This is a genomic window from Microvirga sp. GN3, assembly GCF_055792825.1.
Genome location: NZ_JBVVAK010000032.1, coordinates 1 through 53257 on the forward strand (window position 1 = coordinate 1; position 53257 = coordinate 53257).

General features: G+C 62.1%; 68 protein-coding genes, 3 tRNA genes and 1 pseudogene (1 of these 72 cut by a window edge). 56 read left to right on the forward strand and 16 right to left on the reverse strand.

Translation table 11 applies throughout. The features are described 5' to 3' along the window. Positions 1–564: 564 nt before the first annotated feature. A tRNA-Thr gene (locus ACS5Q1_RS16790) sits at positions 565–639 on the reverse strand. A gap of 140 nt (positions 640–779) precedes the next feature. Between ACS5Q1_RS16790 and ACS5Q1_RS16795 the strand changes: the two genes are divergently transcribed. Continuing rightward, positions 780–1088, forward strand: coding sequence for a hypothetical protein (locus tag ACS5Q1_RS16795; RefSeq protein ID WP_473099282.1), 309 nt, complete (start codon positions 780–782; stop codon positions 1086–1088). A 75-nt stretch (positions 1089–1163) separates the two neighbouring features. Here the strand turns inward: ACS5Q1_RS16795 and ACS5Q1_RS16800 are convergent, their stop codons facing one another. Then, complete coding sequence (locus tag ACS5Q1_RS16800) at positions 1164–2882, reverse strand: MFS transporter (protein WP_473099283.1); 1719 nt, start codon at positions 2880–2882, stop codon at positions 1164–1166. A gap of 236 nt (positions 2883–3118) precedes the next feature. Next, positions 3119–3943, reverse strand: coding sequence for a TrmH family RNA methyltransferase (locus ACS5Q1_RS16805; protein ID WP_203443390.1), 825 nt, complete (start codon positions 3941–3943; stop codon positions 3119–3121). A 193-nt stretch (positions 3944–4136) separates the two neighbouring features. Here ACS5Q1_RS16805 and ACS5Q1_RS16810 point away from each other — a divergent pair. From ACS5Q1_RS16810 to ACS5Q1_RS16945, 28 genes are all read left to right on the forward strand, one after another. Continuing rightward, positions 4137–4221: transfer RNA gene (locus tag ACS5Q1_RS16810), tRNA-Tyr, on the forward strand. 16 nt (positions 4222–4237) lie between these two features. Further along, positions 4238–4311 (forward strand) — tRNA-Gly (locus tag ACS5Q1_RS16815). Positions 4312–4409: 98 nt separating this feature from the next. Beyond that, on the forward strand, positions 4410–4721 hold the full coding sequence (locus tag ACS5Q1_RS16820) for a hypothetical protein (RefSeq protein WP_473099284.1): 312 nt from the start codon (positions 4410–4412) through the stop codon (positions 4719–4721). A 122-nt stretch (positions 4722–4843) separates the two neighbouring features. After that, the gene (locus ACS5Q1_RS16825; protein ID WP_473099285.1) at positions 4844–4972 is read left to right on the forward strand and encodes a hypothetical protein; all 129 of its coding nucleotides are present in this window, start codon (positions 4844–4846) and stop codon (positions 4970–4972) included. 68 nt (positions 4973–5040) lie between these two features. Further along, positions 5041–6231 (forward strand): elongation factor Tu, encoded by a 1191-nt coding sequence (gene tuf / locus ACS5Q1_RS16830; protein WP_203443392.1) that lies wholly within the window; start codon positions 5041–5043, stop codon positions 6229–6231. Positions 6232–6298: 67 nt separating this feature from the next. After that, on the forward strand, positions 6299–6607 hold the full coding sequence (gene rpsJ / locus ACS5Q1_RS16835; RefSeq protein ID WP_009764298.1) for a 30S ribosomal protein S10: 309 nt from the start codon (positions 6299–6301) through the stop codon (positions 6605–6607). A 46-nt stretch (positions 6608–6653) separates the two neighbouring features. Further along, entirely contained in the window at positions 6654–7382 is a 729-nt protein-coding gene (gene rplC / locus ACS5Q1_RS16840; protein WP_262273001.1) for a 50S ribosomal protein L3, read from the forward strand. Next, entirely contained in the window at positions 7382–8002 is a 621-nt protein-coding gene (rplD, locus tag ACS5Q1_RS16845; protein WP_473099286.1) for a 50S ribosomal protein L4, read from the forward strand. Before rplC ends, rplD begins: the two co-directional genes overlap by 1 nt. Next, positions 7999–8295: a 50S ribosomal protein L23 gene (locus ACS5Q1_RS16850; protein ID WP_036358344.1), complete on the forward strand. Its 297-nt coding sequence runs from the start codon at positions 7999–8001 to the stop codon at positions 8293–8295. The genes rplD and ACS5Q1_RS16850 overlap by 4 nt, the downstream gene beginning before the upstream one ends. A 20-nt stretch (positions 8296–8315) precedes the next feature. Then, entirely contained in the window at positions 8316–9152 is an 837-nt protein-coding gene (gene rplB / locus ACS5Q1_RS16855) for a 50S ribosomal protein L2 (protein WP_473099287.1), read from the forward strand. A 15-nt stretch (positions 9153–9167) separates the two neighbouring features. Further along, positions 9168–9446 (forward strand): 30S ribosomal protein S19, encoded by a 279-nt coding sequence (gene rpsS / locus ACS5Q1_RS16860; protein ID WP_009764303.1) that lies wholly within the window; start codon positions 9168–9170, stop codon positions 9444–9446. A gap of 1 nt (position 9447) precedes the next feature. Continuing rightward, on the forward strand, positions 9448–9828 hold the full coding sequence (rplV, locus tag ACS5Q1_RS16865) for a 50S ribosomal protein L22 (protein ID WP_152712967.1): 381 nt from the start codon (positions 9448–9450) through the stop codon (positions 9826–9828). Between the two features lie 11 nt (positions 9829–9839). Then, positions 9840–10544, forward strand: coding sequence for a 30S ribosomal protein S3 (gene rpsC, locus ACS5Q1_RS16870; RefSeq protein WP_473099288.1), 705 nt, complete (start codon positions 9840–9842; stop codon positions 10542–10544). Between the two features lie 27 nt (positions 10545–10571). Further along, positions 10572–10985 carry a 50S ribosomal protein L16 gene (gene rplP / locus ACS5Q1_RS16875; RefSeq protein ID WP_203443402.1) on the forward strand — a complete coding sequence of 138 codons (414 nt, stop codon included), beginning with the start codon at positions 10572–10574 and terminating at the stop codon, positions 10983–10985. A gap of 10 nt (positions 10986–10995) precedes the next feature. Further along, positions 10996–11208 (forward strand): 50S ribosomal protein L29, encoded by a 213-nt coding sequence (gene rpmC / locus ACS5Q1_RS16880; protein WP_203443403.1) that lies wholly within the window; start codon positions 10996–10998, stop codon positions 11206–11208. 12 nt (positions 11209–11220) lie between these two features. Continuing rightward, positions 11221–11460, forward strand: coding sequence for a 30S ribosomal protein S17 (rpsQ, locus tag ACS5Q1_RS16885; RefSeq protein ID WP_099511396.1), 240 nt, complete (start codon positions 11221–11223; stop codon positions 11458–11460). Between the two features lie 164 nt (positions 11461–11624). Next, entirely contained in the window at positions 11625–11993 is a 369-nt protein-coding gene (rplN, locus tag ACS5Q1_RS16890) for a 50S ribosomal protein L14 (protein ID WP_009764309.1), read from the forward strand. Then, entirely contained in the window at positions 11993–12310 is a 318-nt protein-coding gene (gene rplX / locus ACS5Q1_RS16895; protein WP_203443404.1) for a 50S ribosomal protein L24, read from the forward strand. The genes rplN and rplX overlap by 1 nt, the downstream gene beginning before the upstream one ends. Continuing rightward, positions 12303–12869, forward strand: coding sequence for a 50S ribosomal protein L5 (rplE, locus tag ACS5Q1_RS16900; protein ID WP_173945697.1), 567 nt, complete (start codon positions 12303–12305; stop codon positions 12867–12869). Before rplX ends, rplE begins: the two co-directional genes overlap by 8 nt. Before the next feature lie 39 nt (positions 12870–12908). Continuing rightward, positions 12909–13214, forward strand: coding sequence for a 30S ribosomal protein S14 (gene rpsN, locus ACS5Q1_RS16905; protein WP_036358373.1), 306 nt, complete (start codon positions 12909–12911; stop codon positions 13212–13214). 15 nt (positions 13215–13229) lie between these two features. Further along, positions 13230–13625, forward strand: a complete 396-nt coding sequence (rpsH, locus tag ACS5Q1_RS16910; RefSeq protein ID WP_173945696.1) for a 30S ribosomal protein S8 — start codon at positions 13230–13232, stop codon at positions 13623–13625. Between the two features lie 36 nt (positions 13626–13661). Further along, positions 13662–14195: a 50S ribosomal protein L6 gene (gene rplF, locus ACS5Q1_RS16915; protein ID WP_473099289.1), complete on the forward strand. Its 534-nt coding sequence runs from the start codon at positions 13662–13664 to the stop codon at positions 14193–14195. Positions 14196–14207: 12 nt separating this feature from the next. Then, positions 14208–14570 (forward strand): 50S ribosomal protein L18, encoded by a 363-nt coding sequence (gene rplR, locus ACS5Q1_RS16920; protein WP_203443406.1) that lies wholly within the window; start codon positions 14208–14210, stop codon positions 14568–14570. Positions 14571–14634: 64 nt separating this feature from the next. Next, entirely contained in the window at positions 14635–15204 is a 570-nt protein-coding gene (gene rpsE, locus ACS5Q1_RS16925; protein WP_099511403.1) for a 30S ribosomal protein S5, read from the forward strand. A gap of 14 nt (positions 15205–15218) precedes the next feature. Continuing rightward, on the forward strand, positions 15219–15425 hold the full coding sequence (rpmD, locus tag ACS5Q1_RS16930; protein ID WP_199047545.1) for a 50S ribosomal protein L30: 207 nt from the start codon (positions 15219–15221) through the stop codon (positions 15423–15425). Between the two features lie 10 nt (positions 15426–15435). Beyond that, complete coding sequence (gene rplO, locus ACS5Q1_RS16935) at positions 15436–15909, forward strand: 50S ribosomal protein L15 (protein ID WP_473099290.1); 474 nt, start codon at positions 15436–15438, stop codon at positions 15907–15909. 105 nt (positions 15910–16014) lie between these two features. Beyond that, the gene (secY, locus tag ACS5Q1_RS16940) at positions 16015–17352 is read left to right on the forward strand and encodes a preprotein translocase subunit SecY (RefSeq protein ID WP_203443408.1); all 1338 of its coding nucleotides are present in this window, start codon (positions 16015–16017) and stop codon (positions 17350–17352) included. Positions 17353–17404: 52 nt separating this feature from the next. Continuing rightward, entirely contained in the window at positions 17405–17986 is a 582-nt protein-coding gene (locus ACS5Q1_RS16945; RefSeq protein ID WP_473099291.1) for an adenylate kinase, read from the forward strand. 27 nt (positions 17987–18013) lie between these two features. Here ACS5Q1_RS16945 and ACS5Q1_RS16950 read toward each other — a convergent pair whose 3' ends face one another. After that, complete coding sequence (locus ACS5Q1_RS16950) at positions 18014–18358, reverse strand: DUF6968 family protein (RefSeq protein WP_473099292.1); 345 nt, start codon at positions 18356–18358, stop codon at positions 18014–18016. A 775-nt stretch (positions 18359–19133) separates the two neighbouring features. Between ACS5Q1_RS16950 and rpsM the strand changes: the two genes are divergently transcribed. The 13 genes from rpsM (at position 19134) to ftsH (ending at position 31466) form a co-directional block, all read left to right on the forward strand. Next, positions 19134–19502 carry a 30S ribosomal protein S13 gene (gene rpsM / locus ACS5Q1_RS16955; RefSeq protein WP_473099293.1) on the forward strand — a complete coding sequence of 123 codons (369 nt, stop codon included), beginning with the start codon at positions 19134–19136 and terminating at the stop codon, positions 19500–19502. A gap of 76 nt (positions 19503–19578) precedes the next feature. Further along, complete coding sequence (gene rpsK, locus ACS5Q1_RS16960; RefSeq protein ID WP_009764323.1) at positions 19579–19968, forward strand: 30S ribosomal protein S11; 390 nt, start codon at positions 19579–19581, stop codon at positions 19966–19968. 89 nt (positions 19969–20057) lie between these two features. Next, positions 20058–21080: a DNA-directed RNA polymerase subunit alpha gene (locus ACS5Q1_RS16965; RefSeq protein ID WP_170316116.1), complete on the forward strand. Its 1023-nt coding sequence runs from the start codon at positions 20058–20060 to the stop codon at positions 21078–21080. 124 nt (positions 21081–21204) lie between these two features. Beyond that, positions 21205–21627, forward strand: a complete 423-nt coding sequence (gene rplQ, locus ACS5Q1_RS16970; protein WP_473099294.1) for a 50S ribosomal protein L17 — start codon at positions 21205–21207, stop codon at positions 21625–21627. Positions 21628–21882: 255 nt separating this feature from the next. After that, on the forward strand, positions 21883–23289 hold the full coding sequence (locus ACS5Q1_RS16975; RefSeq protein WP_473099295.1) for a Do family serine endopeptidase: 1407 nt from the start codon (positions 21883–21885) through the stop codon (positions 23287–23289). A gap of 62 nt (positions 23290–23351) precedes the next feature. After that, positions 23352–24659 carry a replication-associated recombination protein A gene (locus ACS5Q1_RS16980; RefSeq protein ID WP_473099296.1) on the forward strand — a complete coding sequence of 436 codons (1308 nt, stop codon included), beginning with the start codon at positions 23352–23354 and terminating at the stop codon, positions 24657–24659. Between the two features lie 54 nt (positions 24660–24713). Further along, positions 24714–25406: a tetratricopeptide repeat protein gene (locus ACS5Q1_RS16985; RefSeq protein WP_473099297.1), complete on the forward strand. Its 693-nt coding sequence runs from the start codon at positions 24714–24716 to the stop codon at positions 25404–25406. Between the two features lie 9 nt (positions 25407–25415). Continuing rightward, on the forward strand, positions 25416–25802 hold the full coding sequence (gene crcB / locus ACS5Q1_RS16990) for a fluoride efflux transporter CrcB (protein ID WP_473099298.1): 387 nt from the start codon (positions 25416–25418) through the stop codon (positions 25800–25802). 43 nt (positions 25803–25845) lie between these two features. Beyond that, a complete protein-coding gene (locus ACS5Q1_RS16995) occupies positions 25846–27120 on the forward strand; it encodes an RluA family pseudouridine synthase (RefSeq protein ID WP_473099299.1) in 1275 nt (424 codons plus the stop codon). Positions 27121–27231: 111 nt separating this feature from the next. Beyond that, the gene (locus tag ACS5Q1_RS17000) at positions 27232–27693 is read left to right on the forward strand and encodes a hypothetical protein (RefSeq protein WP_473099300.1); all 462 of its coding nucleotides are present in this window, start codon (positions 27232–27234) and stop codon (positions 27691–27693) included. Positions 27694–27815: 122 nt separating this feature from the next. After that, a complete protein-coding gene (locus ACS5Q1_RS17005; protein WP_473099301.1) occupies positions 27816–28406 on the forward strand; it encodes a GNAT family N-acetyltransferase in 591 nt (196 codons plus the stop codon). A gap of 895 nt (positions 28407–29301) precedes the next feature. Next, the gene (locus tag ACS5Q1_RS17010) at positions 29302–29577 is read left to right on the forward strand and encodes a GNAT family N-acetyltransferase (protein ID WP_203443420.1); all 276 of its coding nucleotides are present in this window, start codon (positions 29302–29304) and stop codon (positions 29575–29577) included. A 116-nt stretch (positions 29578–29693) separates the two neighbouring features. Beyond that, complete coding sequence (gene ftsH, locus ACS5Q1_RS17015) at positions 29694–31466, forward strand: ATP-dependent zinc metalloprotease FtsH (RefSeq protein WP_473099302.1); 1773 nt, start codon at positions 29694–29696, stop codon at positions 31464–31466. 125 nt (positions 31467–31591) lie between these two features. Here ftsH and ACS5Q1_RS17020 read toward each other — a convergent pair whose 3' ends face one another. After that, the gene (locus ACS5Q1_RS17020; RefSeq protein ID WP_473099303.1) at positions 31592–33133 is read right to left on the reverse strand and encodes a sensor histidine kinase; all 1542 of its coding nucleotides are present in this window, start codon (positions 33131–33133) and stop codon (positions 31592–31594) included. 170 nt (positions 33134–33303) lie between these two features. Here ACS5Q1_RS17020 and ACS5Q1_RS17025 point away from each other — a divergent pair, with 170 nt between their 5' ends. Genes ACS5Q1_RS17025 through ACS5Q1_RS17035 form a run of 3 tightly spaced genes read left to right on the forward strand, consistent with a single transcriptional unit; the run spans position 33304 to position 34940 of the window. Next, positions 33304–33429 carry a hypothetical protein gene (locus tag ACS5Q1_RS17025; protein ID WP_473099304.1) on the forward strand — a complete coding sequence of 42 codons (126 nt, stop codon included), beginning with the start codon at positions 33304–33306 and terminating at the stop codon, positions 33427–33429. 34 nt (positions 33430–33463) lie between these two features. After that, complete coding sequence (locus ACS5Q1_RS17030; protein WP_473099305.1) at positions 33464–34141, forward strand: HAD-IA family hydrolase; 678 nt, start codon at positions 33464–33466, stop codon at positions 34139–34141. A gap of 16 nt (positions 34142–34157) precedes the next feature. Continuing rightward, entirely contained in the window at positions 34158–34940 is a 783-nt protein-coding gene (locus tag ACS5Q1_RS17035) for an ATP12 family chaperone protein (RefSeq protein WP_473099306.1), read from the forward strand. 52 nt (positions 34941–34992) lie between these two features. Here the strand turns inward: ACS5Q1_RS17035 and ACS5Q1_RS17040 are convergent, their stop codons facing one another. Next, entirely contained in the window at positions 34993–35370 is a 378-nt protein-coding gene (locus ACS5Q1_RS17040; protein WP_473099307.1) for a hypothetical protein, read from the reverse strand. A 154-nt stretch (positions 35371–35524) separates the two neighbouring features. Between ACS5Q1_RS17040 and ACS5Q1_RS17045 the strand changes: the two genes are divergently transcribed. The 3 genes from ACS5Q1_RS17045 to ACS5Q1_RS17055 are packed head-to-tail and all read left to right on the forward strand — an operon-like array spanning position 35525 to position 37827. Beyond that, on the forward strand, positions 35525–37057 hold the full coding sequence (locus tag ACS5Q1_RS17045) for an acyl-CoA carboxylase subunit beta (protein ID WP_473099308.1): 1533 nt from the start codon (positions 35525–35527) through the stop codon (positions 37055–37057). Positions 37058–37066: 9 nt separating this feature from the next. Continuing rightward, entirely contained in the window at positions 37067–37294 is a 228-nt protein-coding gene (locus ACS5Q1_RS17050; protein WP_473099309.1) for a hypothetical protein, read from the forward strand. Positions 37295–37314: 20 nt separating this feature from the next. Then, a complete protein-coding gene (locus ACS5Q1_RS17055) occupies positions 37315–37827 on the forward strand; it encodes a hypothetical protein (protein ID WP_473099310.1) in 513 nt (170 codons plus the stop codon). An 80-nt stretch (positions 37828–37907) separates the two neighbouring features. Here the strand turns inward: ACS5Q1_RS17055 and ACS5Q1_RS17060 are convergent, their stop codons facing one another. Further along, complete coding sequence (locus ACS5Q1_RS17060) at positions 37908–38786, reverse strand: alpha/beta hydrolase (RefSeq protein WP_473099311.1); 879 nt, start codon at positions 38784–38786, stop codon at positions 37908–37910. A gap of 154 nt (positions 38787–38940) precedes the next feature. Here ACS5Q1_RS17060 and ACS5Q1_RS17065 point away from each other — a divergent pair, with 154 nt between their 5' ends. Further along, complete coding sequence (locus ACS5Q1_RS17065; protein ID WP_473099312.1) at positions 38941–40020, forward strand: PLP-dependent cysteine synthase family protein; 1080 nt, start codon at positions 38941–38943, stop codon at positions 40018–40020. A 177-nt stretch (positions 40021–40197) separates the two neighbouring features. Here the strand turns inward: ACS5Q1_RS17065 and ACS5Q1_RS17070 are convergent, their stop codons facing one another. Together ACS5Q1_RS17070 and ACS5Q1_RS17075 are read right to left on the reverse strand one after the other, a co-directional pair. Next, positions 40198–40806 (reverse strand): alpha/beta hydrolase, encoded by a 609-nt coding sequence (locus ACS5Q1_RS17070; RefSeq protein ID WP_473099313.1) that lies wholly within the window; start codon positions 40804–40806, stop codon positions 40198–40200. A 212-nt stretch (positions 40807–41018) separates the two neighbouring features. Beyond that, positions 41019–41948 (reverse strand): ring-cleaving dioxygenase, encoded by a 930-nt coding sequence (locus tag ACS5Q1_RS17075; RefSeq protein ID WP_473099314.1) that lies wholly within the window; start codon positions 41946–41948, stop codon positions 41019–41021. A gap of 319 nt (positions 41949–42267) precedes the next feature. Between ACS5Q1_RS17075 and ACS5Q1_RS17080 the strand changes: the two genes are divergently transcribed. The 5 genes and pseudogenes from ACS5Q1_RS17080 to ACS5Q1_RS17100 all read left to right on the forward strand — a co-directional run bounded on the left by ACS5Q1_RS17080 (position 42268) and on the right by ACS5Q1_RS17100 (position 46281). Then, positions 42268–42681 (forward strand): hypothetical protein, encoded by a 414-nt coding sequence (locus tag ACS5Q1_RS17080; RefSeq protein ID WP_473099315.1) that lies wholly within the window; start codon positions 42268–42270, stop codon positions 42679–42681. A 111-nt stretch (positions 42682–42792) separates the two neighbouring features. After that, entirely contained in the window at positions 42793–44793 is a 2001-nt protein-coding gene (locus ACS5Q1_RS17085) for an acetyl-CoA carboxylase biotin carboxylase subunit (RefSeq protein ID WP_473099316.1), read from the forward strand. Positions 44794–44993: 200 nt separating this feature from the next. After that, positions 44994–45407, forward strand: a pseudogene (locus ACS5Q1_RS17090) (gamma-glutamylcyclotransferase family protein); the annotation flags it as partial. Between the two features lie 163 nt (positions 45408–45570). Then, positions 45571–45981: a DUF6766 family protein gene (locus ACS5Q1_RS17095; RefSeq protein ID WP_473099317.1), complete on the forward strand. Its 411-nt coding sequence runs from the start codon at positions 45571–45573 to the stop codon at positions 45979–45981. Positions 45982–45987: 6 nt separating this feature from the next. Beyond that, positions 45988–46281 (forward strand): acylphosphatase, encoded by a 294-nt coding sequence (locus tag ACS5Q1_RS17100; protein ID WP_473099318.1) that lies wholly within the window; start codon positions 45988–45990, stop codon positions 46279–46281. Here ACS5Q1_RS17100 and ACS5Q1_RS17105 read toward each other — a convergent pair. After that, on the reverse strand, positions 46278–46688 hold the full coding sequence (locus ACS5Q1_RS17105; protein ID WP_203443436.1) for a rhodanese-like domain-containing protein: 411 nt from the start codon (positions 46686–46688) through the stop codon (positions 46278–46280). The two genes, ACS5Q1_RS17100 and ACS5Q1_RS17105, sit on opposite strands and share 4 nt — an antisense overlap. A gap of 74 nt (positions 46689–46762) precedes the next feature. On the opposite strand from ACS5Q1_RS17105, the gene ACS5Q1_RS17110 reads away from it, so the two are divergent. Together ACS5Q1_RS17110 and ACS5Q1_RS17115 are read left to right on the forward strand one after the other, a co-directional pair. Further along, positions 46763–47455: a DUF599 domain-containing protein gene (locus ACS5Q1_RS17110; RefSeq protein WP_473099319.1), complete on the forward strand. Its 693-nt coding sequence runs from the start codon at positions 46763–46765 to the stop codon at positions 47453–47455. Beyond that, the gene (locus ACS5Q1_RS17115; RefSeq protein WP_473099320.1) at positions 47448–47726 is read left to right on the forward strand and encodes a DUF3253 domain-containing protein; all 279 of its coding nucleotides are present in this window, start codon (positions 47448–47450) and stop codon (positions 47724–47726) included. Before ACS5Q1_RS17110 ends, ACS5Q1_RS17115 begins: the two co-directional genes overlap by 8 nt. Here the strand turns inward: ACS5Q1_RS17115 and ACS5Q1_RS17120 are convergent. The 6 genes from ACS5Q1_RS17120 to mgtE all read right to left on the reverse strand — a co-directional run. Further along, positions 47723–48520, reverse strand: coding sequence for a YdcF family protein (locus tag ACS5Q1_RS17120; RefSeq protein WP_473099321.1), 798 nt, complete (start codon positions 48518–48520; stop codon positions 47723–47725). The two genes, ACS5Q1_RS17115 and ACS5Q1_RS17120, sit on opposite strands and share 4 nt — an antisense overlap. Positions 48521–48544: 24 nt before the next feature. After that, a complete protein-coding gene (locus ACS5Q1_RS17125) occupies positions 48545–49249 on the reverse strand; it encodes a ribonuclease activity regulator RraA (protein ID WP_473099322.1) in 705 nt (234 codons plus the stop codon). Between the two features lie 167 nt (positions 49250–49416). After that, on the reverse strand, positions 49417–50070 hold the full coding sequence (locus tag ACS5Q1_RS17130) for a glutathione S-transferase family protein (protein WP_473099323.1): 654 nt from the start codon (positions 50068–50070) through the stop codon (positions 49417–49419). 274 nt (positions 50071–50344) lie between these two features. Then, positions 50345–51517, reverse strand: coding sequence for an isovaleryl-CoA dehydrogenase (locus ACS5Q1_RS17135; protein WP_473099324.1), 1173 nt, complete (start codon positions 51515–51517; stop codon positions 50345–50347). Between the two features lie 225 nt (positions 51518–51742). Further along, complete coding sequence (locus ACS5Q1_RS17140; RefSeq protein WP_473099325.1) at positions 51743–52642, reverse strand: glycoside hydrolase family 25 protein; 900 nt, start codon at positions 52640–52642, stop codon at positions 51743–51745. Positions 52643–52732: 90 nt separating this feature from the next. Continuing rightward, a protein-coding gene (mgtE, locus tag ACS5Q1_RS17145) for a magnesium transporter (RefSeq protein ID WP_473099326.1) crosses the window boundary here: on the reverse strand, positions 52733–53257 show its 3' portion. Its footprint extends 900 nt past the window's final position; 525 of the gene's 1425 nt are visible here — the last part of the coding sequence; its start codon lies beyond the right edge, outside the window; the stop codon is at positions 52733–52735.

The following is a 53257-nucleotide window of genomic DNA, read 5'->3' on the forward strand; positions in this document are numbered from 1 at the left end:
CTCCTGTTCTGGAATTGCGCTTCAACAGCCGCAATCCTTCAAAACAGAAGCATCATCCGCATCCCCGGGCACCAAATGCCGCGTCAGCGGCTTCGTTCAATCCCCACAGACCTTAGCGCATCGGACGAGAAGTCGGATCCAATGAATTCTGCACCTCAGGGATCCTGGGCCATCTCAGAGTCGCCGGCGGTGCGTCCACTTATAGGTCCGACGCTCTAGTGTATCGGTTAGGGTAGGTCTTAGCCAAATCCACAAATGTTCGGAAATTGAAATATAGTAGCAACAACCAGTGCCGGAGGGTAGATTCGAACCCCCAAGGTAGCCTGGCCCCACGTGAGTTCGCACGAGTCTCTACAAATGTGCAAACAAGTCTCCACCTCACTCCCATCTCATGGAACGGAAATGGCTTTGCCCCGCCTAGAGAAGACCGACCATTTAGGCCGCGCAAGGGTGCTATTTTCGCTTATTGGCGAGAACAGATACAGGATTCTCTCTGTGGTAAGCCTGCTTAAAAGCGCGGTTTTTCCGAGAGACAGGCAAGAGACCTGTTTCACCGAGGATGAATGGTGCCGGTGGAGAGGATCGAACTCCCGACCTTCGGTTTACAAAACCGCTGCACTACCGCTGTGCTACACCGGCTGGCGTCATGCGTGCTCAGGTAGCAGTCCGCGAAGCGGGACGCAAGTTCCACACAAATGTAAATATTAAGTGTCCCAGCACGCCGAAACCAACTCCTGAATATGGAATTGTCAGGAAAACATGATCAAGGAGTTGGTGTTATGAAGGCCTTAGGGGCTTCTGCTGGGAAAAAGATCTCGCTGCTCGGTGGCTTCAAGGTTCTCGCTGTTCTGGCAATTGCTGTGGGGTTCGGTTTCGCCGCCGAGCGCACGGATGCCGCTCATATGGGGCATGGCGTGGCAGCCAAGCCTGCCACGGAGGCAGCGACGTCGGTCGTTGCAAAGGACGTCGAGACTACGTCCTCGATCGAGACGAAATCCGCAAACGACGTGTCTTGCGACATCTCCCGCAAGCGTCTCTTCGTGGAAGGCGAAGGTTGGATCGTTCGCCGCGTGACGACCTGTTATTGAGCTTCAGCTTCACCTGAAGCGAAATGAAAAGCCCCGCCTCACGGCGGGGCTTTCCTGTTGGAGCCGTTTGAAAGCTTAGCGCTTCGCGCCGACGCCCTCGAAGGTCATGATATCCCGGTCCTTGGTCTCCGGTACGAAGAGGAGGCCGACCACGAAGGTCACCAGGGCGATCACGATCGGATACCAGAGGCCATAGTAGATATCGCCGGTGGCTGCCACCATCGCGAAGGCCGTCGGAGGCAGAAGACCGCCGAACCAGCCATTGGCGATGTGGTAGGGCAGGGACATCGCGGTATAGCGGATACGGGTGGGGAAGAACTCCACCAGAGCCGCCGCGATCGGGCCGTACACCATCGTCACGTAGATCACGAAGATCGTCAGGATGCCGATGGCCTTGAGAGCCTGTGCGTTGCCGAGGGCGTCGAAGAAGCCGCCGACCTTCAGGATGCTCGGGTCGCCTGCCTTCGGATAGCCCGCTTCAGCCGCGGCATTCGTGAATGCCGTGATGTTGGCCGGAATCGCAGGGGCAAGAGGGGCTTCCTTGCCGTTGAAAGTTACCTTCACGGGCGAGCCGGCCGCCGCCGGAACGAGCTCGTACTTGATGGCGGCACGGGCGAGAGACACGCGAGCCACGTCGCAAGGCGACGTGAAGGTGCGGATGCCCACCGGATCGAACACCGAGCCGCATGTGGCGGGATCGGCCACGACCTGAACCTTCCCGGTCTCGAGCGCCTGGGCCAGCTTCGGGCTGGCGACGTTCGTGAGAGCACCAAAGAGCGGGAAGTAGGTGATCGCCGCGATCAGGCAGCCGCCGAGAATCACCGGCTTGCGGCCGATCTTGTCGGACAGGGCGCCGAACACGATGAAGCCGCCCGTACCGAGGATGAGCGACCAGGCGATCAGCACGTTCGAGGTGAGCAGATCGACCTTGAGGATGCTCTGGAGGAAGAACAGGGCGTAGAACTGACCCGTGTACCACACCACGGCCTGACCGATGGCGAGACCGATGAGGGCGATGAGCACCATCTTCACGTTGGCCCATTGTCCGAACGCTTCCTTCAACGGAGCCTTCGACTGCGTTCCCTCTTCCTTCATCTTCTTGAAGGCTGGGGATTCCTGCATCTGGAGACGAATCCAGACCGAGATGCCGAGCAGGACCACCGAGAGGAGGAACGGAATGCGCCAGCCGGCAATCGGCCAGCCTTCACCGGTCTGGAATCCGGCCTCACCCATCCAGGTGCGGAGGACAAGGATGACAGCCAGAGACAGCAGCAGACCGACTGTAGCCGTGGTCTGGATGAAGCTGGTGTAGAAACCGCGACGGCCCACAGGGGCGTGCTCGGCCACGTAGACCGCGGCGCCGCCGTACTCGCCGCCGAGCGCTAGGCCCTGAAGCATGCGCAAGGCAATCAGGACCACGGGCGCGACCCAGCCGATCTGATTGTAGCTGGGCAGAAGACCCACGAAGAAGGTCGAGAAGCCCATGATCAGGATCGTCACGAGGAAGGTGTATTTCCGGCCGACGAGATCGCCGATACGGCCGAAGAAGATGGCGCCGAAGGGGCGGACCAAGAAGCCCGCCGCGAAGGCCAGGAGCGCGAAGACGTTACGGGTCGTCACGTCGAAGGCGGAGAAGAACTGCGCGCCGATGATCGTGGCGAGAGAGCCGTAGAGATAGAAATCGTACCATTCGAAGACGGTACCGAGAGAGGAGGCCAGAATGACCTTCTTCTCCTCCCGCGTCATCGGCCGCGCTGCGGCAGCCGAATGCGGCGTGGTTGCTGCTGTTGCCATAAGGGTTCCCTTCCATTCATTGCCCGGTGATCCGGGTTCTGAGCCGCAAGCCATGCGGTGCAGGCCTGGGCCGCGGCATCGTGACTGCGCATGGCAGCCAAGAATCCAACGAATGGGAGGCTAACTCCGGCCTTTCTTTCCACAATTCACAATTGGTATTTGCGACTTCCGTCTAAGAAGCCGCATGCCCAAAGAAAATAGCGAGCGTCAGCAAATGTTTAGCCGCAACGACCGGTTTACTTTCGAATGCTTCTAGAAGCTCCTTTAACCACAGCATAAAGGCATATCGCAGCGGCATTGGAGACGTTCAGACTCTTGATGGCTCCAGGCATGTCGAGCCGGCCGATCACGTCGCAGCATTCGCGCGTCCTCTGACGCAGCCCTTTGCCTTCCGATCCCAATACGAGAACGACCGGCAGGTTGATTTCGACTTCGTCCAGGTTGGCCTCACCGGAGGAATCGAGCCCGATTCGTTGAAAACCCCGTTCTCCAAGCGCCGTCAATGTGTCGCCGAGATTGCGTACGATCATGAAAGGCACATGTTCGAGGCCGCCGGACGCCGATTTGGCGAGGACGCCCGTGGCGGCTGGGCTGTGCCGGGCCGTCGTGATGATGGCCTCGACGTCGAAAGCGGCCGCTGTACGGACGATGGCGCCGACATTGTGGGGATCGGTGATCTGATCGAGGGCCAAGACCACACGCTTGCCGCTTAAGGTGTCGACGGATGGGGAGCGCAGCGGATCGGCCTCGACGTAAAGTCCCTGGTGTACGGCGTCCGGTTCCAGGAGGCGGCTGATCTCGTCCGGGCGAACGATCTCAGGTTCGATAGGCAAGGGGGCTTCCAGCTCCTCGCTCAGCCGTTTGGCAGAATTCTCCGTGGCCAGGAGGCGGCGAATCGTCCTTTTGCCGTTCCGGATGGCCTCAACAACGGGATGCCAGCCATAGAGAATGGTGGTGTCGATCTCGAAATTCGGCCGTCTGGCCTGAGGATCGCGACGGCCGGATTTCCCATGGGGGCGCTGAAACCTGGGCTTGCGGGACTGGAAGGGGCGGTCGCTCATGTTCTTTGGATCTCGTGTGCTGACGGGAGGGGCCATAGCACAGAGCGAGCCCATTCACGACCCATCCGATTTCAATGCGCTTTGAGGTTGACACCGGCCATGCAGGTCACCATAAGAGCGCCACGGAACGCTTAGCCAACGGCTGGCGCTCTGCAGAACAGCCTCGGCGTTTTGCGTTCGGGTTGGGTCTTTTGGGGGAATGTCCCGAGCGGCAAAGGGGGCGGACTGTAAATCCGCTGGCTATGCCTTCGTAGGTTCGAGTCCTACTTCCCCCACCACCCAATCAGATGGCATGCGGGTGTAGCTCAATGGTAGAGCAGCAGCCTTCCAAGCTGAATACGAGGGTTCGATTCCCTTCACCCGCTCCACCTCTCTAATCCCACAAGTCTCCCCTACAGATCTTTATCGGCACCGGCGGTTTTTAATGTTCATGAGATGCATCGTTGTAGCGTTTATGTGCGCATTCTTGGGCGGCTGTCTTTCCGTTCCCCCGCATAACCTGGGTGTCGAAGATCTTAGCCGGTACAGAATTGCCGACGTCGCTGTGGAAGGGACTGAGGCTATCCGGTCGTGGCCGACGGAGGAGGGGCGTTTTGTTCAATCAGGTGCCGTCGATGCATCAATAGCCGACCGGATCAGGGCTGAGCCTGCCGCGAACTTTCCGCAGTTGGCGGTGCATTTCAAGCAGGTGCTGACGGCCAGGGTGAAAGATGAATTCACCGGCTTGACCGCCCAGATCTTTGCCGGACGTCAGCCGGCCACGGCCGTGGCCGGCTGAAGACGTTCGATATCCCGTCGGCGGCGCGTCGGGTCTTTGTCGACAACACGGCTAAGATCCAGGCCGATATCGACATCCTCGACAAGACGACGGGGCGGCTTATCTTGCGATACGAAGGACGCTTGGAAACGAAACCGCTGATCGGCGGCGTGGCGACCGGTATCGCGCTGGCGTTCGAAAGGTCGGATCTTGGTTATTCAATGATCACAGATTATCTATCCGCCTATCGAAACTGGCTCTTGCGTAACTGAGCAAAGAGCCCTATTGGGCGGCACGAGTTTGCCGTTCAGGTATCAAAGCGTGTCGAGGATCTAAGGACATGGCGAAGGAAAAGTTTGAGCGCACAAAGCCGCACTGCAACATTGGGACGATTGGTCACGTGGACCATGGCAAGACGTCTCTGACGGCGGCGATCACGAAGGTTCTGGCGGAGTCGGGCGGGGCGACGTTCACGGCCTATGACCAGATCGACAAGGCGCCGGAAGAGAAGGCGCGCGGCATCACGATCTCGACCGCGCACGTGGAGTACGAGACGACGAACCGGCACTATGCCCACGTCGACTGCCCCGGCCACGCCGACTACGTGAAGAACATGATCACCGGCGCGGCGCAGATGGACGGCGCGATCCTGGTGGTGTCGTCGGCCGACGGCCCGATGCCGCAGACCCGCGAGCACATCCTGTTGGCGCGTCAGGTCGGCGTGCCGGCCCTGGTGGTGTTCATGAACAAGGTCGACATGGTCGACGACGCCGAGCTGCTCGATCTGGTCGAGCTCGAGGTGCGCGAGCTTTTGTCGAAGTACGACTTCCCGGGCGACGACATTCCGATCGTGAAGGGCTCGGCGCTGTGCGCGCTGGAGGACCGGTCGCCGGAGATCGGTCGCGAGCGCGTGCTCGAGCTGATGGCCGAGGTCGACCGCTACATCCCGCAGCCGGAGCGTCCGATCGACCAGCCGTTCCTGATGCCGATCGAGGACGTGTTCTCGATCTCGGGCCGCGGCACGGTGGTGACGGGTCGCGTCGAGCGCGGCATCGTGAAGGTCGGCGAGGAAGTGGAGATCGTGGGTCTGCGCGACACGCAGAAGACCACGGTGACCGGCGTCGAGATGTTCCGCAAGCTGCTCGACCAGGGCCAGGCGGGCGACAACGTGGGCGTGCTGCTGCGCGGCACGAAGCGCGAGGACGTGGAGCGCGGCCAGGTGCTGTGCAAGCCGGGCTCGATCAAGCCGCACACCAAGTTCAAGGCCGAGGCCTACATCCTGACCAAGGAAGAGGGTGGCCGTCACACGCCGTTCTTCGGCAACTACCGGCCGCAGTTCTACTTCCGCACGACGGACGTGACCGGGGTGGTGAAGCTGCCTGAGGGCACCGAGATGGTGATGCCGGGCGACAACATCACGATGGAAGTCGAGCTGATTGCGCCGATCGCCATGGAAGAGAAGCTGCGCTTCGCCATCCGCGAAGGCGGCCGTACCGTCGGCGCCGGCGTCGTCGCCGCCGTGATGGATTAATTTGAGAGGATCAAAGGACAGCGGCCGGGTTTCGGCTCGGTCGCTTCCCTTGTTGAATGGATAAGCCATGAACGGTCAAAACATTCGTATTCGCCTTAAGGCGTTCGACCACAGGATCCTCGACGCTTCGACACGCGAAATCGTGTCGACCGCGAAGCGGACCGGCGCTCAGGTGCGCGGACCCATCCCGCTGCCGACGCGCATCGAGCGCTTTACGGTGCTTCGCTCGCCGCACATCGACAAGAAGTCGCGCGAGCAGTTCGAGATGCGCACTCACAAGCGTGTTCTCGATATCGTGGACCCCACCCCGCAGACGGTTGATGCTCTGATGAAGCTCGATCTCGCTGCTGGTGTGGACGTGGAAATCAAGCTCTAAGCCTCGGGCTTGGAGCCTTCGGTAGACACGCCGAGAGGATACGCACATGCGCTCAGGCGTCATTGCACAGAAAGTCGGGATGACCCGCATCTTCACGGATGCAGGCGAGCATGTCCCGGTCACGGTTCTGAAGGTCGACAGCTGCCAAGTCGTCGCCCACCGGACCAAGGAAAAGAACGGCTACACCGCGCTGCAGGTCGGCGTCGGCAAGGCCAAGGTGAAGAACGTTTCGAAGGCCGAGCGCGGAAGTTTCGCCGTTGCCCAGGTCGAGCCGAAGCGCAAGCTCGCGGAGTTCCGCGTCTCCGAGGATGCTGTCATCCCGGTCGGCGCCGAGATCACCGCTGATCACTTCATTGCCGGTCAGTTCGTGGATGTCACGGGCATCACGACCGGTAAGGGCTTCGCCGGCGGCATGAAGCGCTGGAACTTCGGCGGACTGCGCGCCACGCACGGCGTGTCGGTCTCCCACCGCTCGATCGGTTCGACCGGTGGCCGCCAGGATCCGGGCAAGACGTTCAAGAACAAGAAGATGCCGGGTCACCTGGGTGTCGAGCGCGTCACCACGCAGAACCTGCGTGTCGTGTCGACCGACGTCGAGCGCGGTCTGATCCTCGTCGAAGGCGCCGTTCCCGGCGTGGCCGGCGGCTGGATCTTCGTCCGCGATGCGGTGAAGCGCAAGCTGCCGAAGGAAGTGCCGATGCCCGGCGCGTTCCGCACCGGCAACGAGGCTGCGCCCGCCGCCCAGGCTGAGCAGGCCCAAGAGGAGAATGCGTGATGAAACTTGATGTCACCACGCTCGAAGGCGCCAAGGCCGGTTCCGTGGATCTCAACGAGGCCATTTTCGGTCTTGAGCCGCGCGCCGATCTGCTCGCCCGTTGCGTCCGCTGGCAGCTCGCGAAGCGCCAGGCCGGCACGCACGCCGTCAAGAATCGTTCGGACATCGACCGGACGACGAAGAAGGTCTACAAGCAGAAGGGGACCGGCAGCGCCCGTCACGGCGCCGCGAGCGCTCCCCAGTTCCGGGGCGGCGGTCGTGCCTTCGGCCCGCAGGTCCGCAGCCATGCTCACGACCTGCCCAAGAAGGTTCGCGCTCTTGCTCTGAAGCATGCGCTCTCGTCCAAGGCCAAGGGCGCTTCGCTCGTCGTGATCGACGACGTGAAGCTCGCCGAGCCGAAGACGAAGGCTCTCGTCGAGCGCTTCGGCAAGCTCGGCCTCGGCAACGCCCTGATCATCGGCGGCGCCGAGATCGAGACGAACTTCCAGCGGGCTGCTCGCAACATCCCGAACATCGACGTCCTGCCGGTGCAGGGCATCAACGTCTATGACATCCTGCGTCGCGAGAAGCTCGTTCTCACGAAGTCGGCTGTCGATGCGCTGGAGGCGCGCTTCAAATGAGCCTGGACCCGCGCCATTACGATGTGATCGTAAGCCCGGTCATCACCGAGAAGGCCACGACCCTGTCCGAACAGAACAAGGTCGTCTTCAAGGTGCGGCTGGATGCGACGAAGCCGCAGATCAAGGAAGCGGTTGAGAAGCTGTTCGATGTCAAGGTGAAGAGCGTCAACACGCTTGTCACCAAGGGCAAAGTGAAGATGTTCCGCGGCACCCGCGGCCAGCGGTCGGACGTGAAGAAGGCGGTCGTAACCCTCGCAGAGGGCCAGACCATCGACGTCACGACGGGCCTCTGATCGGTTGAGAGAGTGATCCGATGGCTTTGAAAACATTCAAACCAATCACCCCCGGCCTGCGCCAGCTGGTGATCGTCGACCGCAGCGAGCTTTACAAGGGCAAGCCGGTCAAGAAGCTGACGGAGGGCAAGAGCTCCTCCGGCGGCCGTAACAACCTGGGTCGCGTGACCGTCCGCTTCCGTGGCGGTGGTCACAAGCGCACCCTCCGTCTGGTCGACTTCAAGCGTCGTAGCCGTCTGGGCGATGTGGCGACCGTGGAGCGGATCGAGTACGATCCCAACCGCACCGCCTTCATCGCGCTCATCGGTTACGCCGACGGCGAGCAGTCCTACATCCTAGCCCCGCAGCGTCTGGCTGTCGGCGATCAGGTGTCGGCTGGCGAGCAGGTCGACATTAAGCCGGGTAACGCGATGCCGATCGGCAACATGCCGGTGGGAACGATCATCCACAATGTCGAGCTGAAGATCGGCAAGGGCGGCGCACTCGCCCGCTCCGCCGGCACCTACGCTCAGATCGTGGGTCGTGACCAGGGCTACGTGACGATCCGCCTGAACTCCGGCGAGCAGCGTCTGGTCCATGGCCTGTGCTTCGCCAGCGTTGGTGCGGTATCGAACCCGGACCACATGAACACCTCGATCGGTAAGGCTGGTCGTAACCGTTGGCTCGGCAAGCGCCCGCATAACCGCGGTGTCGCCATGAACCCGATCGACCACCCGCACGGTGGTGGTGAGGGCCGTACCTCCGGTGGTCGCCATCCGGTGTCCCCGTGGGGCGTACCGACCAAGGGAAAGAAAACCCGTTCGAACAAGCGGACCGACAAGTTCATCGTGTCGAGCCGTCACGCTCGGAAGAAGTAAGGATAGAGGCACGTCATGGCACGTTCGCTTTGGAAGGGTCCGTTCGTCGACGGCTACCTCCTCAAGAAGGCCGAGGCTGCCCGTTCCTCGGGCCGCAACGAGGTTATCAAGATCTGGAGCCGCCGCTCCACGATCCTCCCGCAGTTCGTGGGCCTCACTTTCGGGGTCTACAACGGTCAGAAGCACATTCCCGTCTCCGTGAACGAGGAAATGGTGGGTCACAAGTTCGGCGAGTTCTCGCCGACCCGCACCTTCCACGGCCACGCGGCGGACAAGAAGGCGAAGAGGAAGTAAGATGGGTAAGGCCGCGACTCCTCGCGCACTGAGCGACACAGAGGCTCAAGCCGTCGCTCGCATGCTGCGCGTCAGCCCCCAGAAGCTCAATCTCGTTGCGGCCCTTATCCGCGGCAAGAAGGTTTCTGCGGCTCTCGCCGATCTCGAGTTCTCCCGCAAGCGCATCGCTCGCGACGTGAAGAAGTGCCTCGAGAGCGCCATTGCCAACGCCGAGAACAACCACAATCTCGATGTGGACGATCTCGTCGTCAGCCAGGCTTTCGTCGGCAAGGCGCTCGTCATGAAGCGCTTCCACGCCCGGGCCCGTGGCCGGGGTGCTCGTATCATGAAGCCGTTCTCGAACCTCACGATCGTGGTTCGGGAAGTTGCCGAACAGGCATAAAGGAGAACCAGATGGGTCAGAAAGTTAACCCGATCGGTCTTCGGCTCGGCATCAACCGGACCTGGGACTCGCGCTGGTTCGCCGGCAAGGGCGAGTACGCCAAGCTGATGCACGAGGACATGGCGATCCGCGAAGCTCTCATGAAGCAGCTGAAGCAGGCCGCCGTCTCGAAGATCGTCATCGAGCGTCCGCACAAGAAGTGCCGCGTCACCATTCACTCGGGTCGTCCGGGCGTGGTGATCGGCAAGAAAGGTGCTGACATCGAGAAGCTGCGCAAGCTCGTCGCCAAGATGACGGACGCAGACGTCGCCATCAACATCGTCGAAGTCCGCAAGCCGGAAGTCGACGCGACGCTGGTGGCCGACTCGATCGCTCAGCAGCTCGAGCGCCGCGTCGCTTTCCGCCGCGCCATGAAGCGCGCCGTTCAGTCGGCGATGCGTCTGGGCGCCGAGGGCATCCGTATCAACTGCTCGGGCCGTCTGGGTGGCGCTGAAATCGCTCGCCTCGAATGGTACCGCGAGGGCCGCGTTCCGCTGCACACCCTGCGTGCGGATGTGGATTACGGCACGTCCACGGCCTTCACGACCTACGGCACCTGCGGCATCAAGGTCTGGATCTTCAAGGGCGAAATCCTTGAGCACGATCCGATGGCCCAGGACAAGCGGATGAACGACGAAGGAGGCCGCTCCGGTGGCCGTCGCGAGCACGCGGCGTAACCGAGAGGTCAGGAGAGGTTTGTTGCCATGTTGCAACCGAAGAAAACCAAGTTCCGTAAGCAGTTCAAGGGCCGTATTTCCGGCACCGCGAAGGGCGGCACGGACCTCAACTTCGGCCAGTTCGGCCTGAAGGCGATGGAACCCGAGCGCATCAACGCTCGTCAGATCGAAGCGGCTCGCCGCGCCATCACCCGCGCCATGAAGCGCGCGGGCCGTGTGTGGATCCGGATCTTCCCGGACGTGCCGGTGTCGTCGAAGCCGACCGAAGTGCGTATGGGTAAGGGTAAGGGCGCTCCCGAATTCTGGGCGGCCAAGGTGAAGCCTGGTCGTATCATGTTCGAGATCGACGGCGTGTCCGAGGACATCGCTCGCGAGGCCCTGCGCCTCGGCGCTGCGAAGCTCCCGATCAAGACGCGCTTCATTCAGCGCATTGCCGAGTAAGGAGGGGATCATGAAGTCTAAGCAGAGAGCCTCTGACCTCAACGCGATGTCGAAGGACCAGCTGTCGGATGAGCTGCTGAACCTGAAGAAGGAGCAGTTCAACCTCCGCTTCCAGCGCGCCACCGGCCAACTCGAGAACACCGGACGCGTCCGTGAAGTCCGCAGGGACATCGCCCGCGTCAAGACGCTGCAGCGCCAGAAGTCGGCCGCGGCGAAGGCTTAAGAGGGATTCAAGATGCCAAAGCGCGTTTTGCAGGGCGTCGTTGTCAGCGACAAGCAGGACAAGACGGTCGTCGTGAAGGTAGAGCGCCGTTTCACGCACCCGGTCATGAAGAAGACCGTGCGTAAGACGAAGAACTACCACGCTCATGACGAGAACAACACAGCCAAGGTGGGCGACACGGTCTTCATCGAAGAGACCAAGCCGCTCTCCAAACTCAAGACCTGGGTGCTCGTCGACCAAGCGAAGGCTTAAAAAGGCCTTCGCTAGGGGTTGTCTTAAAGGGGCGGTTCGTGTATACGGCCGCCTCTCTCGACATTTGAAGGGCAGGGGACATGAGATCCCCGTCAGGCGTAGTCCGGGGGGCAATCCTGCCTTGGCCCGGAAACCTGTCTGAAACAAAGGAAAGGATCAAAGCCATGATCCAGATGCAGACGAATCTTGACGTCGCCGACAATTCCGGCGCCCGTCGCGTGATGTGCATCAAGGTTCTCGGCGGTTCGAAGCGTAAGTACGCTTCCGTGGGCGATATCATCGTCGTATCCGTGAAAGAGGCTATTCCACGCGGTCGCGTGAAGAAGGGCGATGTCATGAAGGCAGTCGTCGTTCGCACCGCGAAGGACATCCGTCGCGCTGACGGCTCGGTCATCCGTTTTGACCGCAATGCCGCCGTTCTGATCAACAATCAGAAAGAGCCGGTCGGCACCCGTATCTTCGGCCCCGTTCCGCGTGAACTGCGTGCCAAGAACCACATGAAAATCATTTCGCTTGCGCCGGAGGTGCTCTAATGGCCGCGAAGATCAAGAAGGGCGATAAGGTCGTCGTCCTGACCGGTCGCGACAAGGGCAAGACCGGTGAAGTCGTGCAGATGCTCCCGAAGGAAGAGCGCGCGGTCGTCCGTGGCGTGAACATCGTGAAGCGTCACCAGCGCCAGACGGCAAACTCCGAGGGTGGCATCATCTCGAAAGAGGCGAGCATCCATCTGTCGAACCTGGCCTACGCGGACCCGAAGGACGGCAAGCCGACCCGGGTTGGTTTCAAAGTTCTCGAAGACGGCCGCAAGGTCCGTTTCGCCAAGCGTTCGGGAGACCTGATCGATGGCTAAGGCTCAGGTGGACGGCTACACGCCGCGGCTGAAGAAGCACTACGAGGAAGTGGTGCGTCCGAAGCTCATTGAAGAATTCGGCTACAAGAACCCCATGGAAGTGCCGACGATCGAGAAGATCGTCCTCAACATGGGTGTTGGCGAATCGACCGCCGACTCGAAGAAGGCTTCGGTCGCTGCTGCCGATCTCGCGCTCATCGCCGGCCAGAAGCCGGTGATCACGAAGGCCCGTAAGGCTATCTCGCAGTTCAAGGTCCGCGAGAACATGCCGATCGGCGCCAAGGTTACGCTGCGCAAGGTTCGTATGTACGAATTCCTTGACCGTCTCGTGACCATCGCTCTCCCGCGCGTCCGCGACTTCCGGGGCCTGAACCCCAAGTCGTTCGACGGCCGCGGCAACTACGCAATGGGTATCAAGGAGCACCTGGTGTTCCCTGAGATCAATTACGATAGGGTCGAGCAGGTTTGGGGCATGGACGTCGTCATCACCACTACGGCGAAGACCGACGAAGAAGCCCGCGCCCTGCTGCGTCACTTCAACTTCCCGTTCCGGCAGTGAGGATAGCTGTCCTCAAACGCGGACACTGGAGATAAAAGCATGGCTAAGAAAAGCGCTATTGAGAAGAACAAGCATCGTCGTGAGCTGGTGAAGAAGTTCGCCGGCCGCCGCGAGCGCCTCCTGGCGGTCGCCAACGACGAGTCGAAGTCCATGGAGGAGCGCTTCGAGGCGCGCCTCAAGCTGGCTGAGCTGCCGCGCAACGCGAGCAAGACCCGTATCCGCAACCGCTGCGAGATCACGGGCCGCCCGCGCGCTTACTACCGCAAGCTCGGCATGTCGCGTATCGCTCTGCGCGAGCTCGGCAACAAGGGCCTGATCCCGGGCCTTGTGAAGTCCAGCTGGTAAGGGGGAGGGCATCATATGATCAACGATCCGTTGGGCGATATGCTCACCCGTATCCGCAACGCGCAGATGCGCCGTCGCGGGTCCGTCTCCACCCCTGGCTCGAAGCTCCGAGCTCGCGTCCTCGAGGTTCTGAAGTCCGAGGGCTACATCCGCGACTACTCGCAGACCGAGTTCGGCAACGGCCGGACCGAGTTCTCGATTGAGCTGAAGTACTATGACGGCCAGCCGGTGATCCGCTCCATCGAGCGCGTCTCCAAGCCGGGCCGCCGCGTGTATGCTTCCGTCGACACCATGCCGCGCGTGGCTGACGGCCTCGGCATCACCATTCTCTCGACGCCCCAGGGCGTGATGGCCGATCACGAGGCCCGGGAGAAGAACGTGGGCGGCGAAGTGCTCTGCAAGGTCTTCTAAGGCCAGGCACCCGCACAGAACCACGGAGATTCGAAAATGTCCCGAGTAGGCAAGAAGCCCGTTCCGGTTCCGTCAGGTGTGACGGCGACCGTTGACGGTCAGATGGTAAAAGTTAAGGGCACGAAGGGCGAGCTTTCGTTCGTCGTTCCCGAAGAAGTGTCGGTTGTTCTTGAAGACGGCGCCGTGTCGGTTAACCCGCGCGACGAGTCCAAGACGGCCCGTGCGAAGTGGGGCATGTCCCGCGCTCAGGTGGCGAACCTGGTCGAAGGCGTGTCCAAGGGCTTCGAGAAGCGTCTTGAAATCAACGGCGTCGGCTACAAGGCCGCTGTCGCTGGCAAGGTGCTGAAGCTGTCGCTGGGCTACAGCCACGACATCGACTACGCGATCCCGGCCGGTGTCACGATCACGACGCCGAAGCCGACCGAAGTCATCGTCGCCGGCATCGACAAGCAGGTCGTTGGTCAGACCGCCGCCGAGATCCGCGAGTATCGCGGTCCGGAGCCCTATAAGGGCAAGGGCGTCAAGTACTCCGACGAGTTCATCTTCCGCAAGGAAGGCAAGAAGAAGTAAGGACGACGTATCATGGCTGAGAAGAAAGGCGCTGAAGATCGCCGCAAGGCTCGTGTGCGCCGTGCGATCAAGAAGGCAGCGAATGGCCGTCCGCGTTTGTCGGTCTTCCGTTCGTCCAAGCAGATCTATGCCCAGGTTATCGATGACGTGCGCGGCCACACGGTCGCCTCGGCTTCGACCCTCGAGGCTGACGTGAAGGGAAAGCTCAAGACCGGCGCCACTATCGATGCGGCGAAGGAAGTGGGCAAGCTCGTTGCCGAGCGCGCGGCGAAGGCCGGCGTGAAGCAGGTCATCTTCGACCGCTCGGGCTACCTCTATCACGGACGCGTTAAGGCTCTGGCCGACGCTGCTCGTGAAGGCGGTCTGGATTTCTAACGGCGGGTATAATCCAAGTAACCCTTAGCGAGCGGGCCCGCCGCCCGCGCAAGTGAGAGGTCTCATGGCTAGAGAACCAAGAGAACGTGCTGATCGCGAAGAGCGCGACAGCGAATTCGTGGACCGCCTGGTCCACATCAACCGCGTCGCCAAAGTCGTGAAGGGCGGCCGTCGCTTCGGCTTCGCTGCTCTCGTCGTCGTCGGCGACCAGAAGGGCCGCGTCGGCTTCGGCCACGGCAAGGCCCGCGAAGTGCCGGAAGCGATCCGCAAGGCCACGGACGCTGCCAAGCGCTCCATGATCCGCGTTGCTCTCCGCGAGGGCCGTACGCTTCATCACGACGTCAACGGCCGCCATGGCGCCGGCAAGGTCGTGCTGCGTGCCGCTCCCCAGGGTACCGGCATCATCGCCGGCGGCCCGATGCGCGCCGTCTTCGAAGTGGTGGGCATGCAGGACGTCGTTGCGAAGTCGCTCGGCTCCTCGAACCCCTACAACCTTGTCCGCGCGACTTTCGACGCGCTCAAGAACGAGGACAGCCCCCGTTCGGTCGCTGCTCGCCGTGGCCTGAAGGTCTCGACGCTGCAGGCTCGCCGCCGTGACGCCGATACCAGCGAAGCCGCTGGCGCTGAAGCGTAAGGGAGGCTGTAACCATGGCAAAGAAGCCTGCTGCTGCAGCATCCACCGTCACCGTTGAGCAGATCGGCTCGCCGATCCGCCGTGAGGCCAAGCAGCGCCAGACGCTGATCGGTCTCAAGCTCAACAAGCTTCACCGTACTTCGACCTTGGAAGACACGCCTGCGGTTCGCGGCATGATCGAAAAGGTCAAGCACCTCGTGCGCGTTGTCGACGGGCAGTGAGGAGAACGTCATGAAACTCAACGAAATTCGTGACAACGAAGGTTCCACCAAGAACCGTATGCGCGTCGGCCGTGGTATCGGCTCCGGCAAGGGCAAGACCGGTGGCCGCGGCGTGAAGGGACAGAAGTCCCGTACCGGCGTTTCCATCAAGGGCTTCGAAGGCGGTCAGATGCCTCTGCATCGCCGTCTGCCGAAGCGCGGCTTCAACAAGCCGAACGCGATCGACCTCAACGAGGTCAATGTCGGCCGCATCCAGCAGGCGATCGAAGCCGGCAAGCTCGACAAGAGCGCTGCGGTGACAGTCGAGTCATTGGTGGCCGCCGGTGTGGTCTCCAAGCCGCGCGACGGCGTGAAGATCCTTGGCGTCGGCGAGCTCAAGGCTAAGCTTTCCTTCCAGGTTCATGGCGCGTCCAAGTCGGCCGTCGAAGCGATCGAGAAGGCTGGTGGCTCGGTTACCCTCCTGGGTGCCGTTGCGCAGGCGTGAGCCCGCGCCCACATTGACTAAGATCCAAGCGGCGGCCCGCGTCTGATCGCGTGGCCGCCGTTTGCGTGATGATCGTCACGTACCAGGTATTTCGGGGACACCACTATGGCCTCAGCAGCCGAGCAACTTGCGGCAAACATCAATTTCGGCGCCATCGCCAAGGCCGATGAGCTGAAGAAGCGCATCTGGTTTACCCTAGGCGCCCTCATCGTCTACCGTCTCGGCACCTATATCCCGCTGCCCGGTATCAACCCGGAGGCCCTGGCTCAGAGCTTCCAGAACGCCAGCGGCGGCGTGCTCGGCCTCTTCAACATGTTCTCGGGCGGCGCCGTGGAGCGCATGGCGATCTTCGCCCTGAACATCATGCCGTATATCTCGGCATCGATCATCGTTCAGCTTCTCACCTCCGTTCTGCCCTCCCTCGAGGCGCTCAAGAAGGAAGGCGAGGCGGGTCGCAAGATCCTGAACCAGTACACCCGCTATCTCACGGTGTTCCTGGCTGTCTTTCAGTCCTGGGGTATCGCCGTCGGCCTGCAGAGTTCTGGTACCATCGTGCAGGCGCCCGGGCCGTTCTTCCTGATCTCGACCGTGATCACGCTGACTGGCGGCACCATGTTCCTGATGTGGCTCGGCGAGCAGATCACCTCTCGCGGCATCGGCAACGGCACCTCGCTGATCATCTTCGCCGGCATCGTGGCCAACCTGCCGTCGGCCATCGCCGGTACCCTCGAACTTGGCCGTCAGGGCGCTATCTCGACGGGGCTGATCCTTGGCGTGATCGTGATGGCGATCGCCATCATCTACTTCGTCGTGTTCATGGAGCGCGCCCAGCGCCGTCTGCTGATCAACTATCCGAAGCGCCAGGTCGGCAACCGGATGTATGAGGGTCAGACCTCGTTCCTGCCGCTCAAGCTGAACACCTCGGGCGTGATCCCGCCGATCTTCGCGTCGTCGCTGCTTCTGCTGCCGGCCACTATCGCGAGCTTCCAGACCGGCACGGACGGCACTGGCTTCATCTCCATGCTCACGACCTATCTGGGTCATGGGCGTCCAGCCTATATGTTCCTGTATGCGGCGTTGATCGTGTTCTTCGCCTTCTTCTACACGGCCATCGTCTTCAATCCTACGGAGACGGCGGACAATCTGAAGAAGCAGGGCGGCTTCATTCCGGGCATCCGTCCCGGCGAGCGCACGGCCGATTTCATCGATCAGGTGCTGACCCGCATCACCGTGTTGGGCGCCGCCTACCTGGTGATTATCTGCCTGATTCCCGAACTGCTGGTGTCCTATGCGGCTTTGCCATTCTACTTTGGCGGCACTTCGCTTCTGATCGTGGTGTCTGTTACCATGGACACGGTCGCGCAGGTGCATGGCCATCTGTTGGCTCACCAGTACGAGGGCCTCGTCAAGAAGGCGAAGCTCAAGGGCGCGCGCAGACGCTAATTTGAACAACTCGCCGAAGGCGAGCAGATTCGACGAAGTGGGGGGGACGTCGATGAGGATCATCCTGCTGGGGCCGCCGGGGGCCGGAAAAGGCACTCAGGCTGTTCGTCTGGTGGAAAGGCTGGGGATTCCCCAGCTTTCGACCGGCGATATGCTCCGCGCAGCCGTGGCTGCCGGTACGACGGTCGGCCTCAAGGCCAAGGAAGTCATGGACCGGGGCGACCTAGTGTCCGACGATATCGTGGTCGGCATCATCGCCGACCGAATCGAAGAGGCAGATGCCAAGGGCGGCTTTATTCTCGACGGTTTCCCCCGGACGGTGGCACAGGCCGAAGCCTTCGACGCAATGCTTGCCGACAAGGGCCTCAAGCTCGATGCCGTCATCGAGTTCAAGGTGAACGAAGCCGAGTTGGTCGACCGGATCGTCAAGCGGGCCAAGGATACTGAGGCGCGTGGGGAACCGGTCCGCAAGGACGACAACCCGGACGTGTTCAAGACCCGGCTCGATGCCTACCGGAAGCAGACGGCCCCGCTCTCGGCCTATTACGAGGGCAAGGGCATGCTGAAGACCGCCGATGGCATGAAGCCCATCGACGAGGTAACCGAGGCGGTCAAAGAGATTCTTGGACGGTAACGGCGCGAAGGGCAGCTCAACTGCGCCTTACCCCTCTCCTTCAAATCGTTTATCGTCTCCTATCAGCAGGTCTCGTGCATTTTTCGGTACGGGAAAACCATAACCGGATCCTGGTTTTTCAAAGTAAAGCCTGCCGGATTTGTGATAATCACTGAAGTAGAGCCGGGCGCCGATCATCTGGAGTGTTAGAATAATTGCCTGGAATTTATCGACGCCATAAGTCGTGCTCTCTTCTACGCCATTAGGCCAGCTAATCGTGAAGCGGCACCACCATTGTTTGCCGCTTCCCTCCGGAGCATAAAGTTTGACTGGGACACTTATGACCGTCCCTGACTGAGTGACATAGTCAAGTTCACGTTCTGCAATGATCATTGCGATGCTCAATAGTTAAGCGGCGGGATTGGGTGACCTTTCTCGCAGGCGATCCAGCGGACTGCCGCTTGAGAGTAGCAACTCCTCAGACTTACCATGTTGCAGTGAAATATATCGCGGTCGTATTGCTCCTTGCATCCTGCAAGAGTTCGTCGCGTCGCTAAGGCAATCCAGCCGGCCCGGTCATTGATCTTGAGGCGCTCGGTTTGTGGAGCGACCTCTTGATCGCGATGATGAACCGTATTGCTGCCACTGCCACCAGTGTTTGCCCATTGACCGCCGTTAGACGATCCAGCAGGAACATGAGGTTGGTTTGGATCGTAACGATGCTCAAGGATATATCTGATGCGAGCATCGAGAAGCTGTTGGCGAACCGATATAAGCCTGGTTCTTATTTGAAGTAATTTTCTTCTAGAAGTTAGCGACTTAGTCATAATCCAAAGCCTTCAGTCAATTATTCGATGATATATCGTGTTGAGAATATTGTCAAGAACATACCGGGAACATATCCTCTCAATATCTCGACATTGGCTTTTTATTTTGGTGGGGTAGAGATGCCTTACGGTTGGATCGCCGCTTGCGTGGAAACGGTGTTGACGTAGCGCCAAAAAGCGGCTATGTGCCTCCACTTGCAAAAGAAGGCGCTCGGCTCGGAGGGCTTCGTGAGAAGTCACTCGGGTCGTTTTGTTTTGCATAAGCCCGCGCAGGGGCCGGCCTCCACCGGACGCGCGATAATTAAAACCCGAAGCAATTGCTTCTTACATGGAGACGGACGATGGCCCGTATTGCAGGCGTCAACATCCCGACCGCCAAGCGCGTTGTGATCGCGCTTCAGTATATCCACGGCATTGGACCCAAGAAGGCCCAAGAGATCATCGAGAAGGTCAACATCCCGGCCGAGCGCCGCGTGAACCAGCTGACCGACGCCGAAGTTCTGGCCATCCGCGAGACGATCGACCGCGACTACATCGTCGAAGGCGACCTGCGCCGCGAGGTGTCCATGAACATCAAGCGCCTGATGGATCTTGCTGCTTACCGTGGCCTGCGCCACCGCCGTAGCCTCCCGGTCCGCGGCCAGCGCACCCACACGAACGCTCGTACCCGCAAGGGTAAGTCGAAGCCGATCGCCGGCAAGAAGAAGTAATTTTTGGGCCACCCCTGGCGGGTGGCCCTTTCTCCCGAGCGCCTGGAACGACGGGCGCGCTTGAAGGATCTTTGGAATGGCTAAAGAAGCTACCCGCGTCCGCCGCCGCGAACGCAAGAACATCGTTTCCGGCGTGGCGCATGTGAACGCCTCGTTCAACAACACCATGATCACCATCACCGACGCCCAGGGCAACACGATCTCCTGGTCCTCGGCTGGCGCAATGGGTTTCAAGGGTTCGCGTAAGTCGACCCCGTATGCGGCTCAGATCGCCGCTGAAGATGCGGCCCGCAAGGCTGCCGAGCACGGCATGCGTACCCTCGAGGTCGAGGTGTCCGGCCCCGGCTCCGGCCGTGAGTCTGCTCTGCGTGCTCTCCAGTCGGCCGGCTTCACCGTCACCTCGATCCGTGACGTGACGCCGATCCCGCACAATGGCTGCCGCCCGCGCAAGCGTCGCCGCGTCTAAGGTTATCCGGCGCGTGGGTCCAAAGCCCGCGCGCGTTCCGGTTTAAAGGGTTGGCCGCAAGCCTCCCTTCAAGGCGTACCTCATGAGGTGTGGTTGTGATCCAAAAGAACTGGCAAGAGCTGATTAAGCCGAACAAGCTTGAGGTTGCCCCCGGCGACGATCCGAAGCGTATTGCGACGGTCGTGGCCGAGCCGCTCGAGCGTGGCTTCGGCACGACGCTCGGCAACTCGCTGCGCCGGGTCCTCCTGTCGTCGCTCCAGGGCGCGGCAGTGACGGCGATCCATATCGACGGTGTACTGCACGAGTTCTCGTCCATCCCGGGCGTCCGTGAGGACGTGACCGACATCGTCCTCAACGTGAAGACGATCGCCATCAAGATGCAGGGCGAGGGCGCGAAGCGCATGACGCTCCGCAAGACCGGCCCTGGCGCCGTCACCGCTGGCGACATCAACACGGTCGGCGACGTGCAGATCCTGAACCCCGAGCTCGTGCTCTGCACCCTCGACGAGGGCGCCGAGATCCGCATGGAGTTCACGGTCGATACCGGCAAGGGCTATGTTCCCGCCGAGCGCAACCGCACCGAGGACGCCCCGATCGGCCTCATCCCGGTCGACTCGCTCTACAGCCCGGTAAAGAAGGTCTCTTATCGCATCGAGAACACCCGCGAAGGCCAGATTCTCGACTACGACAAGCTGATCATGACGGTCGAGACCAATGGCGCCGTGACGCCTGAGGATGCCGTGGCCTATGCCGCCCGCATCCTGCAGGACCAGCTCCAGGTCTTCGTCAACTTCGAAGAGCCGCGCAAGGAAGAGGCTGCCGCTGCCGCGCCGCAGCTGCCGTTCAACCCGGCGCTCCTCAAGAAGGTCGACGAGCTTGAGCTGTCGGTCCGTTCGGCGAACTGCCTGAAGAACGACAACATCGTCTATATCGGTGACCTCATCCAGAAGTCAGAGGCGGAAATGCTCCGCACTCCGAACTTCGGCCGCAAGTCGCTCAATGAGATCAAGGAAGTTCTGGCCGGCATGGGCCTGCACCTCGGCATGGATGTGCCGGGCTGGCCGCCGGAGAACATCGAAGACCTCGCGAAGCGCTTCGAAGAGCACTACTAAGATTTTCGAAGCCGCTTGTCAGGAATGAGGAGCGGCTTCGATCAAGCCCCGCCGGAAACCGGCGGTAATCAAGAGAGACGGTCCGTCCCTTGGCACGGCGGCCGGAAGATTTAGGAGAAAGCCAATGCGTCACGGATTCCGTGGTCGTCGCTTCAACCGCACGACCGAGCACCGCAAGGCCATGTTCGCCAATATGGCGGCTGCGCTGATCAAGCACGAGCAGATCGTCACGACGCTCCCGAAGGCCAAGGACCTGCGCCCGGTCGTCGAGAAGCTGATCACGCTGGGTAAGCGCGGCGACCTGCATGCCCGCCGCCTCGCCATGTCGAAGCTGCGCGACGAGGCGATGGTCAAGAAGCTCTTCGAGGTCCTCGGCAAGCGCTATCAGGACCGCAACGGTGGCTACACCCGCGTCCTGAAGGCCGGCTTCCGCTACGGCGACAACGCTCCGCTCGCCGTGATCGAGTTTGTGGACCGCGACGTCGATGCGCGCGGCCAGGATTCGGGCCCGACCCAGAAGGACGAGCTCGTCGAGGCGGCCGAGTAAGCTCTCGGTTCAGAGATTTTCATGAAGGGCGGTCTTCGGGCCGCCTTTTTTGTTTTCGGCGGCCATGCCAGAGCATCGGACCCAAAAGTGGACCCACTTTTGGGTCCGATGCTCCCTCCTATAGGTGGCGCATCGTTCGGAGCGGAAAACCGGGTCCACTTTTCCGCACGATGCGCTAGAGCCAGCGGTTGGAACTTGGTGTTTTGCTTCCCGCGTTCTATCCATAACGGCCTTTGAACACAGGATTCGACAGGAATGCGCTTCTTTCACCCCGCGATCGGATTTCTCGCCGCCATACTGGCCTTTGCCCCAGCCGGCGGACAGGCACAGACGCAGCGCGTCGTTCCCGAAAGCAAGGCGCAGGTCCAGTTGTCCTTTGCGCCCGTCGTGCGCCAGACCGCTGGATCCGTCGTCAACGTCTATGCCAAGCGCAACGACCGCCGGCAGAACGCGGCCATCGAGGATTATTTCCGCCGCTTCTTTGGTGACAATGCACCGGGTGTGCCGCGCGGCCGGTCCCAGAGCTCCCTCGGCTCGGGCGTGATCGTTGATCCCTTGGGGCTCGTGATCACGAACAATCACGTGATCGAGAACATGAACGAGGTGAAGGTGGCCCTCGCCGACCGGCGGGAATTCGAGGCGGAGATCCTGCTGCGCGACTCCCGTACGGATATCGCGGTGCTCAAGCTGAAGGACGCTACCAACCTGCAGGCGATCGAGCTTGGTGACTCGGAGGCCCTTCAGGTCGGCGATCTCGTGCTCGCCATTGGCAATCCCTTCGGCGTGGGACAGACGGTGACTCAGGGTATCGTCTCGGCGCTCGCCCGCACCCAGGTCGGCATCTCGGACTATCAGTTCTTCATCCAGACCGATGCCGCCATCAATCCCGGCAACTCGGGCGGCGCGCTCATCGACATGAGCGGTCGCGTGGTCGGTATCAACACGGCGATCTATTCCCGCTCTGGCGGCAGCATTGGCATCGGCTTTGCCGTTCCATCAAGCATGGTCAGGGTGGTGCTGAATTCTGCCAGGGGCGGTGCCAAGAACGTGGTCCGGCCCTGGCTCGGCGCACGCCTCCAGCCCGTGGACGGCGATATCGCCAACGGCCTCGGGCTGGAGCGCCCGACCGGCGTCCTCGTGGCCGCGATCTACGACAAGGGACCTGCTGCTGAAGCCGGTCTCAAGCGGGGCGACGCCATTCTGATGGTCGACGGACAGCCGGTCGACAACCCAGATTCCTTCGGCTACCGCTTCACGCTCAAGGGCACGCAGGGGCAGACGCCGATCACGGTCTTGCGCGGCGGCAAGCAGACGACGATCCAGGTGAAGCTTGTGCCTCCGCCCGAGAACCCACCGCGGGAATCCGTGCGCGGCCGCAATCGCACGCCCTTTGCCGGGGCCACACTCGTGAACATGTCGCCGGCGGTCGCCGACGAACTGCAGATCGATATCGCAGATGACGGCGTGGTGGTTGCGGATATCGACGAGCGCAGCCTCGCCGGCAGCGTGGGCTTCGAAAAGGGCGACCAGATCGTCGCCATCAATGGCGAGAGGCTTGCCTCCACCAAGGATGCCGAGCGCGTGATCAACCGGAACAGTGGTTATTGGGAAGTGACCGTCAGCCGGGGCGGGCGCGTGTTCACGACAGTTTTCGGGCGATAGGCGGGACGGCGGCAGGGAGATCGGGTAATGATTTCTGTCCGTCTCCGAGTCCCGGAAGCATCATGAGTGACCTGTTTTCCTCCGCCGGCCTCGATCAGAATGCGCCCCGTCCGCTGGCGGACAGGATGCGGCCGACCAAGCTCTCCGAGGTGGTCGGCCAGGATCATCTCGTGGGGGCGGACGGCATCCTGACCCGGCTCATCGCATCGAAAACCTTGGGATCCCTGATCTTCTGGGGCCCACCCGGCACCGGCAAGACCACCGTCGCGCGCCTGCTCGCCCATGAGACGGAGCTTCATTTCGAGCAGATCTCGGCAATCTTTTCCGGCGTGGCGGACCTCAAGAAGGTCTTTGAGGCGGCTCGCCTTCGACGCTCCATCGGCAAGGGCACCTTGCTCTTCGTGGACGAGATCCATCGCTTCAACCGGGCCCAGCTCGACGCCTTCCTGCCCGTCATGGAAGACGGCACCATCACGCTAGTCGGCGCGACTACCGAGAACCCGTCTTTCGAGCTGAACGCCGCGCTTCTGTCACGCGCCCGAGTGCTTCTCTTCAAGTCGCTCGACGAGGCGGCTATCGAACAGATCCTGGCCCGTGCGGAGGAGGTTACCGGAAAAAGCCTGCCGCTCGATGAAGAGGCGAGGGCGTCACTGGTACGCATGGCGGACGGCGATGGGCGCGCGGCCCTGACGCTGGCCGAAGAGGTGTGGCGCTCGGCGAAGCCCGGCGAGATCTTCGATGCGGAGCAACTGCAGGAGATCATCCAGCGCCGCGCACCCATCTACGACAAGGGCCAGGAGGGGCATTACAACCTCATCTCCGCCCTGCACAAAACCGTCCGAGGCTCCGATCCGGACGCGGCGCTCTATTACCTCGCCCGCATGTTGGACGCGGGCGAGGACCGGCTTTTTATCGCCCGCCGGCTGGTCCGGATGGCGGTGGAAGATATCGGACTTGCCGATCCGCAGGCCCTCGTCATCGCCAACGCGGCCAAGGACGCCTTCGACTTCCTCGGCTCACCGGAAGGGGAACTAGCGCTCGCTCAGGCCGCGGTCTATCTCGCCACCGCACCGAAATCGAACGCACTCTACACCGCTTACAAGGCCGCCACCCGGGTTGCGAAGGAGCACGGCTCTCTCATGCCGCCCAAGACGATCCTCAACGCACCGACCAAGCTCATGAAGCAGATCGGCTATGGCGAGAGCTACCGCTACGACCACGACGAACCCGACGCCTTCTCAGGTCAGGATTACTGGCCCGAGAAGCTGGGGCGGCAAGAATTCTACGAGCCGGTGGACCGCGGCTTCGAGCGCGAGATCAGGAAGCGCCTGGATTGGTGGGAGAAGCTCCGCAAGGATCGTCAAAAGTAACTGTGTTTCTTCGTGCTTTCTTTCCTGCTACGTTGGTGGGGCAGGGAGGCACATGTGAAGAATCCGATACTTCTCCTGATCTGGCTGGCAGCGGTTACAATTCCCGGACCTGCCCAGGCTCAAAAAGCCGAAATTGCTCCCGGTGTCAGCGTCAGCCGCAAGACATATCAAGTACCTGACGACGAAGCGCCGTTCTTCAACTTCATCGAAAAGTCCGAAGCCCAAAAAGCGGCCGATAAGAAGCTTGTCGACGCTGTTCTGGAAAGGGTTCCGGATCGGTCGAGGGCAGCAGGGACGGCGATCGCTGCCGGTATGCGCGCCTTCCTGTCGGACAATGACATTGCCACCGCAGCAAAGCGGTTCAATCAGGGCTTTTTGCTCGATCCGCAACAGAGCGGTGTCTACCACGGCTTTGCTCTTGTTGCTGCTGCGCGTTTCAAAGATTTCGACTACGCGGACGAGCTTTTCCGATTGGCTGCCCGCATGAAATCTCCAGCCGCGCCGCTTCGGGCAGACCATGGCCGGATGCTCCTGATTGCCAATCGTCCTGCCGAGGCGAAGCCGATCCTGGAACAGGCTGTGAAAGATACTCCCGATTGGGCTTTGCCTCGCATGAACCTGGCTTGGGCCACATTGCAATCTGGAAATCGTGATGAAGCCTGCCGCCTCATTATGCAGGTGAAAGGGCAGGATCTTGAAAAAGTCGAACGCGATCTGGCCTTGTTCAAGCAGAAGGCTGGCTGCTAGCTTGGGTGCATGAAATCCTACCTCCTCGTCTTCCTGGGCGCCGGGATTGGCGGCGCGCTCCGGCATGGGGTGAATGTCGGCTGCGCGCGCTATTGCGGAACAGCTTTTCCGTGGGGGACGCTCACGGTCAACGTCGTCGGCTCCTTCATCATGGGCGTTCTTGCCGGATGGCTCGCCTTCAAGGCCGGCGAGGGCTGGAGCCAGCCTCTGCGGCTCTTCCTCACGACCGGAATTCTCGGCGGCTTCACCACCTTCTCGGCTTTTTCCCTCGATGCGGTGCTGGTTTGGGAGCGTGGGCAACTCGGGCTTGCCGCAACTTATGTGGTCGCTTCGGTGGTTCTCTCCATCGCCGGATTGGTCGCCGGCCTCGGGCTGGTGAGAGCGATCAGCGCCTAAACCTCGATTGCCGCCTGCGCGGCGCTCTGATACCGACAGATCCATGAGAAAAAGCGGTTCAGAACGGAATGGTGCCCGCGGTGGGCGCTCGGGTGCCCGGCAGGGCTTTCGCTCGCGCGAGGACAAGCCAGCGCGCAAGGCTTCATCGCCTAAGTCCTCCTCGGCGAAGCTGGGCGGGTTGAAATCGGCTGCGGGCAAGACGCATGCGACATCGGCCTTGCGCGAGAAGCCGGCTGCACGGCCGAAGCAGGCAAGGCCTGCGGCGGAAGCTCCGCGCCAGCCGACACGGGCTCAGGCCAAGGCGGCAGCCCAGGAAGTGCTGGCGACCGGCGTGCAGACCCTCGTGGTCGAGCCGGATGAAGCCGATATGCGCGTCGACCGTTTCCTGGTCGCCCGCTTCCCGCAACTCGCTTTCACCCATATCCAGCGCATCGTCCGCAAAGGCGAGTTGCGCATCGACGGCAAGAGGGCGCAGCCGAACGACCGTCTGGTGCCCGGGCAGAAAGTCCGCGTGCCGCCCTTGAAGCTCGATCAGCAGCGGCCGGTCTCCCGCAGCGCGGCCAAGGACCAGGATGACCGCGACTTCCTGAAGTCGATCACGCTCTACGAGGACAAGGACGTTCTCATCATCAACAAGCCGATGGGGCTCGCGGTCCAGGGCGGATCGGGCACCAAGCGGCATGTGGACGGGCTGCTCGAAGCTCTCAAGGATGACGACGGGCAGAAACCGCGTCTCGTGCATCGTCTCGACAAGGACACGGCCGGCTGCCTCGTCATCGCCAAGACGCGCTTTGCCGCATCGACCATGGCGAAATCCTTCCGTTCCCGCACCACGCGCAAGATCTACTGGGCGCTCGTCGCCGGTGTGCCGCGCGTGCGGCAGGGCAGGGTGTCGACCTATCTCGCCAAGGAAGCCGACGAGGGCGATTCCCGCATGCGTGTGGCGCGCCATGGCGACGAGGGGGCGAGCCACGCGCTGACCTATTATGCGGTGGTCGATACGGCGGCACAGAAGCTCGCCTGGCTGTCGCTGAAGCCCGTGACCGGACGCACGCACCAACTGCGCGCCCATACGGCTCATATCGGCCATCCCATCGTCGGCGATCCGAAATATTTCGACATCGAGAACTGGGAGCTGCCCGGCGGCATCCAGAACAAGCTGCACCTTCTCGCGCGCCGCATCGTCATCGCCCATCCGCGCACCGGCAAGCCCATCGACGTCACCGCGCCGCTGCCGCCGCACATGCAGCAGAGCTTCAACCTCCTCGGCCTCGATACGAGCCGCTACGATCCCATCGTCGAGGCGCCGGAAGAGTAGCTTTCATAACACCTTCGATCATTCTCCCTGTCGCACTTTCGCCGCGCATCAAGCGCAGCATCAAGTGTCTCATTCAGCCTTTTGGCTGTTGAGATGACAAGGAGGAGATCGATGGAACACAAGCCTCTTGATCAGCTCCGTAGCGTAGCCGACGTTCAGCCGAGACCGCTCTCCCGCGAGGAGCGACTTCAGCGCTGGATCGACCTGCTCGAAAAGGATCCCAAGCGCCGCCTGAACTCCCTCGGTGAAATCGAGTACAAGCCGCCGGCGGAGCGAGCGCTGGTCCGCGAGGACGACTCGCCGCTCACGGTCGCCTATGACGACCCCATCCTGCGTGCTGATGGACTGGCGAGCGACCGGCTCGGCGATGCCATGCGTTACTTCGCGCTCTCCGACGGTCAGGCCCATTATGCCCTCTGCTCGTGCCTGAGCGGACGCACGATGGAAGCCGGGACCTGCGCTCTGAGATTGCGGAACGCGACGGGCAACGTCGCCTGGGAATCCGCAGTCGGTGCCTGGGTTCTCGCTGCTCTGGCCGTGAGCCTGCCTGGCCTCGTCTATCTGCTGAGCTGAGGCGCGTTCTTATACGAAGGACAACCACGTCAGGAGGCTATCCGCCTCCTGATGGTGCCTTGACCGTTGCAGGCCGTCCCTGAATCGGAGACAAAGCAGCAGATCGGAAAGGCACTTCTCTCATGCTGCACATCGAGCCCGTAACCCTCTCGACGGATCGTTTGACCTTGCGTCCGCTGAGCCTCGCGGATGTTCCGGCTCTGGGCATCGCCGCCAGCGATGGCGAGCTTTGGGAGAAGAAGACGACGACCGTGCCCCGGCCGGAAGGGTTCGAGGCTTATGTGCAGAAGGCGCTGGAACTTCAGGCCGCAGGCCTTGCCCTTCCTTTCGCCACGGTGGTGAACGACGGCAACCGGGTTGTCGGCTCGACGCGCTACATGAACATCGATGCCGCCAATCATCGGGTCGAGATCGGGACCACCTGGATCGCCAAGTCCTGGCAGCGGACCTTCGTCAACACCGAGGCGAAGTTCCTCATGCTGCGCCATGCCTTCGAGACGCTAGGCTGTATTTCCGTCGAGATTCGCACTCATGCCCGCAACGACCAGTCCCGTGCCGCCATCGAGCGCCTTGGTGCCAAGCTCGACGGCATCCTGCGCCATCACATGATCATGCCCGACGGGCACATCCGCGACACAGCGACCTACAGCATCGTCCAAGAGGAATGGCCTGCGGTGAAGGCGGGGTTGGAACGACGGCTGACGTCGATCTGAAATCTGCTCGGTGGGAGCTTTCGCTCGATCATTCTGAGGGTACTCGTGAATCGGCTAGCACCGTCCGGGATGACGTTCCTTCGTCCGCCTCTCTGGCGTCATCCCCGTCCCCGGACTTGATCCGGGGATCAGTCCCGGGGATCCATGTCTTGGCACCACTGTGGTTCCCAAGACGTGGATGGCCGGAACAAGTCCGGCCATGACGGGCGCGGGTGTCGATGGGTCTGTGTCAAAGAGCCAGCAGTCTGGGGCCCGCAGCTTGCGCTGCGAGCCTGAGGGTTGATCGAGGGTGGCGCGACAGGCAGCCCGGCTCGATGTCTGATGGTGAAGGGAAGAGCCGAACTGTCTCTTCGCGCACGGCTTGTTGAGGCGGACAGGCGAGGCCGGCTCAGTCAACCGCCGCAGGCGGTGACCGTCTGCGCGACGGCGGCCTGCGACCGATCCCGACCACCGGCCCACATCCTGGGCCTCCCGTCGGATGAGGCTGCGTCACCTCAGCCACGGGACCGTGCCTGCTCCCACACTGCGACGCCTCGCGAGCGCACCCCTCTCAGGAGCAGATCTACGCAATGATATAGCCCAGGTTAGGATCATTGTCAAGAACAAAATGAGAACAGGAACATCATCTCGAGGGTACACTTCCGCCGTCATCCCCGGGCTTGTCCCGGGAACCCACGCCTTGGGAACTGCAACGCTGTAAGGACGTGGATGGCAGGGACAAGCCCGGCCATGACGCGCGGGGGCTTGGAATGCAGTGTCATTCCCGCAAGGGCGCGTAGCGAGGGGAAAAGGGTATTCATCCGCTCAGTATGTACGTGACGAGCCTTTCCCTGTTGCGGAACGCCGTCCGTCGGGCAACGTTGGTCTCCGACAGGCTTGTAACGTGAGTTGAAGCATGAGCAGCATCGTTCGCGATAACGCCGCCCACCGTCGGTTCGAACTCGAACGGAACGGGCATATCGCTTTCGCCAATTACGAGCGGCGCGGATCCGATCTCGTGATCCGCCATGTGGAGGCCGCCATTCCGCTGCGCGGTACCGGGGCGGCTGGCGAACTGATGCAGGGCGTGGCTGAGATTGCCCGCTCGGAGGGGCGCAAGATCACGCCGCTCTGCGGCTATGCCTGGGCCTGGATCCGCCGACATAAGGAATACAGCGATCTCCTAAACTGACGCCGATCCTATCCGTTCGGTGGGTGTGCCTATTCGCCGTACTGCGATCTGCGTCAAAATCGACTAAACAGCGGCTCCTCCAAAAAATTCCATACCGCGCTATGGGGGCGCCGCCCGTGACCAATGTTCTCGAAAAAGCCAGAAGGGTTCTGGCCAAGAAAAGCGTGGCTGTTTCAGCCGCCATCCTTGCCCTGGTCATTGCAGCCGCCGTGTTCATCGGCCCCCGTCTGCTGGCCGAGCCTGCTGTCGAGATCACCTATTCGGAATTCACACGCGACCTCGCCGGCAAGAAGGTCCAGAAGGTCCTGATCGAGAGCGGCGGTCTCTCCGTCTCGATGGCGGACGGGAACGTTTTCGTGCGCATGCCCAATGGCCTCGTGAGCGCCGATTACATCGAGCGGATCACCGCCTCCGGCGCGGAGGTCGATTTCAAGAAGCCCGGTTTCGACGCGGCCCATCTCGCCAGCATCCTGGTGCCGATTATTCTTGTGGCGGCCGTGCTCCTCATGCTGGCGATCCAGACCGACTTCAAGCCGACCTCCCGCTGGCCCAAGGTCGTCCGGAGCATCCCGAACCGCTTCGACGATGTCGCGGGCCAGGAGGAAGCCAAGGCCGAGTTGCAGGAGGTGATCGCATTCTTACGCGATTCCGAAGCCTTTACGAAGGTGGGCGCGCGCATCCCTCGCGGCCTCCTGATGGTCGGGCCGCCCGGAACGGGCAAGACCCTGATCGCCAAGGCGCTGGCCGGCGAGGCAGGGGTCTCCTTCATGGCCGTATCGGGCAGCGATTTCTCGGCGCCCCTGATCGGTATCGCCAAGGGCCGTGTGTCCAAGCTCTTCGAGCAGGCCCGCAAGAAGGCGCCGTGCCTGATCTTCATCGACGAGATCGACGCCATCGGCCGCAAGCGCGGTGGCGGAGGCTCGGCGGCCGACCGCGAATTCGAGTCGACGCTGAACCAGCTTCTCGTGGAGATGGACGGCTTCAACACCACCGCCGGCGTGATCGTCATCGGCGCGACGAACCGCGTCGACGTGCTCGATCCGGCGCTGCTGCGTCCCGGCCGCTTCGACCGTCAGGTGCATATCGGCCTGCCCGATATTTCCGGCCGCGAGGCGATCCTCAACGTTCATGCCCGCAACGTGAAGCTTGCGGAGGGCGTCAGCCTCGCCTCCATCGCCAAGGGCACGCCCGGCTTCTCAGGCGCCGATCTCGGCAACCTCCTGAACGAGGCGGCGATCTTCGCGGCTCGCGAGGGTGTCAAAATGGTCACGCGCGACCACCTGGAAGCGGCCCGCAACAAGATCATCATGGGTCTCGAGCGGCGGTCCCTCGTGATTACGGACGAGGAACGCAGGCTGGTTGCCGTGCATGAGGCGGGTCACGCCCTCTGCGCCTGCCTGCTGCCGGCCTCCGACAAGGTGCACAGCGCCACCATCATCCCGCACGGCCAGGCGCTGGGCCTCGTCATGCGGCTGCCGGAGCATGATCGGTTCTGCATCCCGGTGGAGAAGCTCGAGGCGGACCTGATCGTCGCCATGGGCGGACGGGCTGCGGAAGAGGTCGTGTTCGGTCCCAAAAAGGTCACGACGGGGGCTGCGAGTGACATCGCTCATGCCACCAATATCGTGACCAAGATGGTGACCGAATGGGGCATGAGCCCGGCCATCGGCATGGTCCGCGTCGCGCGCTCGGGCGAGAGTCTCCCGCGCGAGGTCGAGCAGGAAATCCGGCGCATCATCGACGAGATGTATGCGGCCGCGAAGACCTGCATCGAGGATAACCGCGATGCCCTCGATGCCCTGACCGAGGCGCTGCTGGAGCATGAGACGATCGAAGGTGACGAGATCCGCGCGATCGTCGCGAAGCAGGAGACGAGACTGGCCGCCTGATCGGGCGGTCGGCTATCCAACCTCAAAGTTGATAAGACGCGACTCCGGCTCTCCTCCCGACAAGGGGGGAGGGAAAGAGCCGCCCGTGCTTCAAAGCGAATAGCGTGTGCTGATGAGCCAGCCTCTCAGGCCCGGGCCGCTTCCCGATTCGCGTCACCGTCTTCGTTCAGCGGCGCGTTGATCGTGCAAACGACGCCGTCCGGCGCGAAGGTGATGGTGACATCGCCGTGGAGTTCCTGAGCGAGACTGCGCTCGATCAGCCTTGTGCCGAAGCCTCGCCGAACGGGCTCGGCAACGGCTGGGCCATCCATCTCCCGCCAGGTCATTTCCAAGGCCGCTCCACCGGCCTGCTGCGTCACTGACCAATGGATCGCAATGCGTCCCGTCTGATCGGACAGGGCGCCGTATTTGACCGCATTTGTGCCGAGCTCCTGAAGCGCCATGGCAACCGCAAGCGCGATCCGGGGCGGCAGGCGTATGTCCTGGCCGCGAAGATCGAAGCGGCTGTGTCCATGGCCCTGGAAAGGAGCGATGGCTCCCTGAACGACCTGATGCAGGTAGGCCCCGTTCCAGTTTTCGCGGGTCAGCACATCATGGGCGCGGGAGAGGGCGAACAGACGACCCTCGACCGCGTCGCGGGCTTCGTTCGCCGTCTCTGCGTTGCGCAGGCTCTGAGAAGCGATGGATTGGACGGTCGCCAGAGTGTTCTTCACGCGATGATTGAGTTCGTTGATAAGCAGCTGCTGATGCTCCTCGGCCTTCTTCATCTCCGTGATGTCGACCGCCACGCCCAAGGTCCGTGCCGGTATGCCGTCCTTGATGTCCTGCATCTCTGCCCGGAGCAGGAGCCAGTGCGGGGAGCCGTCTGGCCAGACGATCCGCAGCTCGGTCTCCACATGCCGTTCGCCACGAGCGAGAGCGTCCAGGGCCGTGGCGCGGAGGCGTTCACGTTCTCCCGGATAGTAGCGTGCCCTGATGTCCTCAGTGGTCAGATTTGCATCCGGAGGAAGCCCGAGCAGCCGTTTCAGCTCCGGCGAGACCGTCACCGTGTCCGTCGCCGTCTCGATTTCCCAGACGGCCATGCGCCCGGCATCGATGGCGAGCCGCAGACGGGCCTCGCTTTCGGCCAAGGCCGCCTGCGAGTGCTTGGATTCGGTGAGATCGGACGCGAGGACATAAAAGCCGACGACGCGACCGTCCTCGTCGCGGTCGGGGATGTAGTCCGATTTGACGTAGCGCATGCCTGTGCGAAAGGGCGCCCACCATTCGTGCCCGGTCCGCTCCCCGGCGAGGACAGCCTCGATATAGGGTCTCGTCCGCTCATAGGCCGGGGAACCGACGGCCTCCCAGATACGGAGCCCATACAGACTTTCCGGCGTGCGCCCGATCCATGTCTCGTAAGCACGGTTGTTGAAGCGGTAGCGCTGGTCTGTGTCCACATAGGCGACGAGGGCCGGCAGATGATCAGCGATCTGTCTGAGTTTCTCCTCGCTGACATGGAGCGGCCAGTCGCTGTCATCCGCCGCATCGCCATTTGCCGACTTGGGATGGGAAGCGGCCGAACTCGGTTGTTCCTGCAGCCGGGTCCGCAGTTCGCGATTCTCGCGCTCCAGTTCCGCAAGTCTGTGCAGCAGAGAATCCCTGTCCATGGCCTCGGTCGTTATCATCTATTCTTCTTGGCCCATTTTCCGCACAAACCCTATCCTACTCATGATCTAGGCACGATTACAGGCAGACGGGAGGAAAACCGCGATGTGAAAGATTGTTTCCCATCAGTGCCTTCTGGCAGCGGCACGGATTATTGAATAAGGTGCGCGCCACCAAGGGGGCTCCCATCATGAAGCGCATCATCCGTATCACCGCCGTCATCGGCCTCGGCCTCATGGCCACCGCCTGCGACAAGTGTGGCAACTGGAACATGAACACGCCGCAGTTCTGCCACGCCGACAAGCCGCAAAGCTAAAGCGCCGTCTTCTCCTTCGGACCGAGAGAGATCCTTGAAGCTCATTCTCTTCGATGTCGACGGCACGCTGGTCGACAGCCAGAACATCATCGTCGCGGCGCAGCAGAGGACCTTCGCGGCCCATGGCCTGGAGCTTCCGAGCCGGGAGCGTGCACTCTCCATCGTCGGTCTTTCGCTGCCGGAGGCCTTCATGGCGCTGGCGGGGCCGAAAGCACCCGTCGAGAGCTTGGTGAGGACCTATAAGGAGGTCTCCATCACCTTGCGCCGGGATCCAGCTCATGCCGAGCCGCTCTTTCCCGGGGCCGGCGCGTGCATCGAGATGCTGCGCCGTCGCGAGGGTGTGCTGCTCGGGATCGCCACCGGCAATTCCCAGCGCGGCGTGGCGCGCATCGTCAACCATTTCGGTTGGCATGGGGTCTTCTCCTCGATCCAGACCGCCGACGATGCGCCGTCGAAGCCCCATCCGGGCATGATCCTGCAGGCGATGCGGGAGACGGGAGCCAGCCCCCATGACACGGTCATGGTCGGGGATTCGAGCTTCGACATGGGCATGGCCCGCGCCGCCGGGGTACTGGGCGTAGGCGTCTCCTGGGGCTTCCAACAGGTCTCGGCTCTCACCGAGGCGGGGGCAGGGCCCATCGTGCATTCCTATGCCGAGCTTGAGACGGTGCTGCAGGAATTCCTGAATACGCCCTCGAAGATTTCCGCCTGAAACCCATTTGATGCCCATGACCGATTCACGCGACTGGTTCCCGTCCGAAGAGGAACCGAACCCGATGCGGGCCGCCCAGGCCGGCATGAAGCCCACCCTGCCCAAGCGCTTCTACAAGGACGCTGGAGTCGAGGAGCGGGACGGCCAGTTCCTGCTTACTCTGGATGGGCGCACCGCCAAGACCCCCGGCAAGCAGACCCTGGCCGTGCCTGCGCGAGGTCTGGCCGAGGCGCTGGCCGCGGAATGGCAAGGGCAGGGGGACGAGATCGCCCCCTCGACCATGCCGATCACCCGTATCGTCAACTCTGCCATTGACGGCGTGACGCCCCGGCAGGCGGAGGTGGTGGATGATCTCGTCCGCTATGCGGGGTCCGATCTGGTCTACTATCGCGCCGGCGAGCCCGAGCGGCTGGCCAAAGCCCAGGACGAGGCATGGCGTCCGGTTCTCGATTGGGTCAAGGATGCCCATGGCGCCCGTTTCACCCTGGGCGAGGGCGTCATGCATGTGACCCAGCCGGAGGAGGCGATTGCCGCGATCCGCAAGGCCATCGAGCAGAACCGTTCGCCCTTCGCGCTCGCCGCCCTGCACGTGATGACTACGCTTTCCGGTTCGGTGCTGATCGCGCTCGCCCATGCGGCGCAGCAGATGGACGCGGACCAGGCCTGGGCCGCCGCCCATGTGGACGAGCTCTACCAGGAAGGCGTCTGGGGCGAGGATCACGAGGCCATGGAACGCCGCCGCCGGCGCGAGGCCGACTTCAAGGCGGCCTCGAAGGTCTATCGCCTATCCAATCAATAAGAAAAGCCGCCGATGCGATCACATCGGTGGCTCGCAATCTCTGTATTCCGTATCAGGTGCGTTGAAAGCTGATCCCGCACTTCTTCTGAATCGAGGCGGCCTCGATGGCCTGCATCTGGCCCTTCAGGTTGGCCAGCTCCGCCGTCTTGGCATTGTCACCACCCACGAAGAAGGCAGCGGGCCAGAAGATGACGACGGCGGCCGTCGTAGCGACCACATCCTTGGTGCGCTGTGAGTCCTGTGCTCCGGACGCGGCAGCGGCGGCGCTGCTGACCCTCTGAGCCTCAAGGCTCAACTCCTTGCAGCTGTAGCTCTGGTATGTGACCGATGAGACATAGGCAGCTCCAACATCCTCCGAACGGCTCGCACAAGCCGCTGCCATGAGGGAGAGGGACACGGCGACAGCCGCAGATTTATGGATCTTCTTCATATCAGCCCCTTTATAACATTATAACGCTCTGCTCCTACCTTGCTCCACCGTCCCTGTGAAGTGCTGTGGAGCACACGCCGATAGTGGGATTTTGGCCTCGGCACGGCTGTGCTAAGCGGGGAGCAACATTTCCCCCGGCATCCAGGGATTTCCGATGAAAGACATGCTTGAACGGCTTGAGGAGCGGCGTGCACAGGCTCGCCTGGGCGGTGGTGTAAAGCGCATCGAGGCGCAGCACGGCCGGGGCAAGCTGACCGCCCGCGAGCGCATCGAGCTCCTGCTCGACAAGGGCTCGTTCGAGGAGTTCGACATGTTCGTCGAGCACCGCTCCACCGATTTCGGCATGGAGAAGGTCAAGATCCCCGGCGACGGCGTCGTCACCGGCTGGGGCACGGTCAACGGCCGCACCGTCTTCGTCTTCGCCAAGGACTTCACCGTCTTCGGCGGCTCGCTCTCCGAGGCGCATGCCCAGAAGATCATCAAGATCCAGGACATGGCGCTCAAGATGCGCGCCCCCATCGTCGGCCTGTTCGATGCCGGCGGCGCCCGCATCCAGGAGGGCGTGGCGGCACTCGGCGGCTATGGCGAGGTGTTCAAGCGCAATGTCATCGCCTCGGGCGTGATCCCGCAGATCTCGCTGATCATGGGCCCGTGCGCCGGCGGCGACGTCTATTCGCCCGCCATGACCGACTTCATCTTCATGGTCCGCGACCGCTCCTACATGTTCGTCACCGGTCCCGAGGTGGTGAAGACCGTCACCAACGAGACCGTGACCTCGGAGGAGCTCGGCGGCGCCAAGGTGCACACCACCAAGTCGTCGGTGGCCGATGGCGCCTATGACAACGACGTGGAAGCACTCCTGCAGGTGCGCCGCCTGATCGATTTCCTGCCCGCCAACAACATGGACGGCGTGCCGGAAATCCCGAGCTTCGACGATCCGAACCGCACCGACGACAGCCTCGACACCTTGATCCCGGACAACCCGAACAAGCCCTACGACATGAAGGAGCTGATCCTGAAGGTTGTGGACGAGGGCGACTTCTTCGAGATCCAGGAAGCTTATGCCAAGAACATCATCACCGGGTTCGGGCGCATCGAGGGCCGCACGGTCGGCTTCGTGGCCAATCAGCCGATGGTGCTGGCGGGCGTGCTCGACTCGGACGCGTCGCGCAAGGCGGCACGCTTCGTCCGCTTCTGCGATGCCTTCGGCATCCCGATCGTCACCTTCGAGGACGTGCCGGGCTTCCTGCCGGGCACGGCGCAGGAATATGGCGGCCTGATCAAGCACGGCGCCAAGCTGCTGTTCGCCTATTCGGAAGCGACCGTGCCGCTGGTCACCGTGATCACGCGCAAGGCCTTCGGCGGCGCCTATGACGTGATGGCCTCGAAGCATATCGGCGGCGACATCAACTACGCCTGGCCGACCGCACAGATCGCCGTGATGGGCGCCAAGGGCGCAGTGGAAATCATCTTCCGAGGCGATATCGGCGATGCGGACAAGATCGCGGCGCGCACCAAGGAATACGAGGACCGCTTCATGTCGCCCTTCGTGGCAGCCGAGCGCGGCTACATCGACGAAGTGATCATGCCGCATTCGACGCGCCGTCGGATTGCGCGGGCGCTGGCGATGCTGCGTCACAAGGAGAGCGAGCGGCCCTGGAAGAAGCACGATAATATTCCATTGTAAGATAGTAAAATGAAAGCAGTATCACTGGATAACTACATCCGATTTGGCGGTTATTGGATGTTTTTGGAGCGGGCGGCAACAAATTATGGCATCCATGGAGAGAGGTGCTTCCTTGACTGCTATGATTATGTAGTTTCTAAATTAGAAAATTTATCTTTTGTTATTACTTTAAGGATTCTCGAAAATGAAGAGGGTTCTTTGCTGAGCTTAGAGAGAGGCCTGAAGGTTCCACTCTAACAGCGGAAGATGTTAAGAAGTTGGAAGAAATACTTGATAAGTGTCGCCCGGCAATGTTGGCAGAGGCTGAGGGTAAATATCTTTATGAAATAAGTGAGAAGCGAGTAGACGTTAAGAGATCAATGGAGGCTCCAAGCGGTTTGCTTGCTCCTGGTGTTTACGATCTGCTAAGTGATGTCTCAAGATATGACTTTTCAGAAGCCGCCAAATCGATAGTTTTTGAAAGGCCAACTGCAGTCGCATTTCATATTTTGCGGTGCGTAGAGGGTGTTCTGAAAGATTTCTATTGCTTCTATGTCAAAAGAAATCGACTTCAAAAACCGATGTGGGCGTCAATGGTTCAGCAGTTAAGAGTAAAAAATGGCTCTAAACCGAAGCAATATCTATTAGATAACTTAGATAGTATTAGAAATAACTATCGCAATCCTACTGCTCATCCTGATAAGGTTTATGAAATACAGGAGTGTCAAGACTTATTCAATATATGCATTGCCTGTATAAATGGCATGATCCAAGATATGAAGAAGCTATAATCCTTAGTTTTGCTGTGATCGTTTAGATGGAAGCATCGACTGGTGAGTCGATGCCTCTCTTGCAAGATCAGCGTGAGCTTTTACTGCGATGCCCCATTCACAAGTTCCGGCCGCCGAACCGTCTGAAAGACATAGCGCATCGCATCCGGCAGGAGCTGCTTGAAGGCATCCCAGTTGTGGGCGCCGTCGATCACCCGGAGCTCCGCCGGAATCTTGTTGTCACGCCAGACTTTGTACAGGTTGGTGGCGTGATACTCGATCTGGAACTCGTCGTGATCGCCCGAGCTGAAATGGACCGGCATGCTGATCTTCTTCGCCAGAAAGGCGTCGAGGAGCGTCGGATAGTTCAGTGACTTCCATACTTCGGGATCGTATTGCTGCGCCCCGAATACGCCGACGCGCCGGGCCGATGAGGTTTCGGGCGGCTCGGGAACGTAGATCGCAGGGCTGACGAGAGCGACGGCCGCGAACATCTCCGGGTTCTTGAGAGCAAAGCGCAGCGAGCCGTATCCGCCCATCGACACGCCGCCGATGACGCGACTCATGCGGTCGTTCATGATCCGGAACTTGCCTTCGACCTCGGGCATCAGGTCTTTGAGGAAGGCCGTTTCCATCGGCTCCTTGCGGTCCACGTACCAAGTGGTGGTGGCAGACGGAAGGACGATCACCGCCGGAGGCATCAGGCCGTCGGCGATCAGCTTGTCGATGGTCTTCTGGGCTTCTCCCTTGGCGACCCACTCGTTCTCGTCGCCGCCATTGCCGTGCAGGAGATACATCACGGGATAGCGCAGCTTGCCCGTATCATAACCGTCGGGAAGATAGACATTGTAGACCCAGTCCCGCTTCAAAGTCGGCGACTGGAATTTTTGCGACACGACCGTGCCCGCGTCGGCGGACCAAGCCGCCATCGTGACGGCCAGGGCTGCAACAACCCTACTCAGGACCCGTGTAAATTTCATGGCTTCCTCCCGATTCATGTGGTTGGGAGAAGAAGCGTAGCATTTGTTGCCCTTGCGGCAATCGCATTCGTGGGGAGGGGCCTGTCGTGCCGACGAGAGGAGACCAGTACAGGTGTCTTGCATCACCCCTCGCTCCCTTTTACCAAGGCATCCCATGAACACATCTTGTCCCCGCTCCTGGGTTTCCACCGCCATCCAGATCATCGAGGCGGATTTCAATCGCTCGTCGGATACGCATCTGTTGCGTGTGCCGCTGCCGGCGGCGCCGGGGATCGAGCTGTATCTCAAGGATGAATCGACCCATCCGTCGGGGAGCCTGAAGCATCGGCTGGCGCGGTCGCTGTTTCTTTATGGGCTGTGCAACGGCTGGATCGGGCCAGAGACCACGATCGTCGAGGCATCGAGCGGGTCGACCGCGGTGTCGGAGGCCTATTTCGCGCGCATGCTCGGCCTGCGCTTCATCGCCGTGATGCCGCGCTCCACCTCGGCCGAAAAGATCGCGCAGATCGCCTTCTACGGCGGCGAGAGCCATTTCGTGGATTCACCCGGCGAGATGTATGCGGAAAGCGCGCGGCTCGCGGAGGAACTCGGCGGCCATTACATGGACCAGTTCACCTATGCCGAGCGGGCGACGGACTGGCGCGGCAACAACAACATCGCCGAATCCATCTTCAGCCAGATGACGCACGAGGAGCATCCTGTTCCGAGCTGGATCGTGGTGGGGGCGGGGACCGGCGGCACTTCGGCGACGCTCGGGCGCTACATCCGCTATCGCCGCCTGCCGACGAAGCTGTGTCTCGCCGATCCGGAGGCGTCCGTGTTCCACCAGCATCTCGCGGATCATGCCGTGTGCAACGTCTCGGGTCCGCCTTCGGTCGTCGAGGGCATTGGCCGTCCGCGCTGCGAGCCGTCCTTTGTGCCGGAACTCATCGACCGTGCTTTCGCCGTGCCCGATGCGGCGAGCATCGCGGCCGCGCGCGTGCTCTCGCGCCGCATCGGCCGCTCCTGCGGAGGCTCCACCGGAACGAACTTGTGGGCGGTCGCTCAGATCGTCGGCGAGATGGTGAAGAGCGGCGAAAAGGGCTCCGTGGTGACGCTGCTCTGCGATTCCGGCGAGCGGTACCGCAGCACGCATTTCGACGATGCGTGGCTTCAGGGCAGGGGCATCGACATCAGGCCGGCCGAGGAGGCGATGGAGCGGTTCTTCGAGACGGGTGTTTTGAGCGCTGCATAAGACGTGGATGGCCGGGACGAGCCCGGCCATGAGAGAGCAGCTTACACTCTTGCTGTCATTCCGGGGCCGCGCAGCGGAGCCCGGAATCCATAACCGCTGACGGCGCTTTGTTCTGGCAGAACGGTGTTTATGGATCCCCGCCTTCGCGGGGATGACAGTCGAGGTTCTGAAAAGCACCTATTCGGCAAACCATTTCACCAGCAGCTGCAAATCCGTCTGCGACAGATTGTGTCCGGTCGGCAGAGTTTCGTGCTGAACCTCTGCGCCTGACCCCACCAGCGATGCGGCGAGACGCTTTGCATTGTCGGCCGGGATGATCGGGTCCATGGCGCCCGAAATCATCAGCACGCGCTTGCCCGCCAAGTCCGCCTGCGGTGCATTCGACAGCGGCACCATGGCCCGCAGTAGCGCCGCACCGGCAAGCGACTCCGGCCGCAGCATCAGCATGGCGGCGGCGATGTTGGCACCGTTGGAGAAGCCCATCGCAACAGGTGCCGCGAGCCCATAGGCCTTGCGCGCCTCGGCGACGAAATTCGCGAGTTCATTCGCGCGGAATTTCACATCCTCCTCGTCGAACACGCCTTCCGCAAGACGGCGGAAGAAGCGGGGCATGCCGTTCTCCAGGATCTTGCCGCGCGGGGAGATGAGAGCGGAGCCGGGGGAAATCGTGCGGCCGAGGCCGAGAAGATCGTTCTCGTCGCCGCCGGTGCCATGAAGCAGCAGGAGCGGCGGGCGCTTCGCGTCGGTGGTGGGCTCGAAGCGGTGGATGAAGGACAGTTCGGTCATGGTTTTCTCGTTCTGTCAGAGAAGGGTGTGATGTGCCGACTCCCCCTTGCGGGGAGGGGCAGGGGTGGGGGGCGGACGACTGGGTGAAGCGGACCCAGAGTTTGGTACTGTAGAAGCCTCGTCGGCTTCTGGACCGCCTACAGCGTTTTGACTTTTCAACCCCCACCCTCAATCCCTCCTCGCAAGGGGGAGGGAAGAAGGTTGGCGTTAGTTCAAGCCAGCTCCGGCAGGTGAGCCTCGATGTCGCTGCGCCGAGGCTCCAGGAAGGCGGGGAGCTTCAAGGCTTCGCCCAGGCTTTCCTGTGCTTCGTCGGCGGCGAAGCCCGGCTCGTCGGTGGCGATCTCGAAGAGAATACCGCCCGGCTCGCGGAAATAGACGGACCGGAAATAGTTGCGGTCCTTCTGCTCCGTGGTCTCGATGCCGTGCTTCTCGGCGAGCTTCTTCACCATCTCGGCCTGGTCGGCATCGTCCTTGGCGCGGAACGCCACATGGTGGACGGAACCGCCGCCCATCCGGCCCGGCAGGAAGCCGCCGGCGCTGCGAATGTCGACCGTGCTGCCCATCAGGGCGTCGGACTTGTAGCGCACGAGGGAGCCGTCGCGGGCGGTCTCGCGAAAGCCGAACACGTCGGTGAGGATCGCGCCGGTCCGCTCGCCGTTCTCGACGAGGAGCGTGACGCCCTCCAGGCCGCGGATCGCATGCTCCGCCGGGATACCTTCGACCGTCCAGGCGGGCTCGTTCTCCGCATTCGGCGTGCCGACGAGCGCGAGGCTCGTGCCATGCGGGTCCTTGAAGGTCAGCACGCTCTGTCCGAAGCGCTTCTCCACTGTGCCGTGCTCGACGCCCTGCTCGATGAAGCGATGCGCCCAGAAGCCGAGAGACGCCTCAGGCACGCGGAACGATGTTTCCTGCGTCGAGCCGATCCCGTTGCGTCCCGGTGCGACATGCTCCCACGGGAAGAAGGTCAGGATCGAGCCCGGCTGCCCGAGGCTGTCGCCGAAATAGAAATGATAGGTGCCGGGATCGTCGAAGTTGACGGTCTTCTTGACGAGGCGCAGGCCAAGCACGCGGGTGTAGAAGTCGAGATTGCGACGGGCGGGGCCAGCGATGGCAGTGACGTGATGAATACCGTGGTGCCGCATGGGACTAATCCTTAACGAGCGAGCGCGGATTTGCGTCGCTTGGCAGGAAGATATGTACCACCGAAACCCGATGAAGTGCGGAAAGAGCAACCTTGCGGGATTGCAAAGCCCGAGCCACCGAATGGGCAAATCCGCGTGATTCCTGGAGAATTCGGTTCGGCAAGATTCCAGCAACCAAAGTCTCTCAACAAGGCTTAACCTCAACGACGATTCAGCATGTCGTATTAACGGTTTAGGCCTGCCATCCGTGTGAGAGTCATCCTCAAGACAAGCGATCAACCGACAGAGAGCCAAAGAAAAGCCGGCGGGAGTCAAAGGGATGATGAAGGATCAACTTCGCGATTTCATCGAGAGGATCTCCGAGACCAAGTACGTTTCGGATGAAGACGTGACGATGCTTCAGGGCGGAATCCTGGAAGGCGGCATCACGAGCCGTCTCGAGATCGAGTCCCTGCTGGCGCTCGACCGTGTCGTCGACGCGGAGGAGAGCTGGGGAACGACGCTCACCAAGCTCGTGGTCGATTTCGTCGTCTGGAGCCGGGCGCCCCATGGCGTCGTCAGCAACGACGATGCCTTCTGGCTCGCCACCCTGCTGGAGATCAGCGGCCCATCCCCGAACGCCATGAACATCGCCTACGCCATCCTCGATGAGGCCGGCTATGTGGATGTGGCGCTTCTCGATTTCATCATGCGCGGACGCCAGCAGGCGAGGCTCTCCCAGATGGCCGCCTGAGGGATGTGCCTGATCTAACGCTAAATGCTGACGAAGCCCCGCTTCCCCAAGGCACGGATGTGCAGTAACGGAGGTGGGGCTTAATTGTTTGGGTGGAGCGTTCGAGGGTTCATGTTCGACAAGATCCTGATTGCGAACCGGGGCGAGATTGCGTGCCGGGTCATCAAGACCGCCCGGCGCATGGGCATCAAGACCGTGGCCGTCTATTCCGATGCCGACCGGGATGCTCTCCACGTGGAGATGGCCGACGAGGCCGTTCATATCGGCCCGGCGGCGGCCGCCCAGTCCTATCTGGTGATCGAGAAGATCATCGAGGCCTGCAAGGCCACCGGCGCCCAGGCCGTCCATCCGGGCTACGGCTTCCTGTCCGAGCGCGAGGCCTTCCCGAAGGCGCTGGCCGAGGCCGGCATCGTCTTCATTGGCCCCAATCCGGGCGCCATCGCCGCCATGGGCGACAAGATCGAGTCGAAGAAGGCGGCCGCCGCCGCCAAGGTCTCGACGGTTCCAGGCTATCTCGGCGTGATCGAGGGGCCGGAGCAGGCGGTGCAGATCGCCAATGAGATCGGCTATCCGGTGATGATCAAGGCCTCGGCCGGCGGCGGCGGCAAGGGCATGCGCATCGCCTATTCCGCCGACGAGGTCGCCGAGGGCTTCGCCCGCGCCAAGTCGGAAGCCGCAAGCTCCTTCGGCGACGATCGTGTCTTCATCGAGAAATTCATCACCGATCCGCGCCATATCGAGATCCAGGTGCTCGGCGACAAGCATGGCAACGTGATCTATCTCGGCGAGCGCGAATGCTCGATCCAGCGCCGCAACCAGAAGGTCATCGAGGAGGCGCCGTCGCCGCTGCTCGACGAGGCTACCCGCCGCCTCATGGGCGAGCAGGCGGTGGCGCTTGCCAAGGCGGTCGGCTACGATTCCGCCGGCACGGTGGAGTTCGTGGCCGGCCAGGACCGGTCGTTCTACTTCCTCGAGATGAACACCCGCCTGCAGGTGGAGCATCCGGTGACCGAGATGATCACCGGCGTCGATCTCGTCGAGGAGATGATCCGGGTCGCCGCCGGCGAGACGCTTCGGATGAGCCAAGCCGACGTGACGCTTACCGGCTGGTCGGTGGAAAGCCGCATCTACGCCGAGGACCCGGTACGCAACTTCCTGCCCTCCACCGGCCGCCTCGTCACCTACCGCCCGCCGCAGGAAGGCGAGCATCATGGCGTCACGGTGCGCAACGACACCGGCGTGTACGAAGGCGGTGAGATCTCGATCTATTACGATCCGATGATCGCCAAGCTCGTGACGCACGCGCCGACGCGCGAACAGGCGATCGAGGCGCAGGCCACCGCGCTCGATGCCTTCGCCATCGACGGCATCCGCCACAACATCCCGTTTCTCTCGGCCCTGATGCAGCATCCGCGCTGGCAAAGCGGAAAACTCTCCACCGGCTTCATCGCCGAGGAGTTTCCACAAGGGTTCAAGGCCCCGGCACCGGAGGGCGAGGTGGCCTTGCGCATGGCGGCCGTGGGGGCCGCCATCGATCATCTGCTCAACGAGCGCAAACGCCACATCTCGGGCCAGATGCGCCAGGTTTCCAGCGTAAAGTTCGACCGCGAGCGCGTGGTGCGGCTGGGGAGCCAGAGACATGAGGTCGTGATCGAGGACATCGAGGGCGGCTTTGCGGTCGTCATCGACGGTCAGTCCTGGCCCATCCTCTCGGGCTGGGTGCCCGGCCAGCCGGTCTGGACCGGCACGGTCGGCGGTGAAGAGGTCGCCGTGCAGGTGCGCACGATCCTGAACGGTGTGGTTCTGTCCCATGCCGGCGCCTCGGCCGAGGTGCGGGTCTATACCAGGCGCGAGGCGGAACTGGCGGCCCTGATGCCGGAACGGCTGGAAGCCGATACGGGCAAGCAGCTGCTCTGCCCGATGCCGGGTCTGGTGAAGGCGATCAGCGTTTCCGTCGGCCAGGAGATCAAGGCGGGCGAGCCGCTCTGCATCGTCGAGGCGATGAAGATGGAGAACGTGCTGCGCGCCGAGCGCGACGGCACCATCTCCAAGATCCACGCCAAGGAGGGCGACAGCCTGGCGGTCGATGCCGTGATCATGGAATTCGCATAAGGCCGACACATTCGGTTATTAGCCTGAGAAGCTGGCTCATTAACTTCCACTGGCCTTCAGGAGATATAACCAGAGCGTCATGGCCGGCCTTGTGCCGGCTATCCCGATTGATTGAAGCACCACGCTCTTCGGATCGGGATCACCGGCACAAGGCCGGTGATGATGTAGGGTGGGTGGCATTCAAGAAAGCGCTTAAGCCCATGCCACTCTATTTCGCCTACGGGTCCAACATGGACCAGGCCGCCATGCTCCAGCGCTGTCCGGCTTCGAAGCCGGTCGGCATCGGGCGGCTCATGCGCCACCGCTTCATTATCTTCGACGAAGGCTATGCCTCCGTGATGCGCGATCCGCAGCGCGCAGTCTGGGGCATGGTGTGGGATCTGGCGCTCGCCGATGTGCCCGCTCTCGACCGCTACGAGAGCCTTTCGACCGGCCTCTACACCAAGGTGATCCAGCCCATCGTGACCGAGCAGGGGCCGCGCCGGGCCGTCGTTTATATCGGACGGAGGACCAAGCCGGGAACGCCGCTTCCCGGTTACATGGAAGGGGTGGTGGAGGCAGCCAAGCACGCGGGCCTGCCGGAGGATTACATCCGAAGCTTAGGTATATGGCTGCCCAAGACGCAGATGGCGGCACCGGTTCCTCAGACCCCTAAAGTCCGTCCGCTCTGGAACGCTCCATCGGGAACGATCCGCAAGTCCCGCTGAGGCCCATTCGCCGGGAGAACCTTCGCCAAGGGTGCGCGTTGAGTCGCCGTATTGCGTAGGAGGTTCGCTCATGGACACGAAGACCCACTCCGTCTGGAAAGCCTATGGCTATGCCTGGGTCACCTTGGGCTTCTTCATCATTTCCCTGATCGGTCACTGGCTCTTCGGCTGGTTCGCCTATGTCAGCGACCAGCAGGCCCACGCCCAGCCGATCCAGACCTCCGAATATCTGGTCGAGATGATGCGGGACACCTTGGAGAATTGGCAATCGGAATTCCTGCAGCTTCTCTGGCAGGTCGGCGGTCTCGCTATCCTTCTCTATGTCGGCTCGCCGCAGTCCAAGGAAGGCGACGACCGGGTCGAAGCGAAGATCGACGAGATCCTGCGCAAAGTGGACCCGCAGAATGGGGAGCGTATTATCCAGACGCTCGATGAGGATTACGCTGGGCGCCACACCGATGCCCGCCACGCACACCGCTGAAAGACGATGACCGAGAGCCGAACGTCACATGTTCTGATCCATGGACGCGTCCAGGGCGTGAGCTTTCGGGCCTGGACGCAACATCAGGCGGAACTGCACGGGCTGAAAGGTTGGGTCCGCAATCGGCGCGACGGTACGGTCGAGGCGATGTTCTCAGGTCCCGACGACCTCGTGGAGGTGATGCTCAAGGCCTGTCATGAGGGGCCTTACGGCTCCCATGTGACACAGGTCGAACTCCTCCGTGCTGGTGACGCGGAAGTCGATGCTTCGGGCCGGTTCGAGATCCGGGGAACTGTCTAGCTTTTCGCTGGCTCCGTAGTCTCCACAGGGCCTCCCGCCTTCTTCCAGGCGGTGAAGCCGCCCTCCACATGGGCGACAGGCTTCAACCCCATATCCTGTGCCGTTGCCGTCGAGAGAGCCGAGCGCCAGCCGGCGGCGCAGAAGAACACGAAGGTCTTGTCCTGGGCAAAGACCGGCTTGTGATAGGGGCTTTCCGGATCAATCCAGAATTCGAGCATGCCGCGCGGACAGTGAACAGCGCCGGGCACGCGTCCTTCTCTTTCCAGCTCCCGCGGATCGCGCAGGTCCACGAACACCACGTCCTCCTGGCCATGCAGAGCCATGGCCTCGGCGACGGGTAGCGTCTTGATCTTCGCATGGGCCTCGTCGAGCAATGTCTTGTAGCCGCGTGTGATGGTCTGAGGCATGACAAAATGTTCTTCCTGTTTGAACCCTTCAACAAACTGGGCAAGATGGAAGCGGAGTCAACCGGAGGCGACGGGTGCTGGGTTTCACCAATCTCGATTATGTGGCGCTGGCCTTTTTTCTGATCGCCTGGTTCGGCTATCACGCTGCGCTCGAGCTCACGCCCGCCGGGCAGAGAAGCCTGAATAAGATCATGAACCAGTACCGCTATCGCTGGATGGAGCAGATGGTGGTGCGCGAGAACCGGATCGTCGACACCACGATCATGGCCTCGCTCATGAACGGTACCGCCTTCTTCGCCTCGACCTCGCTGATCGCCATCGGCGGCGTGCTGGCGCTGCTGCAATCCACCGACTCGGTGCTTCCCGTCTTTGCCGATCTGCCATTCGGTCCTCCGCCGACGCGGCTTGCCTGGGACGTGAAGGTGATCGGACTGGCGGTGATCTTCGTCTATGCCTTTTTCAAATTCGCCTGGGCGTACCGCCTCTTCAACTACATGGTGATCATCGTCGGCGCAGTTCCCGTCCTCAAGGAAAGCAACCAGACCGAGGCCCTCGCGGTGGCCCGGCAGGCGGGTACGATGAACGCGGTCGCCGGCAAGCATTTCAACCGGGGGCAGCGGGCCTTCTTCTTCTCGCTGGCCTATCTCGGTTGGTTTGTGAGCGCCTATCTCTTCATCGGGGCGACGGCCGGCGTTCTGCTCGTCATGTGGCGGCGCCAGTTTCTGTCGGATGCCCACGATGCAGCCTTGAGGTCGACCGATGTCTAGGAACGCGACGCCGGAGGAGCTGGAGTCCTCGATGCTCGCTCTTCTCGAAGAGCGCGGCCCTGGCAAGACCATCGGCCCGGCCGATGTGGCGCAAGTCCTCGGCGGCAACCAGCCGGAGGGATGGGGGCCCTTGATGCAGCCGGTTCGGAAGGTGGCCGTGCGTCTCATGAAGGAGGGGCGCATTGTGATTTTGCGCAAGGGCCGCCCGGTCGATCCGGATGATTTTCGCGGGACCTATCGGCTGGCGCTGCCGCCCGAAGCGGAAACCTAAGGACTTGGAAACAGCCTCGACGTGCGGCCCGTCGCATAATAGCCGATCAGGCCTGCCCATTCCTTCGTTCCCAGATCGAGCCGCCGCAAACCTTCCGAGATGAAGGCGAAGGGGCGGCGTGTGTTGCGCCCGCCGCCGGTGCGGAAATCGACCGGGTAGGGCGTGACCGGAAACTCCGCCTTCTCGAACACGCCAACGGCCCGCGGCATGTGCCAGGCGGAGGTCACGAGTAGCCAGCGCTCGCCCTCCTGGGGCTTCGCGAGATCACGTGAGAAGAGCGCGTTCTCGGAGGTCGTGCGTGAGCGGTCCTCCACCAAGATGCGGGCCGGGTCGATGCCGACACTTTTCAGATAGGCCGCGATGATGGGAGCCTCCGCAGCACCATCGCCGAAGACCGTGCCTCCACCTCCCGAGATCAGGATGCGGGCGTTCGGATAGCGGTGGGCAAGCTGAATGGTATCGAGCACGCGCTCCGCCGATTCATTGGAGACGATCATGCCGCGGGAGGCGGAATCTGCAGCCTCGACGGAGCCGCCAAGAAGGACGATGCCGTCCACCGGCCTGCCGTCGTCGCGAAAGGGCGGAAAGCGCTCTTCCAACGGCATCAGGACGTAGCTGGCGATGGGCAGAAGGCCGAGACCGGTGGTCGCCAGCGTCATGGCGAGGCTTAGACCGATGCCGAACAGACGCAGTCGCTTGAAGAACGTGAGCACCAACCCAAGCAGGATGACGCTGATCAGGAGGTTGGATGGCGTGGCGAAGAACCACGCGACTTTCGAGAGGTAGTAGAACACCCGCCATCCTTACTCGGTTCAGCCTTACGACTTGTTCGCCTCGGCCTCGTAGCGCGCCTTGGTCTCGGCATTCGGCGGATAGAGGCCGGGGAGAGGGACGCCCTTCTCGACCTCGCGCATGACCCAAAGCTCGTAACGCTCCTGCTCGACGGCAGCCTTGGCGACCTCCTCGACCATGGCCGCAGGGATCACCACCACGCCGTCCCGGTCGGCGACGATCACGTCATCCGGGAAGATCGCGACGCCGCCGCAGCCGATGGGTTCCTGCCAGCCGACGAAGGTGAGGCCGGCCACAGAGGGAGGAGCCGCGACGCCCGCGCACCAGACCGGCAGGTTCGTCCCCTCGACGCCGACCGCATCGCGCACCACGCCATCCGTGATCAGCGCTGCGACGCCGCGCTTCTGCATGCGGGCGGTGAGGATGTCGCCGAAAATGCCGGCATCGGTGACGCCCATGGAATCGACCACGGCGATGCAGCCTTCCGGCATGTCCTCGATGGCCGCACGGGTGGAGCGTGGCGAGGCCCAGGATTCCGGCGTCGCCAGATCCTCGCGCGCCGGCACGAAGCGTAAGGTGAAGGCGCGGCCGACCATCTTTTCCGTGGCGTTGAAGGCCGGCATCGGCCCCTTCATCCAGCAGCGGCGGACGCCCTTCTTCAGCAGCACGGTGGTGATCGTGGCGGTCGAGGCGGCGCGCAGGGCATCGGCGATGGTCTTGTCGAGGGTCATGGCGGTTTCCTGATGGTGGATCGGGCTTTCATAGCGTTCCGGCCGAATGAGCGCCACCTCAGAGTCTGGCTTACAAATTATTGGCAGTTCGCATGGAATGCAGGCGCATTTTCCCTCCCCCTTGTGGGGAGGGATCAAGGGGGTGCTCAACTCTCTTTTATCGTGCCTCAGTCGCGGTCGGGCGCACCCGGCGGGAAGAAATGGCGATAGGGCCGGGCCTCGTTGACCGCTCGCGCGAAGGACGGACGGGCGAGGAGCTTTGTCCGGTAATCCCGAACGCGCGGAAACGCCTCAGCGATGGGATGAACCCAGTCGGCATAGAACAGCGACGGAGCCGCGGCGCAATCGGCGGCGCTGAACCTCTCGCCAGCCGCCCATTCACGCCCGGCGAGCGTCTTGTCGAGCCAGCCATAGGCCCTGTCGAGCATCGCGTGCGCATCTGCGACGCCGCAAGGGTCGCGGTCCTTCTCCTGGCGCATGCAGTCGAAGACGATCTTCTGCATCGGCGTCATGACGTAATTGTCGAAGAACCGATCCATCAGCCGCACATTGAGAGCCTCTCGTGGGTCCTGGGGGATCAGCCGCACCGGGCCTGGGTGATAAAGTCCCAGATACTCGATGATGACGATGGCTTCCATGACGGTGCGGCCATCGTCCACGAGCACGGGGAAGCGCTTGATCGGCCAGAGCGCTTCCAGCTCGGCATCGCTCCGTTCATTGCCGAGCGTGCGGTAGTCGAACGGCGTATCGTTCTCGTACAGCGCGGTCAGGACTTTCTGGCAGTACGAGGAGAAGGGATGCGCGTAGAGCTGCAGGGTCATCGAGGCCTCGCGGTTATCAATGAATTCCTCACTGTAACCGTTTCGGTCCACATGGCCATCGCAGGAGCAAACTTCCTCAAAGTCTGAGTCATTCATCACTGGGTGGCTGGCGCTGGGATGTAGGCGCTATTCCCCTCCCTCCTTGTGGGGGAGGGCTACGGAGGGGGGTTGTGAGCGCCATGCTGGTTCCAGTCCTGCGCAGCACCCCCCTCTCCAACTCTCCCCCACAAGGGGGAGAGGGTCGGTCGCGCCTCACTCCTTTATGGGCCACCTCTTATGCCGTCTTGGCGAAGAGCTCGCGGCCTATCAGCATGCGGCGGATCTCGCTGGTGCCGGCGCCGATCTCGTAGAGCTTCGCGTCGCGCAGCAGGCGGCCCGTCGGGTAGTCGTTGATGTAGCCGTTGCCACCCAAAAGCTGGATCGCGTCGAGGGCCATCTTGGTGGCGTTCTCGGCGGCATAGAGGATGGCGCCGGCGGCGTCCTCGCGGGTGGTCTCGCCCCGGTCGCAGGCCTTGGCGACCGCATAGACATAGGCCTTCGCCGCATTCATGGTCACGTACATGTCGGCGACTTTGCCCTGCACGAGCTGGAACTCGCCGATGGCCTGTCCGAACTGCTTGCGCTCGTGGATGTAGGGCAGCACCACATCCAGGCAGGCCTGCATGATGCCTGTGGAGCCGGCCGCCAGCACGGCGCGCTCATAGTCGAGGCCGGACATCAGCACGTTCACGCCCTTGCCGACCTGGCCAAGCACGTTCTCCTCCGGCACCTCGCAATCCTGGAACACCAGCTCGCAGGTGTCGGAGCCGCGCATGCCGAGCTTGTCGAGCTTCTGATGCGTAGAGAAACCCTTGAAATCCTTCTCGATCAGGAAGGCGGTCATCCCGCGGGGGCCTGCCTCCGGGTCGGTCTTGGCATAGACCACCAGGGTCTCGGCGGTGGGGCCGTTGGTGATCCACATCTTGTTGCCGTTGAGCACATAACGGTCGTTGCGCTTCTCGGCGCGGGTGCGCATGGAGACCACGTCGGAGCCGGAGCCGGGCTCGGACATGGCGAGCGCGCCGAGATGTTCGCCCGAGATCAGCTTCGGCAGGTAGCGGCGCTTCTGCTCCTCGTTGCCGTTGCGGCGGATCTGGTTGACGCAGAGGTTCGAATGGGCGCCGTAGGACAGGCCGACCGAGGCGGAGGCGCGGGAGATCTCCTCCATGGCGATCACGTGCTCAAGATAGCCAAGACCCGCGCCGCCATATTCCTCCTCGACCGTGATGCCGTGCAGGCCGAGATCGCCCATCTGGGGCCAGAGATCGCGCGGGAACTGGTTGGTGCGGTCGATCTCCTCCGCCCGCGGGGCGATCTTCTCCTGCGCGAAGTCGCGCACGGTCTCGCGGATGGCATCGGCGGTCTCGCCGAGATCGAAATTGAAGCCCTTGGCGGCATTCGGCAGCATCTCTTGTCCTCCCAGTTCCATTCCTCGGCCCGCTGAAGCGGGTCGCGATGGATCGCTTTTCTGATCGCCCATTTTGGTCAGCAATGCTGCCCTTATCAAGGCCGGATCGCTTGGAAAAGGAAAGGTGGGGCTGTCCCAGCGACCGGCAATTGGTCGTAGGCCATAAAGAAAAGGCTCCCTCACGCTGGGTGAGGGAGCCTGATCTCTTTGATCGGATCGATCGGCCTACTCGTCGATGCTCGCCGTCTGCACGGCGTCCATGTTGCGGCAGACGCCCTGTGCACTGAGGCGACCTTGGTCGCGGGGGTCGCAGGCGCTCTGGACGAACATGCGCCACTGGTTCTCGGTGCCATAGAACGTGTTGCGGTCCACATCGCCCTTCACGCCGGGAACCCGGCCCGTCGTCGTGAACTGCCAGAAGGTCCAGCGGCGGTCGTTGTAGCGCACGTGGGGCTCGGCTGCCGTGCTGCGGATCCAGTACGGGTAGTCGTTGAACTCGCCCTCCAGGATCTCCTTGTGGAAGGTGATGTCGGTGTAGATGATCGGCCGCTTGCCGGTATGCGCTTCCATCTCGCGCAGCATCACGTTGATCATGGCGAGCGCCTGCTCGCGCGGAACTTTTTTCGGGCAGTTCACCGACTGTCCGTTCCACTCCACGTCGAGAACTGGGGGGAGGGCGTGCGGATCCTGAGGCACGTTGCGCTTGAACCATGCCGCCTGCTCATGGGCCGGACGGCACCAATAGACGAAATGGTAGGCGCCGCGCGGAACGCCCGCCTTCTTGGCCTCCCACCAGTTCTCATGGAACTTGCTGTCGATATGGTCACCGCCCTCGGTCGCCTTGATGAAGGCGAACTTGGTGCCGGCCTGGTGCAGGGCGGCCCAGTCGACGTCACCCTGCCACTTGGAGATGTCGACCCCATGGATCGGCAATCGGTGAGCCGTCGCGACGCCCTCGTGGGGGCGGGCGTCACCCTTCGTCGGGTAACGGCCCGACGAGGGGGCGATGGCGCAGGAGGCGAGACCCAAGGCGATTGCAGCGAGCGCGCTGAACCGGGCAGCCCGAACGAATGTCGTTAGGCCGGAACTCTTGGAGCGGCTGGAGGAGCGGCGGCGAGTCTTCATCGGTTCAACTGTATTGTACGCAAAACGGGATCGCACCAGAGATGCCGGAAGAGCGTTAACAGGCCCTTACGACAGCGGTGCGAAGCGAGCCTACAGATGAAACCAGGCCGTTGCGATACCTAAAAAGGCTAGGAAGCCGACGATGTCCGTGATGCTGGTGACGAAGGGTCCAGACGACACGGCCGGGTCGACGCCGAGCTTGTTGAGGGTCAGCGGCACAAAGATGCCTCCGAGGGCCGCGAAGACCAGGACCGTGATGAGTGCGAGGCCGATCACGACCCCGAGCTGCGGCGACTGGAACCACAGACCGGCCACGCTCCCCAGGATGACGGCGAAGACCAGCCCGTTAAGCAGGCCGACCGCCGCCTCGCGGCGGATGATGCGCCAGGCATTGGAGCGCCCGAGCTCGCGGGTGGCGAGCGCCCGGACGGCGACAGTCATGGTCTGGGTGCCGGCATTGCCGCCCATGGAGGCGACGATGGGCATCAGGATGGCGAGTGCCACCATCCGCTCGAGGGACTCCGAGAAGAGCCTGATGACGCTCGCGGCCAGGAAGGCGGTGCACATATTGGCGAAAAGCCAGGGAAAGCGGCTTCGCTGGGTATAGAGCACCGT

Coding starts and splice junctions, on each gene's coding strand:
- ACS5Q1_RS16795 (WP_473099282.1), top strand. CDS start 780: ATGAAGGCCTTAGGGGCTTCTGCTGGGAAAAAGATCTCGCTGCTCGGT.
- ACS5Q1_RS16800 (WP_473099283.1), bottom strand. CDS start 2,882: ATGGCAACAGCAGCAACCACGCCGCATTCGGCTGCCGCAGCGCGGCCG.
- ACS5Q1_RS16805 (WP_203443390.1), bottom strand. CDS start 3,943: ATGAGCGACCGCCCCTTCCAGTCCCGCAAGCCCAGGTTTCAGCGCCCC.
- tuf (WP_203443392.1), top strand. CDS start 5,041: ATGGCGAAGGAAAAGTTTGAGCGCACAAAGCCGCACTGCAACATTGGG.
- rpsJ (WP_009764298.1), top strand. CDS start 6,299: ATGAACGGTCAAAACATTCGTATTCGCCTTAAGGCGTTCGACCACAGG.
- rplC (WP_262273001.1), top strand. CDS start 6,654: ATGCGCTCAGGCGTCATTGCACAGAAAGTCGGGATGACCCGCATCTTC.
- rplD (WP_473099286.1), top strand. CDS start 7,382: ATGAAACTTGATGTCACCACGCTCGAAGGCGCCAAGGCCGGTTCCGTG.
- ACS5Q1_RS16850 (WP_036358344.1), top strand. CDS start 7,999: ATGAGCCTGGACCCGCGCCATTACGATGTGATCGTAAGCCCGGTCATC.
- rplB (WP_473099287.1), top strand. CDS start 8,316: ATGGCTTTGAAAACATTCAAACCAATCACCCCCGGCCTGCGCCAGCTG.
- rpsS (WP_009764303.1), top strand. CDS start 9,168: ATGGCACGTTCGCTTTGGAAGGGTCCGTTCGTCGACGGCTACCTCCTC.
- rplV (WP_152712967.1), top strand. CDS start 9,448: ATGGGTAAGGCCGCGACTCCTCGCGCACTGAGCGACACAGAGGCTCAA.
- rpsC (WP_473099288.1), top strand. CDS start 9,840: ATGGGTCAGAAAGTTAACCCGATCGGTCTTCGGCTCGGCATCAACCGG.
- rplP (WP_203443402.1), top strand. CDS start 10,572: ATGTTGCAACCGAAGAAAACCAAGTTCCGTAAGCAGTTCAAGGGCCGT.
- rpmC (WP_203443403.1), top strand. CDS start 10,996: ATGAAGTCTAAGCAGAGAGCCTCTGACCTCAACGCGATGTCGAAGGAC.
- rpsQ (WP_099511396.1), top strand. CDS start 11,221: ATGCCAAAGCGCGTTTTGCAGGGCGTCGTTGTCAGCGACAAGCAGGAC.
- rplN (WP_009764309.1), top strand. CDS start 11,625: ATGATCCAGATGCAGACGAATCTTGACGTCGCCGACAATTCCGGCGCC.
- rplX (WP_203443404.1), top strand. CDS start 11,993: ATGGCCGCGAAGATCAAGAAGGGCGATAAGGTCGTCGTCCTGACCGGT.
- rplE (WP_173945697.1), top strand. CDS start 12,303: ATGGCTAAGGCTCAGGTGGACGGCTACACGCCGCGGCTGAAGAAGCAC.
- rpsN (WP_036358373.1), top strand. CDS start 12,909: ATGGCTAAGAAAAGCGCTATTGAGAAGAACAAGCATCGTCGTGAGCTG.
- rpsH (WP_173945696.1), top strand. CDS start 13,230: ATGATCAACGATCCGTTGGGCGATATGCTCACCCGTATCCGCAACGCG.
- rplF (WP_473099289.1), top strand. CDS start 13,662: ATGTCCCGAGTAGGCAAGAAGCCCGTTCCGGTTCCGTCAGGTGTGACG.
- rplR (WP_203443406.1), top strand. CDS start 14,208: ATGGCTGAGAAGAAAGGCGCTGAAGATCGCCGCAAGGCTCGTGTGCGC.
- rpsE (WP_099511403.1), top strand. CDS start 14,635: ATGGCTAGAGAACCAAGAGAACGTGCTGATCGCGAAGAGCGCGACAGC.
- rpmD (WP_199047545.1), top strand. CDS start 15,219: ATGGCAAAGAAGCCTGCTGCTGCAGCATCCACCGTCACCGTTGAGCAG.
- rplO (WP_473099290.1), top strand. CDS start 15,436: ATGAAACTCAACGAAATTCGTGACAACGAAGGTTCCACCAAGAACCGT.
- secY (WP_203443408.1), top strand. CDS start 16,015: ATGGCCTCAGCAGCCGAGCAACTTGCGGCAAACATCAATTTCGGCGCC.
- ACS5Q1_RS16945 (WP_473099291.1), top strand. CDS start 17,405: ATGAGGATCATCCTGCTGGGGCCGCCGGGGGCCGGAAAAGGCACTCAG.
- ACS5Q1_RS16950 (WP_473099292.1), bottom strand. CDS start 18,358: ATGATCATTGCAGAACGTGAACTTGACTATGTCACTCAGTCAGGGACG.
- rpsM (WP_473099293.1), top strand. CDS start 19,134: ATGGCCCGTATTGCAGGCGTCAACATCCCGACCGCCAAGCGCGTTGTG.
- rpsK (WP_009764323.1), top strand. CDS start 19,579: ATGGCTAAAGAAGCTACCCGCGTCCGCCGCCGCGAACGCAAGAACATC.
- rplQ (WP_473099294.1), top strand. CDS start 21,205: ATGCGTCACGGATTCCGTGGTCGTCGCTTCAACCGCACGACCGAGCAC.
- ACS5Q1_RS16975 (WP_473099295.1), top strand. CDS start 21,883: ATGCGCTTCTTTCACCCCGCGATCGGATTTCTCGCCGCCATACTGGCC.
- ACS5Q1_RS16980 (WP_473099296.1), top strand. CDS start 23,352: ATGAGTGACCTGTTTTCCTCCGCCGGCCTCGATCAGAATGCGCCCCGT.
- crcB (WP_473099298.1), top strand. CDS start 25,416: ATGAAATCCTACCTCCTCGTCTTCCTGGGCGCCGGGATTGGCGGCGCG.
- ACS5Q1_RS16995 (WP_473099299.1), top strand. CDS start 25,846: ATGAGAAAAAGCGGTTCAGAACGGAATGGTGCCCGCGGTGGGCGCTCG.
- ACS5Q1_RS17000 (WP_473099300.1), top strand. CDS start 27,232: ATGGAACACAAGCCTCTTGATCAGCTCCGTAGCGTAGCCGACGTTCAG.
- ACS5Q1_RS17005 (WP_473099301.1), top strand. CDS start 27,816: ATGCTGCACATCGAGCCCGTAACCCTCTCGACGGATCGTTTGACCTTG.
- ACS5Q1_RS17010 (WP_203443420.1), top strand. CDS start 29,302: ATGAGCAGCATCGTTCGCGATAACGCCGCCCACCGTCGGTTCGAACTC.
- ACS5Q1_RS17020 (WP_473099303.1), bottom strand. CDS start 33,133: ATGATAACGACCGAGGCCATGGACAGGGATTCTCTGCTGCACAGACTT.
- ACS5Q1_RS17025 (WP_473099304.1), top strand. CDS start 33,304: ATGAAGCGCATCATCCGTATCACCGCCGTCATCGGCCTCGGCCTCATG.
- ACS5Q1_RS17035 (WP_473099306.1), top strand. CDS start 34,158: ATGACCGATTCACGCGACTGGTTCCCGTCCGAAGAGGAACCGAACCCG.
- ACS5Q1_RS17040 (WP_473099307.1), bottom strand. CDS start 35,370: ATGAAGAAGATCCATAAATCTGCGGCTGTCGCCGTGTCCCTCTCCCTC.
- ACS5Q1_RS17045 (WP_473099308.1), top strand. CDS start 35,525: ATGAAAGACATGCTTGAACGGCTTGAGGAGCGGCGTGCACAGGCTCGC.
- ACS5Q1_RS17050 (WP_473099309.1), top strand. CDS start 37,067: ATGAAAGCAGTATCACTGGATAACTACATCCGATTTGGCGGTTATTGG.
- ACS5Q1_RS17060 (WP_473099311.1), bottom strand. CDS start 38,786: ATGAAATTTACACGGGTCCTGAGTAGGGTTGTTGCAGCCCTGGCCGTC.
- ACS5Q1_RS17065 (WP_473099312.1), top strand. CDS start 38,941: ATGAACACATCTTGTCCCCGCTCCTGGGTTTCCACCGCCATCCAGATC.
- ACS5Q1_RS17070 (WP_473099313.1), bottom strand. CDS start 40,806: ATGACCGAACTGTCCTTCATCCACCGCTTCGAGCCCACCACCGACGCG.
- ACS5Q1_RS17075 (WP_473099314.1), bottom strand. CDS start 41,948: ATGCGGCACCACGGTATTCATCACGTCACTGCCATCGCTGGCCCCGCC.
- ACS5Q1_RS17080 (WP_473099315.1), top strand. CDS start 42,268: ATGATGAAGGATCAACTTCGCGATTTCATCGAGAGGATCTCCGAGACC.
- ACS5Q1_RS17085 (WP_473099316.1), top strand. CDS start 42,793: ATGTTCGACAAGATCCTGATTGCGAACCGGGGCGAGATTGCGTGCCGG.
- ACS5Q1_RS17095 (WP_473099317.1), top strand. CDS start 45,571: ATGGACACGAAGACCCACTCCGTCTGGAAAGCCTATGGCTATGCCTGG.
- ACS5Q1_RS17100 (WP_473099318.1), top strand. CDS start 45,988: ATGACCGAGAGCCGAACGTCACATGTTCTGATCCATGGACGCGTCCAG.
- ACS5Q1_RS17105 (WP_203443436.1), bottom strand. CDS start 46,688: ATGCCTCAGACCATCACACGCGGCTACAAGACATTGCTCGACGAGGCC.
- ACS5Q1_RS17115 (WP_473099320.1), top strand. CDS start 47,448: ATGTCTAGGAACGCGACGCCGGAGGAGCTGGAGTCCTCGATGCTCGCT.
- ACS5Q1_RS17125 (WP_473099322.1), bottom strand. CDS start 49,249: ATGACCCTCGACAAGACCATCGCCGATGCCCTGCGCGCCGCCTCGACC.
- ACS5Q1_RS17130 (WP_473099323.1), bottom strand. CDS start 50,070: ATGACCCTGCAGCTCTACGCGCATCCCTTCTCCTCGTACTGCCAGAAA.
- ACS5Q1_RS17135 (WP_473099324.1), bottom strand. CDS start 51,517: ATGCTGCCGAATGCCGCCAAGGGCTTCAATTTCGATCTCGGCGAGACC.
- ACS5Q1_RS17140 (WP_473099325.1), bottom strand. CDS start 52,642: ATGAAGACTCGCCGCCGCTCCTCCAGCCGCTCCAAGAGTTCCGGCCTA.